This is a genomic window from Enterococcus sp. DIV2371 (genome assembly GCF_050498525.1).
Lineage (GTDB): Bacteria > Bacillota > Bacilli > Lactobacillales > Enterococcaceae > Enterococcus_B > Enterococcus_B mangumiae.
On record NZ_JBIPAJ010000001.1, the window covers coordinates 749,730 to 807,400 of the forward strand.

The 57,671-nt window shown below is 39.2% G+C and carries 53 protein-coding genes, 3 pseudogenes and 1 riboswitch (2 of these 57 cut by a window edge); of the genes and pseudogenes, 41 read left to right on the plus strand and 15 right to left on the minus strand.

Features of this window, described 5'->3' with window-relative positions:
- From IGL24_RS03465 to IGL24_RS03495, 7 genes and pseudogenes are all read left to right on the plus strand, one after another.
- Window positions 1-532 (plus strand): annotated as a pseudogene (locus tag IGL24_RS03465) (cell division protein FtsK); its annotated part reaches 318 nt to the left of the window's first position; the annotation flags it as partial.
- A gap of 74 nt (window positions 533-606) precedes the next feature.
- Window positions 607-2,124, plus strand: a pseudogene (locus IGL24_RS03470) (DNA translocase FtsK); the annotation flags it as partial.
- Window positions 2,125-2,747: 623 nt separating this feature from the next.
- Window positions 2,748-3,122: a ribonuclease G gene (locus IGL24_RS03475; RefSeq protein ID WP_206857053.1), complete on the plus strand. Its 375-nt coding sequence runs from the start codon at window positions 2,748-2,750 to the stop codon at window positions 3,120-3,122.
- A gap of 16 nt (window positions 3,123-3,138) precedes the next feature.
- The gene (locus tag IGL24_RS03480; protein WP_206857043.1) at window positions 3,139-3,552 is read left to right on the plus strand and encodes a hypothetical protein; all 414 of its coding nucleotides are present in this window, start codon (window positions 3,139-3,141) and stop codon (window positions 3,550-3,552) included.
- 120 nt (window positions 3,553-3,672) lie between these two features.
- Complete coding sequence (gene rlmN / locus IGL24_RS03485; protein WP_206857045.1) at window positions 3,673-4,746, plus strand: 23S rRNA (adenine(2503)-C(2))-methyltransferase RlmN; 1,074 nt, start codon at window positions 3,673-3,675, stop codon at window positions 4,744-4,746.
- Between the two features lie 85 nt (window positions 4,747-4,831).
- Window positions 4,832-5,374, plus strand: coding sequence for an aminoglycoside N-acetyltransferase AAC(6')-Ii (aac(6'), locus tag IGL24_RS03490; protein ID WP_206857046.1), 543 nt, complete (start codon window positions 4,832-4,834; stop codon window positions 5,372-5,374).
- A 334-nt stretch (window positions 5,375-5,708) separates the two neighbouring features.
- The gene (locus IGL24_RS03495) at window positions 5,709-7,376 is read left to right on the plus strand and encodes a peptide ABC transporter substrate-binding protein (protein ID WP_207700077.1); all 1,668 of its coding nucleotides are present in this window, start codon (window positions 5,709-5,711) and stop codon (window positions 7,374-7,376) included.
- Between the two features lie 92 nt (window positions 7,377-7,468).
- Here IGL24_RS03495 and IGL24_RS03500 read toward each other — a convergent pair whose 3' ends face one another.
- Complete coding sequence (locus IGL24_RS03500) at window positions 7,469-7,813, minus strand: DUF3899 domain-containing protein (protein ID WP_207115548.1); 345 nt, start codon at window positions 7,811-7,813, stop codon at window positions 7,469-7,471.
- Between the two features lie 80 nt (window positions 7,814-7,893).
- Here IGL24_RS03500 and opp3b point away from each other — a divergent pair, with 80 nt between their 5' ends.
- From opp3b to IGL24_RS03525, 5 genes are read left to right on the plus strand one after another with little or no spacing between them, the layout of a single operon-like run.
- Window positions 7,894-8,835 (plus strand): oligopeptide ABC transporter permease, encoded by a 942-nt coding sequence (gene opp3b / locus IGL24_RS03505; RefSeq protein ID WP_019722500.1) that lies wholly within the window; start codon window positions 7,894-7,896, stop codon window positions 8,833-8,835.
- Window positions 8,836-9,879 carry an ABC transporter permease gene (locus IGL24_RS03510; RefSeq protein WP_206853373.1) on the plus strand — a complete coding sequence of 348 codons (1,044 nt, stop codon included), beginning with the start codon at window positions 8,836-8,838 and terminating at the stop codon, window positions 9,877-9,879.
- A gap of 5 nt (window positions 9,880-9,884) precedes the next feature.
- On the plus strand, window positions 9,885-10,967 hold the full coding sequence (locus tag IGL24_RS03515) for an ABC transporter ATP-binding protein (RefSeq protein WP_206853371.1): 1,083 nt from the start codon (window positions 9,885-9,887) through the stop codon (window positions 10,965-10,967).
- Window positions 10,942-11,895 (plus strand): ABC transporter ATP-binding protein, encoded by a 954-nt coding sequence (locus IGL24_RS03520; RefSeq protein ID WP_206853369.1) that lies wholly within the window; start codon window positions 10,942-10,944, stop codon window positions 11,893-11,895. The genes IGL24_RS03515 and IGL24_RS03520 overlap by 26 nt, the downstream gene beginning before the upstream one ends.
- A 13-nt stretch (window positions 11,896-11,908) precedes the next feature.
- Window positions 11,909-12,916 carry an RNA-guided endonuclease TnpB family protein gene (locus IGL24_RS03525; protein ID WP_206853367.1) on the plus strand — a complete coding sequence of 336 codons (1,008 nt, stop codon included), beginning with the start codon at window positions 11,909-11,911 and terminating at the stop codon, window positions 12,914-12,916.
- A gap of 143 nt (window positions 12,917-13,059) precedes the next feature.
- On the opposite strand, the gene IGL24_RS03530 is transcribed toward IGL24_RS03525, so the two are convergent.
- Entirely contained in the window at window positions 13,060-13,881 is an 822-nt protein-coding gene (locus IGL24_RS03530; protein ID WP_206853365.1) for an NUDIX domain-containing protein, read from the minus strand.
- A gap of 91 nt (window positions 13,882-13,972) precedes the next feature.
- Window positions 13,973-14,251, minus strand: coding sequence for a hypothetical protein (locus IGL24_RS03535; protein ID WP_242699779.1), 279 nt, complete (start codon window positions 14,249-14,251; stop codon window positions 13,973-13,975).
- Between the two features lie 277 nt (window positions 14,252-14,528).
- Here IGL24_RS03535 and metG point away from each other — a divergent pair, with 277 nt between their 5' ends.
- Entirely contained in the window at window positions 14,529-16,538 is a 2,010-nt protein-coding gene (metG, locus tag IGL24_RS03540; RefSeq protein ID WP_206853363.1) for a methionine--tRNA ligase, read from the plus strand.
- 138 nt (window positions 16,539-16,676) lie between these two features.
- On the opposite strand, the gene IGL24_RS03545 is transcribed toward metG, so the two are convergent.
- The gene (locus tag IGL24_RS03545) at window positions 16,677-17,369 is read right to left on the minus strand and encodes a MerR family transcriptional regulator (protein WP_207700090.1); all 693 of its coding nucleotides are present in this window, start codon (window positions 17,367-17,369) and stop codon (window positions 16,677-16,679) included.
- Window positions 17,370-17,546: 177 nt separating this feature from the next.
- Here IGL24_RS03545 and IGL24_RS03550 point away from each other — a divergent pair, with 177 nt between their 5' ends.
- Window positions 17,547-18,266: a hypothetical protein gene (locus tag IGL24_RS03550; RefSeq protein WP_207700091.1), complete on the plus strand. Its 720-nt coding sequence runs from the start codon at window positions 17,547-17,549 to the stop codon at window positions 18,264-18,266.
- A gap of 288 nt (window positions 18,267-18,554) precedes the next feature.
- Window positions 18,555-19,316 (plus strand): Fic family protein, encoded by a 762-nt coding sequence (locus IGL24_RS03555; RefSeq protein WP_206853359.1) that lies wholly within the window; start codon window positions 18,555-18,557, stop codon window positions 19,314-19,316.
- 41 nt (window positions 19,317-19,357) lie between these two features.
- Here IGL24_RS03555 and IGL24_RS03560 read toward each other — a convergent pair whose 3' ends face one another.
- The gene (locus IGL24_RS03560; protein ID WP_207700092.1) at window positions 19,358-19,951 is read right to left on the minus strand and encodes a hypothetical protein; all 594 of its coding nucleotides are present in this window, start codon (window positions 19,949-19,951) and stop codon (window positions 19,358-19,360) included.
- A 171-nt stretch (window positions 19,952-20,122) separates the two neighbouring features.
- Here IGL24_RS03560 and IGL24_RS03565 point away from each other — a divergent pair, with 171 nt between their 5' ends.
- The 5 genes from IGL24_RS03565 (at window position 20,123) to IGL24_RS03585 (ending at window position 24,740) form a co-directional block, all read left to right on the plus strand.
- On the plus strand, window positions 20,123-21,445 hold the full coding sequence (locus IGL24_RS03565) for an APC family permease (RefSeq protein WP_207115544.1): 1,323 nt from the start codon (window positions 20,123-20,125) through the stop codon (window positions 21,443-21,445).
- Between the two features lie 202 nt (window positions 21,446-21,647).
- Window positions 21,648-22,424 (plus strand): TatD family hydrolase, encoded by a 777-nt coding sequence (locus IGL24_RS03570; protein ID WP_207115543.1) that lies wholly within the window; start codon window positions 21,648-21,650, stop codon window positions 22,422-22,424.
- Window positions 22,417-22,986: a ribonuclease M5 gene (rnmV, locus tag IGL24_RS03575; RefSeq protein ID WP_206853350.1), complete on the plus strand. Its 570-nt coding sequence runs from the start codon at window positions 22,417-22,419 to the stop codon at window positions 22,984-22,986. The genes IGL24_RS03570 and rnmV overlap by 8 nt, the downstream gene beginning before the upstream one ends.
- Window positions 22,979-23,863, plus strand: a complete 885-nt coding sequence (gene rsmA / locus IGL24_RS03580; protein ID WP_206853348.1) for a 16S rRNA (adenine(1518)-N(6)/adenine(1519)-N(6))-dimethyltransferase RsmA — start codon at window positions 22,979-22,981, stop codon at window positions 23,861-23,863. The genes rnmV and rsmA overlap by 8 nt, the downstream gene beginning before the upstream one ends.
- 250 nt (window positions 23,864-24,113) lie before the next feature.
- Window positions 24,114-24,740: a hypothetical protein gene (locus tag IGL24_RS03585; RefSeq protein ID WP_207115542.1), complete on the plus strand. Its 627-nt coding sequence runs from the start codon at window positions 24,114-24,116 to the stop codon at window positions 24,738-24,740.
- A gap of 76 nt (window positions 24,741-24,816) precedes the next feature.
- Here IGL24_RS03585 and IGL24_RS03590 read toward each other — a convergent pair whose 3' ends face one another.
- The gene (locus tag IGL24_RS03590; protein WP_206853341.1) at window positions 24,817-25,926 is read right to left on the minus strand and encodes an ABC transporter ATP-binding protein; all 1,110 of its coding nucleotides are present in this window, start codon (window positions 25,924-25,926) and stop codon (window positions 24,817-24,819) included.
- A gap of 388 nt (window positions 25,927-26,314) precedes the next feature.
- Here IGL24_RS03590 and IGL24_RS03595 point away from each other — a divergent pair, with 388 nt between their 5' ends.
- The 4 genes and pseudogenes from IGL24_RS03595 to IGL24_RS03610 all read left to right on the plus strand — a co-directional run bounded on the left by IGL24_RS03595 (window position 26,315) and on the right by IGL24_RS03610 (window position 28,076).
- Window positions 26,315-26,527 carry an antitoxin MazE gene (locus IGL24_RS03595; RefSeq protein WP_347401514.1) on the plus strand — a complete coding sequence of 71 codons (213 nt, stop codon included), beginning with the start codon at window positions 26,315-26,317 and terminating at the stop codon, window positions 26,525-26,527.
- A gap of 4 nt (window positions 26,528-26,531) precedes the next feature.
- Window positions 26,532-26,760 (plus strand): annotated as a pseudogene (locus IGL24_RS03600) (type II toxin-antitoxin system PemK/MazF family toxin).
- A gap of 63 nt (window positions 26,761-26,823) precedes the next feature.
- Window positions 26,824-27,255, plus strand: coding sequence for a methylglyoxal synthase (gene mgsA, locus IGL24_RS03605; protein ID WP_207115541.1), 432 nt, complete (start codon window positions 26,824-26,826; stop codon window positions 27,253-27,255).
- Between the two features lie 153 nt (window positions 27,256-27,408).
- Window positions 27,409-27,506: riboswitch (THF riboswitch) on the plus strand.
- Window positions 27,507-27,542: 36 nt separating this feature from the next.
- Window positions 27,543-28,076 (plus strand): folate family ECF transporter S component, encoded by a 534-nt coding sequence (locus tag IGL24_RS03610; RefSeq protein ID WP_206853332.1) that lies wholly within the window; start codon window positions 27,543-27,545, stop codon window positions 28,074-28,076.
- A 95-nt stretch (window positions 28,077-28,171) separates the two neighbouring features.
- Here IGL24_RS03610 and IGL24_RS03615 read toward each other — a convergent pair whose 3' ends face one another.
- The 4 genes from IGL24_RS03615 to IGL24_RS03630 all read right to left on the minus strand — a co-directional run bounded on the left by IGL24_RS03615 (window position 28,172) and on the right by IGL24_RS03630 (window position 33,785).
- Window positions 28,172-29,947, minus strand: a complete 1,776-nt coding sequence (locus IGL24_RS03615; RefSeq protein WP_207699224.1) for an ABC transporter ATP-binding protein — start codon at window positions 29,945-29,947, stop codon at window positions 28,172-28,174.
- A 1-nt stretch (window position 29,948) separates the two neighbouring features.
- Window positions 29,949-31,664, minus strand: a complete 1,716-nt coding sequence (locus IGL24_RS03620) for an ABC transporter ATP-binding protein (protein ID WP_429968392.1) — start codon at window positions 31,662-31,664, stop codon at window positions 29,949-29,951.
- A 297-nt stretch (window positions 31,665-31,961) separates the two neighbouring features.
- Window positions 31,962-32,603, minus strand: coding sequence for a lytic polysaccharide monooxygenase auxiliary activity family 9 protein (locus IGL24_RS03625; RefSeq protein ID WP_207699222.1), 642 nt, complete (start codon window positions 32,601-32,603; stop codon window positions 31,962-31,964).
- A 258-nt stretch (window positions 32,604-32,861) separates the two neighbouring features.
- Complete coding sequence (locus tag IGL24_RS03630) at window positions 32,862-33,785, minus strand: helix-turn-helix domain-containing protein (RefSeq protein ID WP_206853319.1); 924 nt, start codon at window positions 33,783-33,785, stop codon at window positions 32,862-32,864.
- A gap of 210 nt (window positions 33,786-33,995) precedes the next feature.
- Between IGL24_RS03630 and IGL24_RS03635 the strand changes: the two genes are divergently transcribed.
- The 8 genes from IGL24_RS03635 to IGL24_RS03670 all read left to right on the plus strand — a co-directional run bounded on the left by IGL24_RS03635 (window position 33,996) and on the right by IGL24_RS03670 (window position 43,638).
- Window positions 33,996-35,732, plus strand: a complete 1,737-nt coding sequence (locus IGL24_RS03635) for a fibronectin type III domain-containing protein (RefSeq protein ID WP_207699221.1) — start codon at window positions 33,996-33,998, stop codon at window positions 35,730-35,732.
- Between the two features lie 467 nt (window positions 35,733-36,199).
- Window positions 36,200-37,213 (plus strand): NAD(P)H-dependent glycerol-3-phosphate dehydrogenase, encoded by a 1,014-nt coding sequence (locus IGL24_RS03640; RefSeq protein WP_207114786.1) that lies wholly within the window; start codon window positions 36,200-36,202, stop codon window positions 37,211-37,213.
- A 30-nt stretch (window positions 37,214-37,243) separates the two neighbouring features.
- Window positions 37,244-38,125, plus strand: a complete 882-nt coding sequence (galU, locus tag IGL24_RS03645; protein WP_206853309.1) for a UTP--glucose-1-phosphate uridylyltransferase GalU — start codon at window positions 37,244-37,246, stop codon at window positions 38,123-38,125.
- 61 nt (window positions 38,126-38,186) lie between these two features.
- The gene (locus tag IGL24_RS03650; RefSeq protein WP_206853308.1) at window positions 38,187-38,561 is read left to right on the plus strand and encodes a hypothetical protein; all 375 of its coding nucleotides are present in this window, start codon (window positions 38,187-38,189) and stop codon (window positions 38,559-38,561) included.
- 501 nt (window positions 38,562-39,062) lie between these two features.
- Window positions 39,063-39,668, plus strand: a complete 606-nt coding sequence (locus IGL24_RS03655; RefSeq protein ID WP_207114787.1) for an SIS domain-containing protein — start codon at window positions 39,063-39,065, stop codon at window positions 39,666-39,668.
- A gap of 521 nt (window positions 39,669-40,189) precedes the next feature.
- Window positions 40,190-41,929, plus strand: a complete 1,740-nt coding sequence (yfcC, locus tag IGL24_RS03660) for a putative basic amino acid antiporter YfcC (RefSeq protein WP_207114788.1) — start codon at window positions 40,190-40,192, stop codon at window positions 41,927-41,929.
- Window positions 41,930-42,134: 205 nt separating this feature from the next.
- Window positions 42,135-43,325 carry a beta-aspartyl-peptidase gene (gene iadA, locus IGL24_RS03665; protein WP_207699220.1) on the plus strand — a complete coding sequence of 397 codons (1,191 nt, stop codon included), beginning with the start codon at window positions 42,135-42,137 and terminating at the stop codon, window positions 43,323-43,325.
- A 91-nt stretch (window positions 43,326-43,416) separates the two neighbouring features.
- Window positions 43,417-43,638, plus strand: coding sequence for a CsbD family protein (locus IGL24_RS03670; RefSeq protein ID WP_206853301.1), 222 nt, complete (start codon window positions 43,417-43,419; stop codon window positions 43,636-43,638).
- A gap of 62 nt (window positions 43,639-43,700) precedes the next feature.
- Here IGL24_RS03670 and IGL24_RS03675 read toward each other — a convergent pair whose 3' ends face one another.
- Both IGL24_RS03675 and IGL24_RS03680 read right to left on the minus strand, forming a co-directional pair.
- Window positions 43,701-44,366: an ABC transporter ATP-binding protein gene (locus IGL24_RS03675; RefSeq protein WP_206853299.1), complete on the minus strand. Its 666-nt coding sequence runs from the start codon at window positions 44,364-44,366 to the stop codon at window positions 43,701-43,703.
- A gap of 13 nt (window positions 44,367-44,379) precedes the next feature.
- A complete protein-coding gene (locus IGL24_RS03680; RefSeq protein ID WP_207699219.1) occupies window positions 44,380-45,879 on the minus strand; it encodes an ABC transporter permease in 1,500 nt (499 codons plus the stop codon).
- Window positions 45,880-46,344: 465 nt separating this feature from the next.
- On the opposite strand from IGL24_RS03680, the gene IGL24_RS03685 reads away from it, so the two are divergent.
- From IGL24_RS03685 to IGL24_RS03705, 5 genes are all read left to right on the plus strand, one after another.
- Window positions 46,345-48,024 (plus strand): RNase J family beta-CASP ribonuclease, encoded by a 1,680-nt coding sequence (locus IGL24_RS03685; protein WP_206853295.1) that lies wholly within the window; start codon window positions 46,345-46,347, stop codon window positions 48,022-48,024.
- Window positions 48,025-48,302: 278 nt separating this feature from the next.
- Window positions 48,303-48,671, plus strand: coding sequence for a PTS sugar transporter subunit IIB (locus IGL24_RS03690; protein ID WP_207699218.1), 369 nt, complete (start codon window positions 48,303-48,305; stop codon window positions 48,669-48,671).
- Between the two features lie 671 nt (window positions 48,672-49,342).
- Window positions 49,343-50,023, plus strand: coding sequence for a metal-dependent hydrolase (locus IGL24_RS03695; protein WP_206853291.1), 681 nt, complete (start codon window positions 49,343-49,345; stop codon window positions 50,021-50,023).
- 9 nt (window positions 50,024-50,032) lie between these two features.
- Window positions 50,033-51,364, plus strand: coding sequence for a DRTGG domain-containing protein (locus IGL24_RS03700; RefSeq protein ID WP_206853289.1), 1,332 nt, complete (start codon window positions 50,033-50,035; stop codon window positions 51,362-51,364).
- Window positions 51,365-51,379: 15 nt separating this feature from the next.
- Window positions 51,380-52,330 (plus strand): DHH family phosphoesterase, encoded by a 951-nt coding sequence (locus tag IGL24_RS03705; protein ID WP_206853287.1) that lies wholly within the window; start codon window positions 51,380-51,382, stop codon window positions 52,328-52,330.
- 48 nt (window positions 52,331-52,378) lie between these two features.
- Here IGL24_RS03705 and IGL24_RS03710 read toward each other — a convergent pair whose 3' ends face one another.
- A complete protein-coding gene (locus IGL24_RS03710; protein ID WP_429968393.1) occupies window positions 52,379-52,504 on the minus strand; it encodes a hypothetical protein in 126 nt (41 codons plus the stop codon).
- Window positions 52,505-52,559: 55 nt separating this feature from the next.
- On the opposite strand from IGL24_RS03710, the gene IGL24_RS03715 reads away from it, so the two are divergent.
- Together IGL24_RS03715 and IGL24_RS03720 are read left to right on the plus strand one after the other, a co-directional pair.
- Complete coding sequence (locus IGL24_RS03715) at window positions 52,560-52,898, plus strand: zinc ribbon domain-containing protein YjdM (RefSeq protein WP_206853286.1); 339 nt, start codon at window positions 52,560-52,562, stop codon at window positions 52,896-52,898.
- A gap of 77 nt (window positions 52,899-52,975) precedes the next feature.
- Window positions 52,976-53,683, plus strand: a complete 708-nt coding sequence (locus IGL24_RS03720; RefSeq protein WP_207114791.1) for a zinc metallopeptidase — start codon at window positions 52,976-52,978, stop codon at window positions 53,681-53,683.
- Between the two features lie 101 nt (window positions 53,684-53,784).
- On the opposite strand, the gene IGL24_RS03725 is transcribed toward IGL24_RS03720, so the two are convergent.
- The gene (locus IGL24_RS03725) at window positions 53,785-55,260 is read right to left on the minus strand and encodes a helix-turn-helix domain-containing protein (protein WP_207114792.1); all 1,476 of its coding nucleotides are present in this window, start codon (window positions 55,258-55,260) and stop codon (window positions 53,785-53,787) included.
- 469 nt (window positions 55,261-55,729) lie between these two features.
- On the opposite strand from IGL24_RS03725, the gene IGL24_RS03730 reads away from it, so the two are divergent.
- Window positions 55,730-56,275 carry a TetR/AcrR family transcriptional regulator gene (locus tag IGL24_RS03730; RefSeq protein ID WP_206859018.1) on the plus strand — a complete coding sequence of 182 codons (546 nt, stop codon included), beginning with the start codon at window positions 55,730-55,732 and terminating at the stop codon, window positions 56,273-56,275.
- Between the two features lie 233 nt (window positions 56,276-56,508).
- The gene (locus tag IGL24_RS03735) at window positions 56,509-56,844 is read left to right on the plus strand and encodes a hypothetical protein (RefSeq protein ID WP_206858993.1); all 336 of its coding nucleotides are present in this window, start codon (window positions 56,509-56,511) and stop codon (window positions 56,842-56,844) included.
- Between the two features lie 308 nt (window positions 56,845-57,152).
- On the opposite strand, the gene IGL24_RS03740 is transcribed toward IGL24_RS03735, so the two are convergent.
- Window positions 57,153-57,671: the 3' portion of a helix-turn-helix domain-containing protein gene (locus tag IGL24_RS03740; protein ID WP_206858994.1), read on the minus strand. The gene runs 333 nt beyond the window's last position; the window shows 519 of its 852 coding nt (coding positions 334-852); its start codon lies beyond the right edge, outside the window — the gene reads right to left on this strand; its stop codon occupies window positions 57,153-57,155.

Here is a 57,671-nt window from a genome sequence, read left to right on the forward strand (position 1 = left end):
CATGCCAACCTTTTTGGGAAATTGAACAGTGGTGAACCAAATATTATCGGAACGACTTGGGACCTGCTATCGGCAGATATTCGCCAAAGTCAAATCACCGCAAATGTCGGTGGAGGGATGTTAGGTGCATTTCTTTATAATTTGACGTTCTTTTTGATTGCTCAACCAGGTAGTTATTTTGTTGCTGTTTTACTGATTATTGGCGGAGCAACTTTGATCAGTAATATCGAAGGACATCAATTACTGGATGGCTTGCAGACCATGGGAGAGAAATTCCAACAATTGTTGGAAGGAGATCCAGAGAAACAGGCACGTAAACAAGCAGCGAAAGAAGAACGACAAAAGCAACGCGCCGAAGCAAAAGAAGCCAAGCGACTTGCTGCGAAAGAAGCAGCAGAAGCTGAAATGGCGGAAATGGAACAAAAACAAGCGACTCGTCAAAATAATTTTGACGAACAAGCTTCAAATAGTTATGAAGAAAAGGAACCAGAACAATTGAGTTTTGTTCCCATCGATAGTTTTCAAGGGAATGTCCAGTCTCCTGTGATGGAACGTCCGACACAAGCAACAGCACAGCCGACAGAAACGCAGGAGCTATCAGAAGAAGAGCTCTTTGAAGATGATGGCACTGCACTAGAATTTGAGATCGAAGCAGAAGAAGAAAATCAAGCATACGAACTACCTTCGATCGATTTATTAGATTCGGCACAGACGGTAGACCAAAGTGACGAGTATAAGAAAATCGAGAAAAACATTGGCGTCCTAGAACAAACCTTCCAAAGTTTTGGTGTCGATGCAAAAGTCGTCAAAGCGAGTTTAGGACCTTCTGTGACGAAGTTTGAGATCCAACCGGCTGTCGGAGTAAAAGTAAGTAAGATCGTTAGTTTGACGGATGATATTGCGTTAGCTTTAGCTGCAAAAGATGTCCGGATGGAAGCGCCGATTCCTGGGAAATCATTGATTGGGATCGAAGTACCGAATAGCAAGATCAGTATGGTTTCCTTTAGAGAGATCATCGAAGCACAGCCGGATCATCCAGACAAACTATTGGAAGTACCATTAGGACGAGATGTTTCTGGTCGTGTCCAAACGGCTGATTTATCTAAAATGCCTCACTTGCTTGTTGCCGGATCGACTGGTAGTGGGAAGTCGGTCGCCATCAATGGGATCATCACAAGTATCTTGATGCGCGCAAAACCGCATGAAGTAAAATTGATGATGATCGATCCGAAAATGGTTGAGTTGAATATGTATAACGGCATCCCGCATTTATTGACGCCGGTCGTAACTAACCCAAGAAAAGCGGCGCAAGCATTACAAAAAGTCGTTCAGGAAATGGAAGAACGTTACGAGAAATTTGCTGCAACTGGTGTGAGAAATATCTCTGGGTACAATGAATTTGTTCAACAAAAAAATCTGGAAAATGGGACGAAACATCCAACCTTGCCGTTTATCGTCGTCATTGTCGATGAATTGGCGGATCTGATGATGGTCGCAAGTAACGAAGTTGAAGATGCGATCATTCGTTTAGCGCAAATGGCTCGTGCCGCAGGAATCCATATGATCTTAGCGACACAACGACCAAGTGTGGACGTTATCACTGGGATCATCAAAGCAAACGTTCCTTCCCGCATGGCGTTTGCTGTATCCAGCGGAACCGATTCACGGACGATCATTGATTCCAATGGTGCTGAAAAGCTCTTGGGACGAGGGGATATGCTCTTCTTGCCAATGGGTGAGAACAAACCGATCCGGGTCCAAGGCGCATTCATCTCCGATCATGAAGTCGAACGGGTGGTAAGCTTTGTAACGGATCAACAAGAAGCAAATTATGAAGAGAAAATGATGCCGACCGATGAAGTCGAATCAACGGGTTCAAACGAGCAACCACAAGATGAACTATTTGAAGAGGCAAAGGCGTTAGTCATCGAAATGCAAACTGCAAGTATTTCTTTATTGCAGCGACGTTTCAGAATCGGTTACAATCGGGCAGCCCGTTTAGTCGATGAGCTGGAAGCGCATGGAGTCGTAGGTCCTTCAGAAGGAAGTAAACCACGTAAAGTCTTTATTGAGCAGGTGGAAGAATCCATGGATCAGCCACTATCTGACAATCAAGAGATATAAATTAAAAGCAAGAAATCTTTTCTTATTGAATTGATTTTTTGCTTTTTTTTGTGTGTAGTTTAAAAAAATATCTAAGACTAAAAAAAACAGGTAGTAACAGAACAATGATTATAAAATTATTCTTCCTAAAAAAATGATAAGCTTAAAGACACAATAGTTTTTTTAGATGAAAGGAGATTCACTGAATGAACGATGAGAAAACCAAAAAGCTCGATCAAGCAACGAATGAAGCTGCCGAAGAAATGGCAAATGAACAACCCACAGAAATGACGGAGGAAGTGGTCGATACGCCTGTCAACGAGCAAGGTGAAGCACGAACGCAAGAACAAACAGACGAAGTAACAGGAGAACCGAACGAGGAACTGATCAAAGAGCCAATCGAAGCATCAAATGAAGCCCCCATCGAAGAACCAACTAAAGAAGCGATTAAAGCGCCAATCGAAGAATCAGCTAAAGAACCGAATGAAGAACTAATCAAAGCGCCCATCGAAGAACCAGCTAAAGAACCAAATGAAGAATCAATCAAAGAACCGCTACAACCAACCAGTCAAAACCAAAAAGCACCTATTGATGAACCTCAAGTTGGCTTTGCAAATGCTGTCCTTCAAGGGGGCAACAAGGAAGTGCCGGAAGAAATCAAAAAATGGAACTGGGGAGCATTTTCTCTCAATATTCTTTGGGGAATCGGGAATAAAACCTATCTGCCACTATTATGTTTGATTCCAGTATTCAATCTTGTTTGGGTATTTATTTGCGGATTCAAAGGCAACGAATGGGCATGGAGAGATGGCGACTATACAGATATAGCCACATTTAAAAAAGTTCAAAAAACTTGGAGTCGTGCTGGAGTAGCCATGTTTATTATTCAAATTGGGATCATCGTATTACATCTTGGAATCATCGTATTTTTTCTGTATAGTTTATTGAGTTATCGTCATTCGATCATCCAGGATTTTTATAATTACGAGCCTTATCGCTACGATGGCTTCTACTACTAGAAAAGGAGAAAACAACATGCATAAAAAAATGATCAAAACGATTTTCATCTTGAATATCGTTCAAACAGTGGTTTACCTTTTCGGTTTCTTTAACCGAGTAGCAGAGCAGTCAGGTCTGGTTCCGCTCATCTATGTGACACGTATTTGGGGCAACTTTTATGGGATCATTTTTTGGTCGATTCTGAGTATGATTTGTGTGATCGGCTTTACTTTAACCTTGTACTTATTACTTTCAAAAGCAGTAGACTCTAAAAAAGTGGTTGGCTTGATCATTTCTGCTGTCGGGTATGGGTCACCTCTTTTATTCAGTTTCTTCTTGATCATCCCAGCGACTTTACTCATTCTTGGTCTTATCTTTATCAAGTGGTTGATTTTAGATCCAGAAAAGTTGACAGAAGAATATGATGAGGTGGATGATATTCAATCCTGACCTGAATAAGAAGTAGTCCTAGTTTTTAACGATTATTTAGTTTCTTTTGTGAACTATTGCATTAATAAAAGGAATCAGTTATAGTATGTAGCGATACTTTGAGAAAAAGAGGGAATAATCGTGGAAAAACAATCCATTTACGGTTTTACGAATAAAGAATTGACTGCTTGGTTTTTAGAACATGGTGAAAAGAAATTCCGTGCGTCACAAGTATGGGAATGGCTTTACCAAAAGCGTGTGACCAGCTTTGAAGAGATGACCAATCTGTCTAAAAGTTTGATTGAAAAGCTATCTGAGCATTTTGTGATCAATCCATTGAAACAAATGGTCGTGCAAGAGGCAAGTGATGGGACAGTCAAATATTTATTTGAGTTGCCAGATAAAAATATGATCGAAACGGTCTTGATGAGACAGGAATACGGTTTGTCTGTGTGTGTAACTACACAAGTTGGCTGTAATATCGGCTGTACTTTCTGTGCGAGTGGGCTATTAAAGAAAAATCGTGATTTAACAGCCGGTGAGATCGTGGCGCAGATCATGATGGTCCAACATTACTTCGATGAACGTCAACTAGGCGAGCGCGTGTCGCATGTCGTCGTGATGGGGATCGGTGAACCATTTGACAATTACGACAATGTGATGGATTTCTTGCATATTATCAATGATGCGAAAGGTTTAGCGATCGGCGCACGTCACATCACCGTGTCAACAAGTGGTTTGGCGAATAAAATCAAAGAATTTGCTGAAAATGGGTTACAAGTAAACTTAGCCATTTCATTACATGCACCAAATAACGAAGTCCGCACATCCATGATGCGCATCAATCGCCGTTTCCCAATTGAAAAATTGATGGAAGCTGTCGATGAGTACTTGGAGAAGACCAATCGCCGGATCACGTTCGAATACATTATGTTGAACCAAGTAAATGATCGACCTGAGCATGCACAACAACTTGCAGACTTATTGAAAGATAAGAAAAAATTGACCTATGTCAATCTGATCCCATACAATCCAGTAAGTGAACATGATCAGTATTCAAGAAGTCCGAAAGCTGATGTATTGAAGTTTTACGATGTCTTGAAGAAGAATGGTATCAATTGTGTGATTCGTAAAGAGCATGGTACAGATATTGATGCTGCCTGTGGGCAGTTGCGCAGCAAACAAATGAAAAAAGAAAAAACTGTCGCAAAATAAATATTTTTAAAGTTAAGTTTTCTTTCCTTCTCTTTTTTTCGTTCGGCTGATAGAATAGGCTGAAATCGGAATGGAGGGAAATGAGATGATCATCAGTGAATTTGATCGTAAAAATATTGGCTTGAAGGATCAGCTTGCTGACCTTTTGCGATTGACTTGGCCTGCGGATTACGGAGAACAACCAATGAAAGAAGTCGAGGAACTACTGGCAACGGAGCGGATCGCTGTTTCAGCAGTGGAACAAGATCGGTTAGTCGGCTTTATTGGTGCGCTCCCTCAATATGGGATGACAGGCTGGGAACTTCACCCTCTAGTGGTAGAAACTTCTTATCGAAAGAAGTATATCGGTAGCCGTTTAGTGGATTACTTAGAAAAAGAAATCGCCTCTAAAGGTGGAGTGATGGTTTATTTAGGAACAGATGATGTGGACGGAGCAACAAGTCTCAGTCACACGGATCTTTTTGATCATCCATTGGATAAGCTGAAAGCAATCAAAAATTTCAACAAACATCCTTATACATTTTATGAAAAGCTGGGCTATCAGATTGTTGGTGCGATTCCTGATGCAAATGGCATCAATCAACCAGATATCATTCTGGCAAAACGCCTTGGGGAAATCGATCAATGAACGAAGAACCAAAAATGATTTCACAACAATCGAATAAAACATGCGAGTCTCCCGTACTGTGGAGGCTCTTTTTTTGGGCAAAATCCGAACATTAATAAGAAACGTTCTTATAACAGTAATTATTTTATGATTATTTTATTCTCGAGAGGATAAGATAAAAATCCTTGATTTATCTCAATTTTTCAGAAAAAAATAATAAAATGTTCATGCAATAATCATTATTTTTTAGAAAAAGCAAAAAAAACTGTTGCAATTTTAATAATTATTCATTAAACTCATAAACAACTCAGAAAATACTAATTATTCTGAAAATTTCGATAAAGGGGTACGGAAGATGAAAAAGAATTTAACTTTTGGTGTTGTGGCCTTATCTGGGCTAGTACTTGCCGGTTGTTATGGTGGCGGCAGTGCAGATACAAATGGTAGTGGTTCTGCAAGTAGTGGATCAGCAGATGGAGGAGGCGTCTTCAACTTAGTAGTACCTCAAGAAATGCCGTCAGCCGATTTATCGGTCGCGACAGATACAATCAGTTTTACTGCACTAAATAATGTGTATGAAGGAATTTATCGTTTAGATGAAGATAGTAAACCTCAACCAGCCGGTGCAAGTGAAATGGCTGAAGTTAGTGAAGATGGACTGACTTATAAAATCAAATTGCGTGAAGACGCAAAATGGTCAAACGGTGAACCTGTCACAGCAGCTGATTATGTCTACGGTTGGCAACGTACGGTAGATCCAGCAACGGCATCAGAATATGCGTATCTTTTTGCACCAGTTGAAAATGCTGAAGCAATCACAGCAGGCGACAAAGACAAATCAGAACTAGGGATCAAAGCAGTCGGCGATTATGAATTGGAAATCACATTAGCAAAACAAACACCATACTTCCAATACTTACTTGCTTTCCCTTCATTCTTCCCACAAAGTCAAGCAGTAGTTGAGGAACATGGTGACGCGTACGCATCTTCAAGTGATAACGCAGTTTACAATGGACCATTTACATTAGCTGATTTTGATGGACCAGGAACTGACACTGAATGGACTTACAAGAAAAATGAAGAGTATTGGGATAAAGATGCAGTCCAATTATCAGAAATCAAAGTAAGTGTTGTTAAAGAATCTTCTACTGCATTGAATCTATTCAAAGATGGACAAGCAGACGATGTCATCTTGTCAGGTGAATTAGCACAACAAAATGCGAATGATCCAGCTTACACTTCAGTAAAAGAAGCACGTACAAGCTATATCGAGTTCAATCAAAGAGAAGACGATTCACCATTCAAAAATGTGAACTTAAGAAAAGCGATTTCTTATTCAATCAACCGTGAAGCATTAGTGAAACAAGTAATGGGTGATGGCTCAGTTGTTTCAACAGGATTGATTCCTGCGGACATGACTAAGAACCCTGAAACAAATGAAGATTTCGCAGCAGAAGCAGGCGAATTAGTATCATATGATCAAGATAAAGCAAAAGAATATTGGGAAAAAGCGAAGAGTGAGTTAGGAATCGATTCTCTAGAATTTGAATTGATGGCATCAGATGATGACTCAACGAAAAAAGTGATCGAATATATCCAAAACTCTATCCAAGAAAATCTAGATGGTGTGAAAGTGAAACCTACACCAGTACCATTCTCTGTTCGTCTAGACCGTTCATCATCTGGTGATTTTGACACAGTATTAGGTGGATGGGGCGCAGACTACGCTGACCCAAGTAGTTTCACTGACTTATTTGTAACAGGTAACTCTTATAACCGTGGTCAATGGTCAAATGCTGACTATGACAAAGCTGTTGAAGCTTCTGCTTCTAAAGATGCTGGTGACGAACAAGCACGTTGGGCTGACTTACAAGAAGCGAATAAAATCATCGCTGAAGATATGGGTGTCGTTCCAGTTTATCAAAAAGCTGAAGGTCATTTAGTTAATCCAAAAGTCAAAGGTATCGTTCATCATGCTGCTGGTGCATCATGGGATTACAAATGGACATATATTGAAGAATAATCTGTCCTAAAAAAGAAAAAAGAGTGTCTGGGATGGTTCAAAGATCCCAGACATTCAATTTTCTGATCCTAGTCATTCTTTTGGCTGTTCATTTAGATAAGTGAAATGAGCGCAAAGACAATCGAAAACACAAGCAAAATTCCAGCGATGATCAGCCAAAAGGTATACATACCGTAGCTGACAGAAGATAGTGAAGTAAATTCTGGTTTTTCTTTCCGGTTTCTTGTTCGTGCTAAATGGATCGAACGCTGAAAGTGATCAAAGAAACCTGAGGAGAATACCCATAAAAATCCGCCGATAATCAAAAACGGCAACGCACATAAAAATAAATCATTGGATAATTGAAGAAGAGTCAGTTGATCAGTCACAATATTTTTTACAAATACGAGGACGATCACTAGACTGGCAAACAAATAAGGACGATATTTTTTTTTCATTATTTTGCTCCTTTATCATTGGTTCATTAAATAATGTAGCGAAACATTGATCAGAAGTCAAAAGCTAGGGGGAAACATTCGTGAATAGTTATATAAAATATGTATTAAAACGCGTCTTCTTTATGGTCATCACACTTTGGTTGATTGCAACCATTACATTCTTTTTGATGCAATTATTACCTGGAACACCTTATACGAACCAAGAACGTTTAAGTCCTGAAACGATCGAGATGTTGAACAAGCAAGTCGGTTTGGACAAACCAGTGATCGTTCAATATGGGATCTATCTTTCTAATTTGATCCAAGGAGATTTTGGTATCTCATTCCAATTCAAAAACCAACCAGTTGCTAACTTATTAGCAGGACGAGTAGGACCTTCGTTACAACTTGGGCTACAAGCAATCATTTTCGGAACATTCTTTGGAACGATCCTAGGAACGATTTCGGCAATGAAACAAAATACTTGGGTCGATACGTCTTCAACATTAGTCGCAATCTTAGGTCGTTCTATCCCTAACTTTGTGTTTGCGGTGCTGTTGCAATATATTTTTGCTATCCAATTCCGCGTATTACCAATTGCCAAATGGGATGGGTTCATGTATACGATCTTACCAACGATCGCATTAGCCATGTCGCCATTAGCCGATTCTGCCCGATTCATCCGAACAGAAATGGTGGAAGTGTTGCATAGTGATTATGTTGAACTCGCTCGAGCAAAAGGTTTGAGTCGTTGGGAAATTGCCTTCAAGCATGGCTTACGAAATAGTTTGATCCCATTGATGACGTTGTTAGGACCACTAGCAGTAGCATTGATGACTGGTTCATTAGTCGTTGAAAATATTTTTGCGATTCCAGGGATCGGTGAGCAATTCGTTAAATCAATTACAACCAATGATTATCCAACGATCATGGCTGTGACGATCTTGTATTCATTTATGTTGATCTTAGTCATTTTAGTCGTGGATCTACTCTACGGTCTAGTTGATCCGAGAATCCGAGTTTCTGAAGGGAGCCGAAGCTAGATGGAATTGATACCTAAACGTTACGAAACAATTGCAGAAATACCTGCAGATGAATTTTTACCCTTACAAAAAAATACAGAAGAAGAACGTGAAAAAATCGAAGCTCCTTCACTGAATTTTATTCAAGATTCTTGGCGTCGATTGAAGAAAAACAAAGCGGCAGTTATTTCCATGGGGCTACTATTGACGATCATCTTTATCTCGATCATCACGATTTTTGTTTCTCCTCACGATCCAACTGCTCAAAATGTGGATTATATCAACTTGCCACCCCGTATTCCTGGCATCGATATCGATGGCCTGAATGGGAAAGCAATGGTTGCAGGTGAGTTAGTCGATAAATATGCACAAGCAAATGTTCCAGCAGACGTGAACTACTTTTTAGGAACAGATGGTTTAGGACGTGATGTGTTAAGTCGTTTGTTCATGGGAACACGGATCTCCTTGTTGATTGCATTTATCGCGGCCTTACTAGACGTAACGATCGGTGTAGCATATGGTTTGATCTCTGGTTTACTAGGTGGTCGTGTAGATAACGCGATGCAACGTTTCTTAGAAGTCTTATCTGGTATTCCTAACTTAGTCGTAATGATCTTGATGTTAGTCGTTTTTGAACCAGGGATCTTCTCGATCGTAGCAGCGATGGCGATCACGAACTGGATTCCAATGGCGCGGATCGTCAGGGCGCAAACATTGAAATTAAAAGACCAAGAGTATGTATTAGCAGGGATGACGTTAGGTGAATCCAAATGGAAGATCGCCTTTAAACATATCTTGCCAAACATCTCGAGCGTGATCATCATCCAAATGATGTTCAGTATCCCATCAGCGATTTTCTTCGAAGCTTTCTTAAGCTTCATCGGTCTAGGCTTGACACCTCCTTCTGCTTCATTGGGAACGATGTTGAGCGATGGCTATAAAACATTCTTATACTTGCCGTATCTATTATGGATTCCGGCAGCAACTTTATCGGTGATCATGATTGGTTTCAACCTATTAGCAGATGGCTTACGTGATGCCTTTGATCCTAAAATGAAAGAGTGAGTACGATGACGAAAATTCTTGAAGTAAAGAACTTACAAATCTCCTTTGATACCTATGCTGGGAAAGTCCAAGCAATCCGAGGCGTCGATTTTCATTTGAACAAAGGTGAAACATTGGCGATCGTTGGTGAATCCGGTAGTGGGAAATCCGTAACGACTAGAAGTATCATGCGTTTACTTTCAAGTAACGCATCGATCGATTCAGGTGAGATTTTATTCAAAGGACAAAATATTGTTGATAAAACAGAAAAAGAAATGCAAAAGATTCGTGGAAAAGAAATCGCAATGATCTTCCAAGATCCGATGACATCATTAGATCCAACGATGACGATCGGCAAACAAGTAGCAGAATCTTTACGTAAGCACAATAAAGTATCGAAAAAAGAAGGGCAAAAAGCCGCTTTAGATTTATTGAATCTTGTAGGGATACCGGATGCTGAAAAACGTATCCACAGCTATCCCCATCAATTTTCAGGAGGACAGCGCCAACGGATCGTGATTGCGATTGCGTTGATTTGTTACCCAGAGATCTTGATTGCAGATGAACCAACGACTGCTCTAGATGTGACGATCCAAGCACAGATTTTAGAATTGTTGAAAAAAATCCAATCAAAGATCGATACATCGATCATTTTTATCACCCATGACCTTGGTGTTGTGGCAAACGTCGCCGATCGAGTAGCCGTGATGTATGGTGGGAAAATCATTGAAGTCGGTACGTCTGAAGAGATTTTCTACAATCCACAGCATCCATATACTTGGGGCTTACTTGGCTCCATGCCTACGTTGGAAAGTGGCAATGACCGCTTATATGCGATCCCAGGTTCGCCACCGGATCTTTTGAATCCGCCAAAAGGCGATGCGTTCTATCCACGGAATGAGTTTGCATTGAAGATCGATGCCGAACAAGCTCCACCGTTTTTCGAATTATCACCAACACATCAAGCGGCTACTTGGCTATTAGCCCCACAAGCACCTAAAGTGACGCCACCGGAAGAAATCCAACGGCGCTGGGCGATTTTTCAAGAAAAGCAAAAAGCACATGGCCAAGGGGGACTGAACAATGAACAAAAAACTGCTCGAGGTTAAAGGCTTAAAACAGTATTTCAATGTCGGAAAGAAAAATGAAGTTCATGCGGTGAATGACATCAGTTTCCACATTTATGAAGGAGAAACATTTGGTTTAGTTGGTGAGTCTGGTAGTGGGAAATCAACAACTGGACGTACGATCATCCGTTTGAATGAACCGACGGGTGGCGAGATTTTATTTGACGGTCAAGATGTAACGAAGTTAAAAGGAAAAGAAGCGATGACCAAGTTTCGTCATGAAGTGCAAATGATTTTCCAAGACCCTTATGCTTCATTGAATCCGAGAATGAAAGTCCGTGACATCATTGCAGAAGGCATCGATGTCAACGGATTAGCTAAATCACCCGAAGAACGTGCAACAAAAGTCAATGAATTACTAAAAACTGTTGGCTTGAATCCCAGTCACGGCACACGTTACCCACATGAATTTTCAGGTGGGCAGCGTCAACGGATCGGAATTGCCCGAGCATTAGCGGTCAATCCTAAGTTTATCATTTGTGATGAACCGATCTCTGCCTTAGACGTATCGATCCAAGCACAAGTAGTCAACCTTTTACAAGACTTGCAAAAAGAACAAGGCTTGACTTACTTGTTTATTGCCCATGACTTATCTATGGTGAAACATATCAGTGACCGTATCGGCGTGATGCACAATGGCTTGTTACTAGAAATGGGAACAAGTGAAGAAATCTATAATCATGGGGTACATCCTTATACAGAAAGTTTACTCTCAGCGATTCCTTTGCCTGACCCAGACCATGAACGTCAACGTCGTCGAATCAAGTATCAACCTGAACCAGACGATGGAAAAGCTCGTTCGTTGCGAGAGATCGCACCAGAGCATTTCGTTTATGCAACGGAGCAAGAAGTTGCTTATTATGCAAAAAAATTAAAACGGCAAAAGGAAGCCTTGCTAGTCGCAAACTAGGAGGGAGAAGCCGATGCTAAAAGCCTTTAAATTTCGAATTTATCCCACTGCTTCACAAAAACAGTGGTTGATCCAAACATTTGGTTGTGTGCGTTTCACTTACAATCATTTATTAAAAGCCAGACAAGCGTATTATTTGGAAACAAAAGAAATCGATTATACGTTGACACCTGCTTCTTTAAAAAAACAATATCCTTTTTTAAAGGAAGTCGATAGTTTAGCCTTAGCGAATGCCCAATTAAACTTGGATCGTGCATTTCGTAATTATTTTAAAGGACGCGCAAGCTTCCCCAAACTGAAAAATAAAAAAAGTATTTGGCAGTCGTATACGACGAACAACCAAAAGGGAACGATCTATTTAGAAGAAACATACATCAAACTGCCAAAGTTAAAAGAGAAGATCCGCATCCATGCCCATCGTCCGATTGAAGGAACGATTCGTTCAGCGACGATCTCCTCTCGTTACAATGAGCTGTTTTATGTGTCATTGCTTTGTGAAGTTCCCCAAAAAACAATGGAAGCATCAAATAAATGGATCGGGATCGCCTATGATCCAGATCGTCTAGTGGAGATGTCCACACCGATCGATATCTCGGTCCCTAAATTCAAACACGTCGATCGGCAGCTTGTTCGAGCAAAAAGAAAGCTTGTGATCAAAGGTCGGGCAGCGCAACACAGACGGACACACGTTGAAAGAGTTAAAAATTACCAAAAACAAAAACGAAAAATCAAAGACCTGTATTTAAAACAAAAATTTCAACGAGAAGACTATTTTGAACAAATTTCAGGAACGGTCATCCGTAACTATGATTATTTGTTTGTCGAATCGATTTCAGCAGACTGTTCAGAAGGTGAGTTTTCAATCCAAGATTGGCATAAGCTATTAGCAAAACTCCAGTACAAATCGCAATGGTACAGCAAAAAGCTAGTATTGATCGATATGCAGGAACAAACGAATCCTTCCACAGGAAAAAAGAGTCTGGAATTAGTTGAAATAGGAAAACAAGTTCTGTTTGAATAAAAAAACTGGTAGGGGCGCCAGGGTTCGCCTTGTTTATAAAAAACAACTATTGTTTTTGTTTCTAGGAATTTCTTTAAGAAAAGCTCACTAATTATGACAAACCAAAAAAGAGGAGAAGAGCATTTACTGCCCTTCACCTCTTTTTATTCTGTATGCCCAGGTTTTAATTGATAGATTTTTGAAGGACGTCCGATCCCAACTGGACGTTCGCCGATTTCATCAAAGTACTGTAACATTGCTTTTTTAAAATTGGAATGATCGATCATTTTAAAATCGATCCCTAAAAATTTAGCAAATACTTTACGTGCTTCTGTGATCGTGAAGTCTTTTCCTAGAACTTGAAGCACCTGTGGCTCATGTTCCATTTTATTGACGACACGGTTGAAGGCTTTGACAATGATCTCGCTGTGGTCAAAGGCTAACGTGTCTTTGCCGGAAGATTCACTTGTCGTTAAATCAAGCGTGATCGCCACCTCACCACTCGATAAATGAAGCTTGTTTGCATTGCGTTCCAGAGAAAACCATTGGACTTCTTTGGCATCGTCTCCAGCAATCAAAGGTTCTTCACCGATAAAGGCGAGATAGCTGACTGTGACGACCCAGCCACGAGGGTCACGGTTTGGTGTACTGAAGGTATGCAGTTGTTCAATATTTTCTTCTGAGATGACAACGCCAGTTTCTTCCTTGGTTTCTCTTAAGACGCTGGCACCTGTCGATTCATTCTTTTGGACGAATCCTCCAGGAAGTGCCCAGGAATTTCGATAAGGATGGCTTTTACGCTGGATAAGCAAAACTTTTAATTGATCTTCTTCTTTGTTATAGCAGAGTAAAACGATATCGACTGTCAAGGAAGGTTTCTCATATTCAGGCCGCTCTTGGTCTTGGTACCAAGCTAAGAAATCGGCTTCCGGTGCTTCTTGTTCATAATAGGTTTTTTCTTCTTCTTTTGAATGAAAGTGTTCCACGTTTTCACCTCCCGTTAGATTAAGGCGCTTTTTACATTATTGTAGCAGAATCTCAAGTAAAACCAAAGATTTCTAGACAAATAAATCAAACTCATAGTTGAAAGAGAAACGGTAAGAGTAGATTAAATAGGAAGAAAAGCAAATAAAAAGGGAGAAGCTTTTGTTTTTCTTCTCGAATGGCGAAAAATCCACAGACAACGATGTACACTGCTAGGACGACTCGAAGGATCATTGAGAGTAAAAGAAACGTGTTCAGCTGTCCATGAAGATTGAAATAACCGTATAAACGTAAATAATAGAAACTAAATAGTAGATGGACGAGCGAAAGTAAAGTAATACTGATAATAAATGATTTGTGCTTTTTTGTCATTAGTCTCAAAACCTTTTCTTATATGATATTGCTTATTATAACATGTTTGTAAAGCAGAGAATGGCGTGTAGGCAATCTAAAAGAAAAACGAGTGATTGGTTGAGCAGGGAAGTGAGTGACATCTCACTATAACAGAAGTTCTTGATCGATATTTTTATGAAAGAATCGAACATCGTAACATTTCGGGAGTTATCAAAAAAAGCTAACAGCGTATTCATTTTATGGTATACTAGCAAGGAAACGAATTCGCACCATGCGATAAAGGAGGAAGTACCCCATGGCAGAAAAGGAAACTTTTTATATCACTACGCCCATCTATTATCCAAGTGGCAAACTGCACATTGGCAATTCTTATACAACGATTGCATGTGATGCTGTTGCACGTTATAAACGTTTGATGGGCTTTGATGTGTTTTATCTAACTGGGGTAGATGAACACGGACAGAAAATTGAGAAGAAAGCAGAAGAATTAGGCGTAGAGCCACAGGAATATGTAGACAAAATGGCTGCAGATGTCAAAAAACTGTGGAAAACATTAGATATCAGCTACGATAAATTCATTCGCACAACCGATGATTATCATAAAGCAGCGGTTCAAAAAATCTTTGATCGTTTGCTTGAACAAGGCGATATTTACTTAGGTGAATATGAAGGCTGGTATTCTGTCTCAGACGAAGAATTCTTTACAGAAACACAACTTGCAGAAGTTTACAAAGATGAAGACGGCAAAGTGATCGGCGGAAAAGCGCCAAGTGGTCATGAAGTTGAACTAGTCAAGGAAGAGTCTTATTTCTTCCGTATGAGCAAGTATGCGGATCGCTTGTTAGAATACTACGAAGAACACCCAGAATTCATCCAACCAGAATCGCGTAAAAACGAAATGATCAATAACTTCATCAAACCAGGTTTAGAAGATCTAGCGGTTTCACGTACGACATTCAGCTGGGGGATCAATGTCAAGAATGATCCGAAGCATGTGGTGTATGTTTGGATCGATGCGTTATCAAACTATATCACGGCATTAGGCTACGGCTCAGACGACGATCAATTATTCCAAAAATATTGGCCGGCAGATGTCCATATGGTCGGAAAAGAAATCGTTCGTTTCCATACAATCTATTGGCCGATCATGTTGATGGCATTAGATATCCCATTGCCGAAGAAAGTCTTTGGACATGGCTGGTTGCTGATGAAAGATGGCAAGATGTCTAAATCAAAAGGAAATGTCGTTTATCCGGAAATGCTTGTAGAACGTTATGGTTTAGATGCGCTACGTTACTACTTATTACGTGCTGTACCATTCGGTTCAGACGGCGTATTTACACCAGAAGATTTTGTTTCTCGTGTAAATTACGATTTGGCGAATGACTTAGGGAATCTTTTGAATCGTACGATTGCGATGATCAATAAATATTGCGACGGTGTAGTTCCTGATTATGCCTCATTAGTGACACCATTTGACAGTGAGTTATCGACAACTGCTGCGAACGTGGTAGGTCGTTACCATGATGCGATGGAAAAAATGGAATTCAACACTGCCTTAGCTGAAATTTGGGTATTGATTTCTCGTGCCAACAAATATATCGACGAAACAGAGCCTTGGGTATTAGCGAAAGACGAAGAGAAGAAAAAAGAATTGGAGAGTGTGATGATCCACTTAGCTGAGTCGCTACGTATCACAGCAATTCTCTTACAACCGATCATGACAGAAACACCAAGCAAGATCTTCAATCAATTAGGGTTGGATGCTGAAACAATGGATCTTGAAGGATTGCACTTCGGTGAATTCCCATCTGGAACTAAAGTTGTTGCAAAAGGCACACCGATCTTCCCACGTTTAGAGTTGGAAGAAGAAATTGCCTACATCCAAGCGAAAATGTCAGAAGGTACTCAAACAAATGAGGACTCTGTCAAATGGGACCCAGAAGAAACAGAACTTGTTTCCACAAAAGAAAAACAAATCAAGTTCGATGTATTTGAAAAAGTCGAATTAAAAGTAGCGGAAGTTATCAATTGTCAAAAAGTAGAAGGCGCAGATAAACTGTTGCAATTCCGCTTAGATGCAGGTGATAACCAAGACCGTCAGATCTTATCTGGTATTGCTGAGTTTTATCCTGATCCTAGTGAATTGATCGGCAAAAAATTGGTGATCGTTGCCAACTTGAAACCACGCAAAATGCGCGGACTGATCAGCCAAGGGATGATTCTTTCAGCAGAAGCAGCAGATGGCTCGCTCCAAGTGATCGAAGCACCAAAAGGTATGCCAAACGGTTCAGAAGTTGGCTAAAATGCAATAACTAATAGAGGTTTCAACAAAAATATTTAGCCTCGGTAAATAAGACGACAACCACAAAATCGATGTTCAGATTTTGTGGTTGTCGTCTTATTCTTTGGCTCGTTAATTAAAACGAAAACTATAGGTATTCTATTCACTGATCACACGTAATAACTCATTGAATGAGGAGATGCCCTTGATTTGTTCCAATAAGATGCCATCGATTTGCTGTAAGGTATTAACGGCAATTTCTCTGGTATGGCTGATTTCATTGTTATCAAGTCTTTCAAGTACTTCTTTCACACTTTCTAAGGAAAATACGGCACGTTGTACGGTTCTAATAATGAAAACTCTTCTAATATCGTAAATATTGAACTCTCGAAATCGACTATCTTTATTCCGAGTCGGCTTTAGTAATCCTTCTTTTTCCCAGTGGCGAATGGCAGATGTCGATACAGTTGCTTCCTTGGCAACTTCGCCAATCGAAAAGTGTTTTTTATCTTTATATTTTGGCGTACTTGATAGAGCAGTTGGGTCAAGTATAGCGATGGTATGTTTGACTATTTGCTTTTCTGTATGAAGTTTTACTTGTTCATCATTGATCTTCCAAAGAACTTTTGTCATTTCCCCCGTCATAACTAAAGGCATGATCTCTTTTATAAAATCCATACCAAAACCAGGAAGCATCGATCGGATACAACGAAAATATGCTTGATGTTCATAGGTGTAGATTCGATAGCCATTTTTTGCTCGTTCGACTTTAGGGATGATCCCCCAAGACTCATAGTGTCTTAACGCACTTGTACTAATATTCAATTCTTTTGCAATTTCGTTGCCTCTCATTCTTATACACCTCTACTTTTCATTATAATTAAACTTTAAAGTTCATGACAACTTATATTTCCAAATATATGATCAAATATACGTTTATTTGTTGAAACATTAGCATTTGCATTAATTTGCTATGATTATTGTAGGGAATAAAATTTCTACCAATTTAGTTTTAAGGGAGGCAATTCAATGAATGAAATCATCGTTAAAAAGAGTGTACCATTATTGCCAGCTGTTTCAATGGAACAGACAGTTGCATTTTATAAGGAACTTGGTTTTACTAATCTATATGAGAACAAAAAACGTTCACGCGGGTATGCAATCATGGATAATGGGTATTTAAATTTTCAACTCTACAGCTATAAAAAATTGACAATACCTACGCCAACGAATATGTATTTATATGAAGTTGAGAATATTGATTCATTATACGAACTTTTTATATCGAATTATAAACAGATCCATGGGAAGGTTCCGCCAAGAAATGGCTTACCCAGAGTGGGGATTCCAAAGAATTTAGATGCTGATAGAAGATTTAGTATAACTGATCCTAATGGGAATCATTTCATTTTTTCACAACCTTATAGTCATAAAAGAGAGCACTCAGACAAATCAAGATTTGAAAAATTATATTGGGAAAGTAACACGCTTGCTTATTCCCACGAAAGCCCGATTGAAGCTAAAAAAATGCTTGAAAGTGCAATATCAAGAGCGGACCTACAATCAGAATTACCTGAAGTTGTCTTTCAAGTATATGTACTCTTAACGGATGTTTCAATTCTTTTAGGCGATACAAAAAGTGCAAAAAAATATTATAGTGATGCAAGTCATTGGTTTGGAAAAATAGGCAATCAGACAGTCGAAGATTTAGCAGATTCGATCGAACAGTATCAAAGATTTGATGTATAAAAAGATGGATAGGTTGACTCAGACATCGAGCATTTTTTCTTGGATAAAGTTTTTGTGTAGAGCTAGAATAATAGCCTATCGAAACTAAATCTTTCTTTCATAATCATTGTTCAATGAAATTTTCGAAATGTCACAGCTAAACAAAACATACATGTTACAATAAGAAAGAAAAGTGTCTAGGTATAAAAAGTAAAGAGTCCAAACCGAGTCATCAGATTATTGGTTTAGACAGAATGATTTATGAAATATAGGATAACTACGCTACCTATTGGGAGAGGAGGAATAAAGATGGATGTGAATGAGTTAGATTTGATCACGCGATTTATCTTGGAAAGGAAAGCAAATCTGCATGGTGGAATTTACCATTTGACGCAAGTAGAAATGGCGTATAACTCCAATCGAATCGAAGGATCGAGAATTTCTGAGAAGCAAACCGCCTTGATATTTGAAAATAATATTCTACCTCCTGCTGAAAATGGTGAGGCGACGAAACTAGATGATATCAAAGAAACAGAAAATCATTTCAAAGGTTTTGATTACGTGATTGAGCATATCGAAGAACCATTATCGAATGATTTTATTAAAGAATTACACCGTATTTTGAAACGAGGAACAACCGATGAAAAAAATCCGCTGACACCTGTTGGAGAATTCAAGATTGTTCAAAATATGATTGGGTTTGGTTATGAGGAAGTTGAAACAGCAGCGCCAGAGAACGTAAGCGAAGAAATGATGGATTTAATTACGAACTACGAGAATCAAAAGAACAAAAGTTTAGCTGAGATTGCTGACTTCCATGTGAAATATGAAAGAATCCATCCTTTTGCAGATGGCAACGGACGTACAGGACGTTTGCTCATGTTCAAAGAATGTTTGAAGCACAATGTCATGCCTTTCGTCATCAAAGATATCCATCGTGAATTTTATTATAGAGGTTTAAGTAATTGGGGAACCGAGAACGGTTATTTGCTCGATACTTTAGGTATGAGCCAGGATATGTATGAACAGTTTTTGAAACGAATGAAATTCACAGGAGCGATTCATCACTAGAGTCGTTTTAGAGACAGTCAAAAAAGTCGAACGATGAGAAATCATCGTCCGACTTTCTTTAGTTTTAACCGTTGTTTGACTTTTGTTGGCAATAAAGCTGCTACGATTGAAAAAGGAATACATAAAATATACCAAGCAACCAGACGGCTATTGCCATAACGTGCATAGATCTTGAGCAATAGCGTGTGTAAAATCACTAAACCTACCAGTAAGCTAATAGCGAAGAACCATGTCGTATCCCAATCGTTCAAGTGACGCAAAGCGTTCATTGTTAAAGGATAGCCATAGAAAAATATCCCGACCATCGTGACGCGCCAATTTTTGACGATCGTTTGGACATTCAATAGTAAAAAGAGGACAGAAAGTAAAAAAGCAATGGGCGGAAACAAACCAACAAGAAAGGAATAGACGATTCCCCACAACAACATCCCAGGTCCTTTGATCAAGGCCGCAATGAGAAGAAAACCAGCCATCAGTAGCAATTGTTGCGTAAATGTCGCAATCGTTAACCAACCAAATAAAATCAACAATAACCAATGTAGCTTGGATTGCTTTTGTTCTTTTTGTGGAAAAAGATTAGCACCTTTATCTTTTAAATAAGTGGCTAATTTTGGATCGATTGATTGAAAATCCATCTGGTTACCTCCTTACAATTCCAAGTAGTCCTATTTTATAGAAGATATAGCAAAAAAACATCCGTCTTAGGAGGGATGTTTTTCAATAAAAATTTCTGAAAAGAATGGTAAAACGAAAAGTTCTCAGTTATACTGAAAAAAATAAAAAAGAAATACGAAATGAGGAAGAGGATGAAAGGGAAATTAAAACGCGAGATCAATTTGTTTGGTGCACTATCTACAGTGATGGGAACTGTGATTGGCGCCGGCGTCTTTTTTAAAACAGCAGCGGTAGTGGCAAGTACACAATCAACAAGTTTGACGTTACTCGCGTGGTTGTTAGGAGGGTTCTTAACGATCTGTGCCGGCCTAACGGTAGCTGAATTAGCCACTGCGATTCCTGAAACCGGTGGAGCAGTCAAATATATTGAAGCAGCTTACGGTAAGTTACCAAGTTTTCTATTAGGCTGGGCACAAAGTTTGATCTACTTTCCAGCCAACATCGCGGCACTGTCGATCATCTTTGCGACACAGCTGATCAATCTTTTGCAACTACCAGCTAATTATTTATTAGTGATCGCGATTATTACGGCACTTTCTATCACTGGGTTGAATCTCCTAGGGACCAAAGTCGGTGCTTATGTTCAATCTGTTACATTAGTGATCAAGTTGATCCCGATTGCAGTGATCGTCATTTGGGGTCTTTTGACACCTGGACAAGGGACGGTTCAATTATTTCCAGTAGAAGCAGGACAAGGTGTTTCCTGGGCAGAAGGTCTAAGTGGTGCTTTGTTGGCGACACTTTTTGCTTACGATGGTTGGTTAGGTGTCGGAGCGATGGCTGGAGAAATGAAGCGTCCAGAAAAGGATTTGCCAAAAGCAATTATTCTAGGATTAAGTTTTGTGACATTCGTCTACTTATTGATCAATTTCGTCTTTTTGAAAACATTACCGATCGACCAAATTGCTGGAAACTTGAATGCTTCCTCTGATGCGTCTGCCGTTATCTTCGGTGAATTGGGAGGGAAAATTGTTACGATCGGTATTTTGATCTCTGTTTATGGGGCATTGAATGGTTATACACTGACCGGAATTCGCGTCCCTTATGCCATGGCATTAGAAAATGAATTGCCATTCAGTAAACAGTTATCAAAGCTCTCAAAAAATTTCACGGTTCCATATGTACCTGCGTTATTCCAACTAGCGATTGCATGTATCATGATGAGCTTAGGATCATTTGATTTTCTGACGGATATGCTGATTTTTGTGATGTGGCTATTTAGCTTATTGATTTTCATTGGCGTATTCATTTTAAGAAAGAAAGCGCCTGAAATGCCTCGTCCTTATAAAGTGCCTTTCTATCCGGTGATACCAATCATCGCGATCTTAGGAGCAATCTTTATTTTAGGAATGACACTGATCACACAAACGAATCTAGCGATGATCGGCATCTTAGTGACATTGTTAGGTGTGCCTGTGTTTTATTACAAAAAAAGACAATCGGAAAGTAAATAAGTTTCGATTGAAAAAGTGGAGACGTTAGTTCTCTTGCGTCCTCTAACACTGAATAAACGACGGGAATAAAAGTGACTTCTCTAGGGAGAACACTTTTATCCCGTCTTGTTTTTTTCGTAACAGATATCATGTTTTTTAGTCGTTGAGACTTCTTTAAAGCCTATTTATATGCTAAAGTAATGAATGAAAAGGAGAGATAAAAATGATATTTGATTCTCATACTCATTTGAACGCAGAACAATTCAATGAGGATATCCCTGAAACGATCCAGCGTGCAGAAGAACTAGGTGTGACTAAAATGGCAGTCGTAGGTTTTGATACGCCGACGATCGAAAAGTCTTTGATGCTTAGTCAAGATTACCAAAATATTTATAGCATTATCGGTTGGCATCCCACGGAAGCTGGCAGCTATACGAAAGAAATCGAAAATAAACTACAAGAACAATTGACTTTACCCAAAGTAGTTGCTTTAGGTGAGATCGGATTGGATTACTACTGGATGGAAGATCCTAAAGAAGTCCAAGACAAAATCTTCCGAAGACAGATCGCGATCGCTAAAGAGATGCGCCTACCGATCAGCATCCATACGAGAGATGCGTTAGAAGATACGTATAAGGTTTTAAAAGAAGAAGACATCCGAGATATCGGTGGGATCATGCATAGCTTCAGTGGTGATTTTGAGTGGGCAAAACGTTTCCTTGATTTAGGGATGCACATTTCCTTTAGTGGCGTAGTCACATTCAAAAAGGCATTAGATGTGCAGGAAGCTGCCACAAATGTACCATTGGATCGGCTGTTGGTCGAAACGGATGCACCTTATTTAGCACCTGTACCGTATCGTGGCAAAAGAAATGAACCGGGCTATACACGTTACACAGTAGAAAAGATCGCAGAACTTCGTCAGCTACCGATGGAAGAAGTAGCTGCACAGACATGGGAAAACGCCCATCGTTTGTTTGGATTAGCAGAGCATGACTAAATTAAAGATCCAAGAAATCATTGTCGTCGAAGGGAAAGACGATACGAGACGATTACAAGAAGTGGTTGAAGCCGACACGATAGAAACCATTGGATCAGCGATCAACGAAGAAATATTGATGCAGATCGAACATGCGCAGGAAACTCGAGGCATCATTATTTTTACAGACCCAGATTTTTCAGGTGAAAAAATCCGTAAAACGATCATGGAAGTTGTACCACAAGCAAAACACGCCTTTTTACCGAGGAATCAAGCAGTCCCGAAGAAGAAAGGGAGTTTAGGGGTCGAGCATGCGAGTGATACGGCGATCTTAGAAGCATTGAAAAAAGTCGTCACGCCAGTCGATGATGAGGAACAAACACCAGAAATCACTAGACAAATGCTTGTGACACAAGGTTTGATTGCAGGACCTCAAGCAAAAGAAAAGCGGGAAATGTTAGGTGACGAATTACGCATCGGCTATACCAACGGAAAACAATTGGAGAAACGGTTGAACATGTTCCGGATTACGTTAGACGAGTTTAAACAGGCAATGAAAAAAGTGGAGGATCATTATGAGTGAATATCGGGACATTGCAACACCCACTAGAACGAAAGAGATTTTATTGAAACACGGTTTTTCTTTTAAGAAAAGCTTAGGGCAAAACTTTTTGACAGAGCCGAACATCCTTAGAAAAATCATTGAGACTGGTCAAATCGATCAGCAAACTAATGTGATCGAAGTAGGACCAGGGATCGGTGCATTGACAGAGCAGATTGCACGTCACGCCAAGCAAGTGGTCGCCTTTGAAATCGATGACCGATTGATTCCTGTTTTGGCGGATACACTTGCGCCTTATAAAAATGTGACAGTCATCCATCAAGATATCTTAAAAACCGATTTAGCAGAGGCAATAAGTACACAATTCAAAGAAAAATTACCTTTGAAGGTAGTTGCGAATCTACCTTATTACATTACGACACCAATCATGATGCATTTTCTTGAGTCAGGAGTCGTTGTCGATGAAATGATCGTGATGATGCAAAAAGAAGTGGCCGATCGTATTTCAGCTAAACCTGGAACAAAAGCATATGGCTCGTTGTCGATTGCTGTCCAGTATTACATGGAAGCCAGCTTAGCGTTTATTGTTCCAAAAACTGTTTTTGTTCCACAACCTAACGTGGATTCAGCAATTTTGAAATTGACGAGACGAGCAACACCAGCAGTTTCTGTGACAGATGAGCAAGCCTTTTTCCGTTTGACCAAAGCTGCGTTTCAACAGCGCAGAAAAACCTTATGGAATAATTTGCAGCATGCTTATGGGAAAGATGAAGAAACAAAAAATTGGTTGACCGAAAGTCTTTCTAAGGCAGAGATTGATCCGAAAAGACGAGGCGAAACACTTTCTTTAGAAGAATTTGCTGCACTAAGCAATGCAATGGAGCAGCTAAAGAAATAAAGCAATCAGTCTAAGACATGAAAAAAACGTCTAAAAGATGAATCATCAGACACCTCTTGAGAAAATAAGCTTAGCTATTTTTTTCAAGAGGTTCTTATTATCTTAAAAACAGTTTTTTTGGCGTACTTACTCGACTTTAGAAGATGTAAGGTGTCTGCTTCTTTTTGCCTTTAGGTGTCTTGACACATTGATGATTTAGCAGTACAATAAGTCAAAATGAATGTGTCAAGACACGTTAAGGAGTAAAAAAATGAAAACAAATTCTGTAAGAAAACTGACAATTTCCGCTTTGCTGATTGGGATGGGGATTCTTATCCCGATGATCATGCCTAAAATCGTGATCCCCCCTGCATCATTTACACTTGCTTCCCATGTGCCATTATTTATCGCAATGTTCTTTTCACCAGGTGTCGCTGTTGCAGTAGCACTAGGTACAACATTTGGCTTCTTCTTGACTACACCAGTGATTATTGCACTTCGCGCATTGTCTCATTTGGTGTTTGCGCTGATCGGCGCATGGTATTTACAAAAAAAACCAGGAATCGTCTTAAAAGACGGAGAGTTCACTTTATTGAACTGGCGCTTTCAAGGATTTAATTTCCTAATTGGTGTGATCCATTCGATTGTTGAGATGATTGTCGTCAGTGTGTTCTTCTTTATTGGAAACATGCCTGAAACATACTACGCAGAAGGGTACTTCTATACAGTATTCATCTTGATGGGGATCGGTGGTTTGATCCACAGTTTAGTGGATTACAATATTGCTTATTTTATCGCTGGTACATTAAGCAAATTTTTCGACGTACCAGTTTTCACTGCCGCAAAAAAACAGCAAAAGAACGAGATCATGCAAGGAACGATCAAAAGAACTGTTTAGTTATTGAAGAAATCAAAACAAAGCCCAACGATCACAAGATCGTTGGGACTTTTATTTATCATCGATTGTTTACAGATTATGGGATCGTAATAACGTCTTCTGTATCTTTATCAAAGAAATGCCCTTTATTGATGTTGAAGGCAAGATCGATCATTTCTCCTGGTTTATGGAAGTCGCGAGCGTCAACTTTTGAAATGAACTCTGTTGTTCCAGTGCGAGTATAAAGCATTGTTTCTGCACCAAGTAATTCGGATACGACAACTTCTGAATTGACGACGGTTTCTGGTGAGGCATCCAAAACGACTTGCTCACTATGGATATCTTCTGGACGGATACCAAAGACAAGTTCTTTTCCTTCGTAGCCTTTTTCAACCAAGACTTTGTTTTTACCTTCAGGGATTCTTAGTTTTAACCCATGGCCATCTGAGATCACGCCTTGGTTTAGTGTAACACTGAAAAAGTTCATGGCAGGTGAGCCGATGAAACCAGCGACAAACATATTGACTGGTGTATCATAAACTTCTTTCGGTGAACCGATTTGTTGGATAAATCCATCTTTCATGATAACGATACGATCTGCCATCGTCATCGCTTCTGTTTGGTCATGGGTAACATAGATCGTTGTCGTTTCTAGACGTTGGTGTAATTTTGCGATTTCGGCACGCATAGCAACACGTAGTTTCGCGTCCAAGTTTGACAATGGCTCATCCATCAAGAAGACTTTTGCATCACGTACGATGGCACGACCTAAAGCCACACGCTGACGTTGTCCACCTGAAAGAGCAGCTGGTTTCCGTTTTAAGTATTCAGTCAAACCAAGGATCTCCGCAGCATTTTCCACACGTTGTTTGATGTCTGCTTTGTCATATTTACGTAATTTCAAACCAAACGCCATGTTGTCGAACACCGTCATGTGAGGGTATAAGGCATAGTTCTGGAATACCATCGCAATATCACGATCTTTAGGAGCAACATCATTCATTACTTTGCCGCCGATGTTCAATTCACCTTCAGAAATATCTTCAAGACCAGCGATCATACGAAGTGTCGTTGATTTCCCACAACCGGAAGGACCAACGAATACGATAAATTCACGATCTTTGATTGCCAAGTTAAAGTCAGTAACAGAATAATTTTCTGCGTTATCATATTTCTTGTATACATTTTTCAGAGCCATTTCTACCATCGAACAAACCACGCTTTCTTTTTTCTTTTATTTGATGTGTTTAGTATAGTTGAAAGCGCTATCTATAATCAATGTCACAATGAACAAGAATTCGTGGAATCTTTCGTCAATGTGTACAAAATAGAATAAATGATGTTCATGAAGCAAATCTTTCAATAATGAGAGCAAACTCCAGCAATATGATAATTTATTTTTTTGGTTTTTACTGCTCGATTTATCAAAGATTTACCGTGTATTCACTATCTTAGAGCGTATAATACTTTGTAGATATTAAGAGATATAAAAAGGAGGCAACCAAGAAAACAAAATTTGATTTTCATGTTAAATGAAGATAAATTCAATTTAACATGAGCTGGGAGATGATAATAATGGAAACGACTATTAAAAGATTGGAAATTCTGTAGGAGCGATTTTTCCAAAAGATATTTCTCCAGAAGTTGGAAAAATATATACGATTATAAAAATAGGTGAAACATATGTTTTAAAGCCCAAAAAAGAAGATATTTTCAAGAGTCCAGAGGCATGGGCAGTCTTTAGAGAGTCAATTACCCAAGAAGATAAAGAGTGGGATGAAATGGACCTTGAGGGAGAGGAACTATAAATAAATGGATGATCCAAAGCAAAAAGATATTGTGTGGTTGGATTTTGATTCAGCTAGAGGAAAGAAAATTTGATACATATATTAAGATCAAAGAACCACAAATAATTTCTGGACAAGTTGTTACACATCAGTTGCGTTCAATTGACTACACCGCTAGAAACATAATAAAAATTGAACAATGGGCTATTCTGACATGGTTTGATGTACTAGAAGTCCTTGATATGTTTGTATAGGAAGTTGTAGAATATCAAACCAGAAAGAAATTTGTTACACTGGTAGAAAAGGAGTGATGACAGATGAAGATAGCATTGATTGCACATGATCGCAAAAAAGAATTGATGATAAAATTTACTACTGCTTACAAAACGATACTTGAACAACATGAACTATTCGCGACAGGGACGACCGGACAAAAGATTGCAGAAGCGACAGGACTATCAGTCCATCGATTCAACTCAGGGCCTTTAGGCGGAGATCAACAGATTGGGGCGATGATCTCGGAAGATGAACTGGATCTAGTGATTTTCCTTCGTGATCCTTTAGCGGCTCAACCGCATGAGCCTGATGTGACTGCATTGATCCGATTAGCTGATGTTTATGATATCCCTTTAGCGACGAATATCGGTACCGCAGAAGTTTTGTTGCGAGGGCTTGAAGCAGGGTTTTTCGAGTTCCGAGAAGTCATCCATGAAGAGGGCAGCAAGATTCCTTTTCCCAACCATCTATAAAAATTCGTGTTTTGTGGTTATTCATTAGGATTTGTTTGTTAAATGTCTGTTACGTTACGAACTAATGAATTGTTTTTGATAGAAATATTAGTTTTTTATTTACACAGAATCCTTTTCTATGCTATAGTTTGTCTGGGATAAATTCCCACTATCAACAGAGTAGAAAGTAAAGCGTTAAGTGCTTAGAGGATGGGATGTTGCCTCTAGGACGAAGGACATTTGTTCGCGGTTTTATTTTCGCATTCGCTGCATGAAACATGTAGCAGCTCTTAAAGGAGATGCTAGAAATGAAGAAAAATCGTTTAGATGCTCGTATGATTACGATCATGGGACTGTTGATCGCCTTGATGGTCACGCTGTCTCGCTTAGTTTCATTTGAAACACCATTACTCAAAATCAGTGTAACATTCATTCCCCAAGTGGTCATGGGTATTTTATTTGGCCCATTTTGGACAGGGATCGGGTCTGTTTTAGCTGATGTCGTGGGTATGGCATTATTTCCTAAATCTGTCTTTTTCATCGGCTTCACGTTGAATGCTTTTATTGAAGGAGCGATTTATGGTTTCTTTTTCTATCGCAAAGAGATCACTTGGAAAAATGCGATCTTAGCAACACTTAGTGTGACAGTGCTCATTAGTTTGATCCTGACACCACTATGGTTAGTCATTATGTACCAAGTACCGATGAACTGGGTATTTTGGGGACCACGTTTATTAAGAGCCATTATCTGGGTGCCGATCCAATCGATCATGATCTACGTGATTGGGCGTGCCATGCCATATAAAAGAATTTTGCGGAGTTTAACGACGCATACAAAATAAAAAAACAAGCAGTCTTCCCATCCCAGAAGACTGCTTGTTTTTTTATCTATAGGAGACGAAACATTTTTGTTCCGACTTCTCTCTACAAATGCTCATTATTTTTCAGCTGATCCAGTAAATTGTGCTTGATAAAGCTGACGATAGTTCCCATCTGCGATCTTCAATAATTCGTCATGTGTGCCCATTTCTACGATTGCTCCTTGATCCATGACGAGGATCTGATCGGCATTTTTGATCGTCGATAAGCGATGGGCGATCACGAAACTGGTTTTTCCTTCCATCATTTTTAGAAAGGCATTTTGGATTTTCTTTTCCGTCAATGTATCCACAGAACTTGTCGCTTCATCAAGTATCAACATCGGTGGATTACTGATCATGGTACGCGCGATCGTTAGTAGTTGGCGTTGCCCATCGGAGATTTTTAATCCTTGTCCACCGATACGTGTATCTAGTTTTTCAGGTAAGCGTTGGACGAATTCGTACATATATGCTGATTTGAGTGCATCATTGATTTCTTCATCACTTGCATCCGGTTTTCCGTAACGCAAATTTTCTCGTAACGTACTGTCGAATAACCAAGTATCTTGTAAAACCATCCCAAAACTCTTACGTAAGGAGTCACGAGCGATTTGAGTAATATCATAATCGTCGATCGTGATCGTTCCAGAGTTAACATCGTAAAAACGCATCAACAAATTCACTAAGGTCGATTTACCCGCACCAGTTTTACCAACGATTGCGACCGTTTGCCCAGGTTTGGCAACAAAGCTAAAGTTTTCGATCAAGCGTTGTTGTGGCTCATACGAGAAAGAAACATGTTTGAAAGCGACCTCGCCTTTGATCGTTTTAGGATCAAGTTGATAAGCAAAAGGTTCATCAGGCGTTTCTTCCGGTTGGTCGATCAATTCAAAAGCTCGTTCTAAACCAGAAAAAGCTGTTTGGATCTGCGTGGTGATACCTGACAATTCAATAAACGGTTTTGAAAACTGACTAGAATAAATCGTAAAGCTTGAAATAATACCAACAGTGATCGTTGAATCACTTCTTAATGCAAGTAACCCACCAATCAATCCGATGGAAAGATAGGCTAAGTGATCGACAAAACGAGAAGATGGATTCGTCAATGAAGAAGAAAACTGCGCACGTTGTCCTTTCTCATATAGATCGGCATTCAATGCGCTGAATTGTTGTTGATTGACTTCTTCTTGTTGGAACGCTTTGATGATTTTTTGATTACCGATTCGTTCCGTCACAAAACCTGAGATATTTCCGATGATTTTTTGTTGGTTATCAAAATCATTTTGAGAAGCTCGTGCAACTAACCAGCTAACTAAGAAAATGATCGGTGTCGAACAGATCACAACAAGGGTCAATAATGGACTCAAGTTGAGCATGAAAATCAAGGAGAGGATAATGATCGCCACGCCAGAAAACAATTGATTGAACGCCGCCGAGATTGCAATGGAGATATTGTCCATATCGTTCGTAAAGCGGCTGACGATGTTCCCATGGGAATTTTGATCGTAATATCTTAAAGGTAAAAGATTCAAACGAGCAAAGGCATCTTTTCTTAGATTAGCAACAGATAGGTATGCTAATCGATTACTCAATACTTGGATCAACCATTGGCTGATGACATTCAGTAATACGATCCCGCCGAACATCAAAAGTAATTGGGCCAACCGAGTAAAGTTGACTTGGCCGATCCCAACCATTTGATCGATACTTTGACCAATTTGTAGTGTCATGACGACGGTAGCAACACCATTGATGATCCCCAACAAGACAGCCAGCCAAATTTCTCGTGGATGTGCAGTCAGATAGGGAACAAAGCGTTTGAGGGTTTGCATGGATAATTTTTTCGACTTCATCTTATTCCTCCTCCTGAGATGCTACGATTTCACGATACTCAAACGAGTGATCCAGTAGTTCATCATGTGTTCCTTGTGCCACGATTTGACCTTGATCCATAACGAGGATATGCTCCGCTTGTTGGATCGAACGAATCCGTTGAGAAATAATGATGACCGTTGTATCAAGGGAAGACTGGAGCGCTTTTCGTAAGTTTAAATCTGTTTGGTAATCCAACGCACTTAATGAATCATCTAAAATCAAGAGGGCTGGTTTGGCAATCAACGCGCGGGCAATCGTCAAACGTTGTTTTTGTCCACCGGAAAAGTTTTTCCCATTTTCCATGACTCTTGTGTCCAATCCTTTTGGCAATTGGCGAACAAAATCCTCGGCTTGCGCAATCGCTAAAGCTTCCCAACATTCTGCGTCTGTCGCGTCTGGTTTGCCCCACTGAAGATTGTCACGAATCGTTCCAGTAAACAAGACGGCTGTTTGTGGGACTTGTGAGATTTGGCTCCTTAAAACATCTAATGACCAGTCACGAACGTCTTGCTCATTAAAGATCACTGCGCCCGAACTAACATCATAAAAGCGTGGGATCAATTGCGTCAATGTCGTTTTCCCACTACCAGTTGGTCCGATGATCCCTAGAACTGTTTGGCGTTTCAGTTTGAAGTTGATTCCTTGCAGGGATAGACCAGATTCTGGTGTATAACGAAAATCTACGTCTTTAAATTGTAAGATATCTTCCGCATCCATCGTTGGTTCAAGCGAACTTTCAGGATCAGTGATGCTATTTTCAGTATCTAAAACTTCTTTGACCCGTTTGCCGGAAGCTTCTGCACGCGTGAAGATCACGACAAGATTTGAAACAACGATCAGGGCAAGTAACATTTGATTCATGTAGTTGATCAGTGCTAAGACTTGTCCTTGTTGTAAGGAACCGATATTTACTTTGATCCCACCGACAGTCAATAAACAGATGATGCCGACATTCATGATCAATGTCGTAGCTGGAGAAAGTAAAGCAGAGATATTAGACACACGTAAATAATTTTTTGCCAAGACATCAGTGTTTTCATCAAATGTTTTGATTTCTTTGTTTGTGCGAGAAAATGCACGGATCACACGAACACCACTTAAATTTTGGCTGACAGTCTCATTCAGACCGTCTAATTTTTCTTGGACTTTTTGATAGAGGGGAATCGTCTTACGGATAATAAAGTATAAAATGACTGAAAAAATAGGTAACAAAGCTAAGAAGAATAGTCCGACTTGCCAGTCGATCACAAAAGCCATTACCACAGATCCAATACTTAAAAAAGGGGCACGGATCAATAAACGAATCACCATTGCGAGTGCCAGTTGTAGTTGATTGATGTCATTTGTCATTCGCGTGATCAACGTATCAGTGCCAAAATGATTTAATTCACTGTGAGAAAATGTATTGATTTTTTTGATAAGTTGGTTCCTAAGTTCTGTCCCAAAACCTTGAGAGGCAATGGATGAGTAATATTGACAAATAATGGCACAAATCAGTCCGATCACTGACATGGCGATCATCCAAATACCCATGTTGATGATCACTTCACGATTGTTCATTTTCAACCCATTATCGATCAGCGAAGCCATCATCAAAGGTAAGATCAATTCAAAGACAGCTTCTAAGAATTTGAACACAGGACCTAGGATGATTTGTTTTCGATAGTCTTTCGCATAGCGCAATAACTGAATCATAAAATTTCCTCCTAAAAACGAGTTACCCAATCTTGTTCTAACGTCTGTCGGCATAAACCAAAGGATAGTCCAACCGATATATGATAAATAGATATTCTTAAAGCAATGAAATGAACTTGCAACGAGAAATCCAACGATAATATAACTAGGTACTCTCATATTGTAGCTTATGAAATTTAGAATGAAAAGAGAACAAGCCTTTTCATAAACAGCATATTTTAGTAAAACTTAAGAAATCACAAAAAAAGAGTACCTAGCTAAATATAGAGGTACTCTTTTTCGTTCAATCGTATTGTTTTATTTTTGTAAGTCAGATAATAAAGTTTCACCTTTGACATCGACATCGATGACGTTGTAGAAGCCATTCTTAGTGTCAGCAACATCCCAAACAGCTAAGATCACATGATAGCCTAAGCGATCGCTAGGAATGTTGATGGAATGAGTCGGGTTAGTAGAAGATAATTGACCATTATTTGAGACTTCACCAATGAATTCCAAATCATCTCTTGTCAACGCATCATTTTGATCCCAACCTGCTTTTGTCATGTAATAATGCCATTTCGTTGTCGCATGATTAGCAGTGAATGTCCAAGTAAAGTCATTTGCACCAGCTGTCATTTGTTGTTTTGTCCATAGAGATGCCGTTTGTTGATCTAATAGGAAATCGCCGACAGCGCCATTTGCAGAAGCAATTTGTCCATCTTCAGGACCAGCAGCTGGAAATCCTTTTGGTGCTTCAAGAGATTGGGGCTCATTGATGACAGCTCCGTATTTTTTGAATGCTGCATTATAGTTGCTGTTTTTGTCAATGCTCCCTTGATAACCGCGACTTGCTGGTTGCGAAACGTAACCATGAGCAGCGACATCGATCGAAGTGAACGTGCTTGCTCCAATACTTCCTAAAATCAATCCTAAACCTATTAATGTACATTTTTTCATGATGTTTCCTCCAATGATTTTTTCTTTATGTAACGTACAATTGTTATCATAACTGATATGTTTTTAGTGTTAAAAAATTGTACGTTATTGCAACAAAAAAGATTGGTCGCTGGCGAACTGCTCCAGCTATAAGTAGTCATCGTGTGAAATTCCGTCATTCAAGTGGAACCTACAGAATGACGAGATAACTAAAAAGCACTTAGTCATTATCGAGAAAATAAAGGCTAAGTGCTTTGGTTTGTCGTTTTATTGGATCGATTACGTTGATGGGACACGTTTGCTTTTTACGATGACTTTTCGGTCTGTTCGACTTTCCGTATAGATTGACTCATTATACTGTTCAGCTAGTTTGTCTTTTAAGCTGATCAAATATTCTGTCGTAGAGGTCAAGCCTAACCAGTCAAAGAAATGAATTCCTTCTTCAACTTCTTTACAAGCACTTCTTTGACCATCTGCCAAACGATCGAGCGCAGTAAAGACTTTGTAGTGTGCTAAATCTAAAGATTGTTTGTGTGTATTCGCGAGCATTTTTAGTTTTTCTAGAAATAATTTGCGAAGTCTCGAGGACTCTCGATTGAAAGATAGACGAATCCCGTTCAAGATAAATATAGAAAGATGTTCCGAATAGTAGGTACTATCTATGTAGGCTTTCATTTTAATGACACTCTTTTGAAATGAATGGATAATGTAGTCATCGTCAAAAATAAATAAACAATTTGAAAAAATTGCTAACTCAAAATGTCCCCACGTGTCAATTTTTTCAAGATATGTCTTAATGATAGCTATTTCTTCTTTCATTGCCGAGGTAAATATGGTGCTGTAAAGATAATTTGAAATCAATTTTCTTTGGGCATAGATCAAGCGATAATAAATATTACCAGTTTTTTCAAATTCATTCAATAATTCTTGTTCTTGTGCAGGTGTGATCTTTTTCGAGTTGATCAGATAATTCGTCAATTTTTGTTTATTCGAAAGTGAATTGCTATTCAACAAAAATTGATATTCTTCAAGTGTGACGTTCATACGATCAAGATAGTTGACTAATAGTTCAAAACCGATTTTTGTTCCACGGGATTCAAAGGCTGCTAAAGTTCCTCTTTGCGAGATGCCTTCAGTCAACTGTTCTTGTGTTAGTCCACGATCTTTTCTTAGTTTGCGAATTAGAGCAGCATGTTCTGTCAATGCTCAATACCTCCAGAAGCTGTTTTTTTATATGACTATAATAGCATAATGTAGTTATGTGAATGTTATGTTTTCATATATGCGCCCTTTTGTTAAATAAGTGCGATTTTTAAGAGAGAATCTTTTTTTGTTGCAATACCCTACAAAAATAAAATGTCAGAAAAAAACATGTTTTAATTTGTTCTGTAATACAAAATTAGGAGGGAAAAAATGAACAAGAAAACGTTGTTATTCTCAGTTGGTCTATTAGGTTGTTTAATTGGAGGCGGCTCGGATGTATTTGCAGCAGATGCAGCAGATGTGATGCCAGATATCTCAAATCGTCAAGTATCAGTAGGGTATTATCATAACTGGATGCCTGAGCAAGGAGCTGGTTACCAAGGAGGACGTCCAGCGGATACTGATTTGGCGAAAGTTAATCCGTTTTATAATGTGATTGCTGTATCCTTCATGAAGGGGGATGGTATTCCAACGTTCAAACCGTACAATATGTCTGATACTGAATTTAGACAAAAAGTAGCGACATTGAATGCGGAAAATCGTGTAGTGCTTATTTCACTTGGGGGCGCAGATTCCCATATTGAATTACATAAAGGGGAAGAACAAGCTTTTGCAGATGAAATCATTCGTCTTGTAGAAGTCTATGGATTTGATGGCTTGGATATCGATCTAGAACAAACGGCAGTAGATGCAGGCGACAATAAAACAGTGATTCCAGCTGCTCTGAAAATCGTACGTGCGCATTTTGAGAAAGAACAAAAACATTTCATTATCTCAATGGCACCAGAATTTCCCTATTTAAGAACACAAGGAAAATATGTTCCTTATATCACTGCGTTGGAAGAAGAGTATGACTTTATCGCACCTCAGTTGTACAATCAAGCAGGAGACGGTATCAGTGTTGGAACTGAATGGATCGCTCAAAACAACGACAGCAAAAAATTTGAATTCTTATATGGAATCTCAAAAGCTTTTAATGAAGGAAGTGGAGGATTTATTCAAATCCCAGCGAACCGCTTAGCTTTAGGTATTCCAGCAAACGTTGATGCAGCAGCAAATGGCTTTGTAAAAGAACCATCGAAAGTTTATGATGTATTTGAACAAATGGAAAAAGATCAAACACCGCTGAAAGGGTTGATGACTTGGAGTATCAACTGGGATGAAGGAAGAAATTCAGCAGGTGTGATGTATAATGAGTCATTTGCGAATGCGTATAAAGATCTATTCCAAGAAAAAACGCCAGATACAGAAAAACCATCACAACCAACTAACTTAGCAGGAACAGCGACACATTCAACGGTTGCGTTATCATGGACAAGATCTACTGATGATCGTGGCGTAGCTGGTTATTATATTTACCGTGATGGCAAACAAGTAGGACGTTCAACGACGAACGCATTTACTGATACAGAGTTGGAAGCAACAACAGAATATTCATATACGGTGAAAGCTTTTGACGCAGCAGGCAATGTTTCCGAAGTAAGCAAAGCATTAGTGATCGAAACTCTAGAAGTACCTCCAGCAGATGTACTTGCGCCATCTACACCATTAGATGTGACCGCTTCGACAATCACTGATAAGAGTGTCTTATTGACATGGACTGCTTCAAGCGATAACGTTGGCGTAGCCGGATACGTTATCTATCGTGACGGTAAAGAAGTAGGGGAAACAGTTACAAATGCATTTACAGATACTGGCTTAACTGCAAGCACCGAATATTCATACACAGTAAAAGCCTTTGACGCAGCAGGAAATGTCTCAGAAGCAAGTGAAGCATTGGTTATCACAACAGCAGAAGCACCAGCAATCGCTGCATGGGATGAGACGAAGGTCTATGTTCTAGGTGATGTTGTCACTCACAACGGAAATACTTACCGTGCAAAATGGTGGACACAAGGAAATGAACCAGGAACAGAGCAATGGGGACCTTGGGAATTGATTGGCTGATTTATATAATCGTTCAGTACAATGATCATAATAAAATTAAAAAAGCGAGAATCGAGCAACTGTTCGATTCTCGCTTTTTTGTATCAATGGATGGATAAGATCAGTTATCCGTTCGATTGTTTTCTCCGCAAAAAAATAAAAGTCGACGTTGACTAGCAACTGTCGACTTTCATTTTTACTGAAAATTTGGTTATGTAAATATTTTTACATTGGTGGGATAACTTGCCACATAATACTAACCTCCTTTATTGGTTATCTTATGAACATAGTATATCGCCTAAATCGGTTAAAGGAACATAATGTACGTTATTGCAACATTATTTTTTTTTATGTTAGGATAAGATTTAAAAACTGCTCAATAATCTAGGCACTTTTTAAAACAAAAGCGAAAAACAATGAAAATAAGTCCAGTATTTTGCCAATCTATACTATAATAGAAATTAACTATGAATTTTGGAGGAATTTCCATGAAACAAAAGATTGCAGTATTAGGCCCAGGTTCTTGGGGAACTGCTTTAGCTCAAACCTTAGCAGAAAATGGGCATGATGTCCGTATCTGGGGGAATGTTCCAGAACAAATCACAGAAATCAATACGTATCATACGAATAAACGCTATTTACCTGAATTACATTTACCAGAATCGATCATTGGCTATACAGAATTGGCTGAAGCGGTCGAAGGGGTAGATGCGGTATTGTTTGTCGTGCCGACAAAAGCGATACGTAGCGTCGCACAAGAGTTAGTGCAACATTTAACGACAAAACCTGTCATCATCCATGCAAGTAAAGGATTGGAGCAAGACACACACAAACGGATCTCCGAAGTGATCGCTGAAGAGATCCCAGAAGAAAAACGCCAACCAATCGTTGTGTTGTCAGGCCCAAGTCATGCAGAGGAAGTGGCCGTCCACGATATCACGACGATCACTGCTGCAAGTATCGATCAAAAAGCAGCCACTTATGTGCAAGAGTTGTTTATGAACGACTATTTTCGAATTTATACAAATAATGATGTGATCGGGGTCGAAACAGGAGCTGCATTGAAAAATATTATTGCGATCGGTGCTGGTGCGATCCACGGTCTTGGTTTTGGCGACAATGCGAAAGCGGCAATCATGACGAGAGGATTAGCTGAAATCAGTCGTTTAGGCGTAGCAATGGGTGCTAATCCGCTAACGTTTATTGGATTAAGTGGCGTTGGTGACTTGATCGTTACGTGTACAAGTGTTCACTCACGAAATTGGCGTGCCGGACATATGTTGGGTGAAGGACAAAAGCTGGATCAAATCTTAGAAAGTATGGGAATGATCGTGGAAGGCGTAGCAACAACCAAAGCGGCGGTTGAATTAGCAGAACAGCTAGGCGTAGAAATGCCGATCACTCAAACGATCTATCAGGTCCTTTATCAAGGCGAGGACATCAAACAAGCAGCAAAGGAAATCATGTTGCGTGATGGTAAGATGGAAAACGAATTTCAGTAAATCAACAGAATGGAGTATGGAAATACGCATATGGAGAAAAAAACTGTAAAAAAAGCAGTCATTCCTGCGGCAGGTTTAGGAACGCGCTTTTTACCTGCAACAAAGGCAATGGCAAAAGAAATGTTGCCGATCGTTGATAAACCAACGATCCAATTTATCGTAGAAGAAGCTTTAGCATCTGGCATCGAAGATATTTTGATCGTGACTGGAAAAGAGAAGCGCCCGATCGAAGACCACTTTGATTCAAATATCGAATTAGAATTGAATTTACAAGAATCGAATAAAACAGATTTGCTAAAACTAGTAGAAGAAACAACAAAAGTCAATCTTCATTTTATCCGTCAATCTCATCCACTAGGGCTTGGTCATGCGGTATTACAAGCAAAGACATTTGTTGGTGATGAACCATTTATCGTCATGCTCGGTGATGATTTGATGGAAGATGAGGTCCCACTGACAAAACAATTGATTTTAGATTATGAAAAGACAAGTGGATCGACTGTGGCGGTCATGAAGGTTCCTCATGAAGAGACATCGAAATATGGGATCATCGATCCACAAGTCAAAGAGTCAGAGGGTTTGTATGAAGTAAAGCGATTCGTCGAAAAACCAACGCCTGAAAAAGCACCGAGTGATTTAGCGATCATCGGACGCTACTTGTTGACACCAGAAATTTTTGAACTTTTAGAGACACAAAAACCTGGAGCTGGCAATGAGGTCCAATTAACGGATGCCATCGATGAGTTGAATAAAAAACAGCCCGTATATGCGAGAGAATTCAAAGGCTCTAGATACGATGTTGGTGATAAATTTGGTTATCTAAAAACAAGTATCGAATACGGCTTAGGTCATCCTGAAATCAGCGAACAGCTCAAACAATACCTCATTGATTTAAGTCGCTCTCTTGACTAAAATAGTACAAATAGATAAATAAAATCATGAGAAAGAATAGTAAATGGGGTGTATTGCATACATGGGGATTCTAATCAATAGTGCACAAACGTTTCTTGATGGATTGAAATGGTTGATGGAAGGAAATAATTGGCTGTTTTTACTGCCAGTATTATTTATTAGTTTATTTACGATGTTATATATGGTCAGAATAAAAGAAACCTTTTTGATTTTTATATGGTACTTGGCAACAGTGGCAATCAGCAGTTTGATCATCGTTCTTTTGTGGGGCGACCAACAGGCATTTATTTTTGCAGCAGCATTTCTCGTGCTGTACCTCTTTGCCTATATCCCTTACCTGCTCAAAAGATTCCATGTTGTCAAAAAAGGTAGGCATGCTGCCTCTTCAAGCCGATCGAAAGATGTTTCGGAAAGACAAACAAGGTCTGGCCGCTGATATTTTGATGCTTGCACTTGTTCAGCAGTTTCCTTACAATAGATGCAGATAGAAATAACTAAAAAAGGCTCCTTGATCCTTAGCGGCAACTAACGATCAAGGAATGACCAGTCACACGTATACACCCTGACCGATCATTTTGCCATAGTCGATGCAACGCATCAACCGCATTTATTGTACCTGATTTAAGGAGTATTTTCTACCTTATCAGGAGAAATAGCGGAAGAAGCGGGACAGTTTATTTGCTATGTCAAAAAAGATGTACGTTCAAGCAAGTTGCTTGTTTAGGAAAGTTTCAAAAACTTCCAACAATACATCGTTCCTATCTATTACATGAAAACCGGAGAAATAATGATGCTGCTACATCAGATTTTTTCGTGATTGTAATGAATAAGTGGTTAAGGTAAAGATGAGACTGAGTGCTTACTCCGTTTCATCTTTTTGTATTTTTCTTTTGACAGTTGTCTCTATGCTGAAATAGCAGAAGAAGAGGAGAAAAAGATGAGCCTACCCTATTTTGATTATTGCCAACAGCTTGAACAAAAATTAAGAATAGAAGAACCTTTGATGGAACAAGCAGGACGTTGGATCGCTACACAAATTCGCCGAGGCGGATGCTTACATATTTTTGCTAGTCGCACTTTACAAGGGGTCGCTTATGAGTTTTGGCAACAATGTCCGAAAATATTACCTAGTCAGTTGATCGAGCACCCCGCCGCAGGGATTTATGAGACGTTGGAAGGAACTGGTCATGCAATCATTGAGCAGATCAATACGCACCCAGAGGATATTTTTCTGCTTCTATCAAATGAAGGAAGAAACCCTGCGATCATTGAATTAGCAGAATGGATCAAAGCACAAGGGCACCTGTTGATCGTGATCACCGGATTTGATCTATCCCGAAGTATCAAGTCAAGACATAGTAGCGGATTACGGCTATATGAATACGCGGATCTGGTACTAGATAATTATGCAACGCTAGGCGATGCAGTCCTTACGCTTCCTAAATTTGAACTAGCAATATGCGGCACTGCGTCGTTAGCGACCCAAGTGTTGTTGCAGCAGATCGTCTATTTTGCAGTGCTTCATTTATTTGAGAGTCACTAATAGATAAAATAAAAATAGTCCGAAAAAGAGACAAGAAAGAATTAAGATAATTCTTTCTTGTCTCTTTATACACGTTGATGAAAGAGTCTTCCCCAAAACTCTTTACACTCCAATTATAGTACATTTGTTATGAATATTGCAATGAAGATACCTAATGAAAATGAAAAGAAAGGAGAAATGATGATAGAAATTGAACTAAAACGAGGATTCGACTGTAAAATTATTGGAATAAAAATGTATAAATATTTGCAAAATGCTAAATTATCTTTTTTTATTCGTCAGTAGAAATGAAAATATACAGACGAGAACGCACAAATTGTAAAAATAGAAAAAGAATTTTAATCATTTTTTATAGGAAGAATGACTGATACAAAAGCATTTATGAAAAAAAGCTTGTTTTAGTCAATGAAAATAAATAAAATTTTTTAATTGTTTATTCATGTGGTATAGAACGTTTTACTGTATAATCGATTTGCTTATTCATTATCAATAAAAATGTAACAAGAAAGGAAGAACTAGTTTTGAAGGGAAAAAATTCTTCGCTGAAGAAAAAACGGGACTTTACCAAAATGACAACTCCGCATACGTATGTCATTATTTTTGGTGTAGTTGTACTTGCCTGGATATTGACGTTTATCGTACCAGCTGGGAGATTCAGTACGCAAGATATTGAATACAAAGATGCAAATGGAGAAACGAGTACAAGAACGGTATTACGGCAAGATTCATTCCGTTATGCCTATGAATTAGATAAGGCATTTGTGTTTGATCAACTGGAAGAATTGCAAAATAATCCAAGTGAAAGAGAAAAACTAGCTGTTCCTGAAGAGGGATTAGAAGATGTCCTTGCAGCTGGTGAAAAAAACTTGAGCCAAGAGAAGTTAGATGAAATCTCGTTGACAGATGATGTGTTATATGATGAATACGGGGAAGATATCTATGATACATCAAAGAAACTCCATAAAACAGCGAAACTATGGGGAACAGATGACTTTGGTGGATTTGGCTTTTTGAACTTTGTTTTTGAAGGGCTTGTATCAGGAGATAAATATGGATCAGCAGTAGGAATCGCTGCACTTATTTTAGTCGTTGGTGGTGCTTTTGGGATCATCATGCGTACGGGTGCAATCGATGCAGGTATTTATGCTTTTATCAATAAGACGCGTGGCCTAGAACGTTTAGCTTTACCGCTATTATTCTTTGCATTTTCATTTGGGGGCGCAACATTCGGTATGGCTGAAGAAGTCATCCCATTTTCAATGGTGATGGTGCCGTTTGTGATCGCTTTAGGTTACGATTCGATTGTTGCCGTCACGGTCACCTACGTTGCTTCGCAAGTAGGGAATGCCACGTCATGGATGAGCCCATTCAGTGTGGCAGTTGCCCAAGGGATCGCAGGTATTCCAGTCTTATCGGGTGCAACGTTCCGATTGATCATGTGGGTCGTCGTGACTGCACTTTCAGCTGGTTATTTGATGATCTATGGTGAAAAAGTTCGGAAAAAACCAGAAAGTTCATTGACGTATAAATCAGATGAATACTTCCGTAACCACTTGAAGAAAACGTCTGATGAGCAAAAACCATTTACACTAGGACACAAATTGATTTTAGTAGAAATGCTGATCGTCTTAGTTTGGATCGTTTGGGGAGTCACTCAAAAAGGCTACTATATCCCAGAGATCGCCTCGCAATTTTTCGTTATGGGGTTAGTCGCAGGGATCATTGCTGTGCTATTCAAACTTGATGGTATGACAGTCAATGATATTGCATCATCTTTCCAATCAGGTGCCGCAGATTTAGCTGGAACGGCGATCGTTGTTGGGATGGCAAAAGGTATCTTACTTGTATTAGGTGGATCAGATGCCTCTGTGCCTTCTGCGCTTAATACGATTTTACACAGTATTGGAACAGCATTGACTGGCGTACCAGCAGTGATCGGTGCATGGGCGATGTATGTTTTCCAAAGTTTGTTCAACCTCGTCGTAACATCAAATTCTGGTCAAGCAGCATTGACAATGCCGATTATGGCTCCGTTAGCTGATTTAGTTGGTGTTTCACGTCAAGTTGCAGTCTTGGCTTATCAATTAGGTTCCGGCTTCATGGACGCCTTCACGCCAGTTTCTGCTAGCTTGATCGGCGTATTAGGTGTTGCACGGATCGAATGGGCAAAATGGGCAAGATTCCAAATCAAAATGCAAGGTTTCTTCTTTGTTTTAGGAACGATCTTCATTATGATAGCCATTGCAATCGGACTTCAATAAAGAAAAAAACTGTTTTTATCAAATAGAGAAGCTGTGCCAACTGAGCGCAGCTCCAAGAGAATAAGCGAGAAAAGCCGAAAGTATTTTCATATTTTGGATTTTCTCGCTTATTTCCTAAGGAGCTGACGGCTGTTCGATGGTTTGTTGTTCAGTCATTTGAAAAATGGTGGCAGTATCAGTGATTTATATAAAGGAGAGGACACGTATGAAACTTATTCGACAAATCGATGTCTATGCACCAGAATATCTTGGTAAGAAAGATGTGTTAGTGGCAGGGAATAAAATCGTTGCCTTAGAAGAACGATTATCCGGTGGTTACGAGGAATTGAACGCGGAAGAAATTTCAGGGGATGGAAAAATTTTGACCCCAGGATTTATTGATGCGCATTTCCATATTTTAGGAGGCGGAGGCGAGGGTGGCTATCATAACCGTACGCCTGAAGTAACCCTTAGCCAATTAACCACAGCTGGTGTCACAACGGTCGTAGGGTGTATCGGGACAGATGGTGAAGGGCGAGATATGACTGCTTTGATCAGTAAAGCAAGAGGGTTAGAGGCAGAAGGGGTGTCTACCTATGTTTATGTTGGTTCCTATCGCTTACCAGTTAAGACTGTTACAGACTCATTGATCAAGGACTTTTTGACAATTGATAAAATCATCGGAATCGGAGAAATCGCTGTTTCTGATCATCGTTCTTCTCAACCGACCTTTGAAGAGTTTGCTCGCGCAGTAGCAGATGCGCGTGTTGGCGGCATGTTATCAGGTAAAGCTGGAATCGTGAATGTCCATCTAGGTGGAGGAAAAAGAAAACTCGACTTACTGGATCGAATCGTTGAAGAAACTGAGATTCCGATCACTCAGTTTTACCCAACTCATGCGAATCGGACGACTGAATTATTAGAGGCATGTATCGAATTTGCGAAAAAAGGAGGAACCATCGATTTCACAGCAAGTGAAGATCCTGATTTTTGGGAGAAGACCGATGGCGAAGTCCGTTTTAGTAAAGCATTGAAACAATTACTGGAAGCGCAAGTCTCCCTCGATAATTTCACCTTGACCTCTGATGGACAAGGCAGTTTGCCGTATTTCGATGAAGAGAATCGGTTTATTGGAATGGGCGTTGGTAGCGCGAAGTCCTTGCTTGTTGGTATAAAAGAAGCCGTTCAAAAAGAAAATATTCCACTAGACATCGCTTTACGAGCAGTTACTTGTAATCCTGCAAGAATCCTAAAATTAGAGCAAAAAGGTAGAATCGCTGTTGGCAAGGATGCGGATCTTTGTATTCTTGATAAAGAAACGCTAGAGATCGATACAGTGATTGCCAATGGGAAACTAATGGTTCAAGAGAAACAAGTGAAAGTTTGGGGAACGTTTGAACAAATCATTAACAACTAAATAACGCTTTAAGCATTCTGTTTGTTTGTTTTTATAATTGGTGTTACTCTAAAAACAGTTAGATAAGACAAATTTTAGAGGAGGAATTATTATGGCAGATTTAGAAGGACGCTCTAAAGATTTGAAAGACAAAGTTGCAGGCGAAGGCAAAGAAGCCTATGGTAAAGCAACAGGCGACAAAAGCAAAGAAACAGAAGGTAAAGCCCAATCTGTAGGTGCAGATATCAAGAGCAAAGCTCGTAATATCGGCGATGAGATCAAAGAAGGTTTTGAAGATGTAAAAGAAAAATTTTCAAAAAAAGACCATAAGTAATCTTTTTAGCTGAGAATTTTCGTAAAAAAAGCGTCCACCTCAATGGTAGGACGCTTTTTTTGCTATTCAAAATGAATAGGTGTGAACATTTTATTTTTTAATTCGATGACGTCATCACATTTTTTAGCTACTTCCAATTCGTGTGTCACAATGATGATACAGCGATCTTGTTCATGCGCAATTTCCTGGAAGAGTTGAACGATTTCTTGTGAAGTCGTTTCATCGAGGTTTCCTGTTGGTTCGTCCGCGATGATCAATTGGTGTTCGCAACAAATCGCTCGCACGATTGCTACACGTTGTTGTTGTCCACCAGACAATTTCGTCACTTGCTGGTTGGCGAGTGTTTCATTTATCCCAACGCGTGCGAGTCGGTCAAGTGCCACTTGTCGGTAGTCTTTCTTTGGCGTATTTGAAATTTCCATGGCAGCGATGACGTTATCGACAGCCGAAAGGTAAGGCAACAAGTTGTACGCCTGAAAAATGATCGATACATCATTTTTACGATAATTACGCAACCCTATTTTAGCTAACGAACGGTCTTCATAATAAACAGTGCCTTCTTTCGGTGTATCAAGTCCTGAGATCAAGGAAAGAAAGGTGGTTTTGCCTGAGCCGCTTGCGCCTAATATGGCATACATCTTGCCTTTCTCAAATGATAAATCAACATTTCTGTAAAGCGCCTCTGCTGGATTTTGATACCAGAAGCTCAAGTTTTCTGTACGTAACATCCAATATCCTCCTTTAGTTCAATAAGATTTTTCGTGGGTTTAGTCGCAATATGCCGATGGAGGCTAGGAAAACAGAGAGTAAGCTGATCCCAAATGCGACACCTGCTAATAAACCAAGTTGAGTGGGTTGGACCGCGATTTCGAGGTCACTTACTTGTTCTGAGACAGTAAACGGATTACTCGTACCACCCGGTTGTCCGCCAGGTCCGCGATTTCCGCCACCAGGCATTTGGTTTCCTTGTTGACCACTCGGTGAGTTGGTGGTTGTTTCGGTTTGTTGATCAAGGAGTTGTTGACCGACAGCATTTGCAACGACATTTCCGGTAAATGAAGCCACACCTAATGCAACGATCATACATATGGCCACTTCTGTGAACAATTGAAGGATGATTTTACTTCGGGATTCACCTAATGAGAGTAATACCCCTAATTCATGGCGACGTTCACGAATCGTGATCATAATGATCAATGTCAAAATGATGATTCCGGCAACTGCAACGAGTAAGACGACATTTTGTGAGAAGCTTGCGACATTATTAAGTGGTTCAAGCATTGCTTGGAACATCGTATCATTTGATTGCAGACTGAATGTTGACGTATCGATCAGTTTTTCAGCTTCGGTGATGAAAGCTTCCATTTTATTCGGATCAGCAAGTGTATAGACCGCAGAATCGATCGTTTCCTCATCTGTTGAGCCATTCAATGTGTTAGCAAACGTATAATAAGTATATAGAGTATTTGCTGGATTCATGAAATTGAAGTTCATGCCCATACTACTGCTTGTTTCACTTGACTCATAGATTCCTTTGATCGTCATTTCATAAGTGGTGTCTTCGTCTTCTGTGCTAGTAACAACAAAAGTATCACCAACGGCCAAGTCATTAGCACTAGCGAGAGTGGAATCGATCACTACATTATTGGTATCTTTATCGCTTTCGGTGATGCCTTCACCTTCGATGATTTTTGCTGTGCCATCTGTAAATCCGCTAGTCTGTGCTGTGTCAGATACACCGCTGACTTGAAAATCTGCTTGAGTCATTTGTGGTTTGCCATTCATTCCACCACCCATATTTTCATCGTTTGGCATCGTGTCAGCTTCTGTTTCCTCTGACGTTTCAGTGCTATCAGAACTTGAAATGGCGGTAATGCCGCTACTTGCTAAAGCTGTCGCAGAACTTTCAAAGGAATAGCTTGCCACATTATCTAGAGCGGCGATCTTTTCGGCATCACTGACTGAAACAGGCGTGAGTGAAAAACTTCCAGGATCAGGTCTGCCACCTGACTCAGAATCTGTGGTATCTTCTTGTTTTTGGAAAGCTGCTTCACGATTTGCACTTAAAGTGACGGTTGCCCCCACATCTTTTTGTGCTTGTTCTGCTGCTTGTTGTGCGGCACTACGTATGGTTAATCCCGCAAGGACAAAGACGAGGATTGCTGTAAATACTGCAAATAATAGCAAGGATCGTCCCCATTTTACCTTGGTACTTTTTAATGCTCGTTTGAAAAAATTCATTGGTTCGATCTCCTTTCGAATGAGTACAAGGAACAGAATAAAGGGAGTAGCTTAAGCCTACCTTAAAGAAAGACAACGACCAGAGATAGCAGAACGCCAAAAAACAAGTCAAATGAAGCAGGAAATGAAAAACATTCTATAGTTATTGCGTAATTTATGTTAAAATAGACAAAGTATCTTCCAAAATGAAGGAAGAAAATGGTCTGGGAAAAACATAGAGACAGAAACAATCGTACATGCTAGCGATTTGTTTGATTTGTTGTATAATAATGTGGAACAGTTGATCGAGCAACTGGGGCAGTCCCGATTTTTTGTGTCAAAAAAGATCCTAAAAGCCTGTAAAAAAGCCGGAGTGTTGATTTTGATGAGAGCATCCGAAAATCAGGCACTCAGAAAATGGATCGTTTAAATAAAATAGAGAATCGACATCGTTAAACGAAGATGTCATAAGAAGAGGTGAAATTTGTGAGTACCATTAAGATTATCCCTTTAGGCGGTGTACGCGAAAACGGAAAAAACTTGTACATTGCAGAAGTAGGGGAAGCTATTTTTATTTTAGACTGTGGTCTAAAATATCCTGAAAACGAATTATTAGGGATCGACGTCGTGATTCCTGATTTTACGTATTTAGAAGAAAATGTTGATCGTGTGGCAGGTGTCTTTCTTACCCACGGTCACGCAGATGCGATTGGGGCGTTGCCATATTTATTGTCAAAAATTTCTGTACCTGTGTTCGGAACAGAATTGACGATCGAATTGGCAAAACTAAATGTCAATCGCAATGATGCTGCAAAAGGATTCAAAGATTTCCATGTGGTAGATGAGCATACAGAGATCGATTTCGGAGAAACGATCGTTAGTTTCTTCCGTACCACCCATACGATCCCTGATTCAATCGGGATCAATTTGAAAACCCAAGAAGGAAACATCGTTTACACAGGGGATTTCAAATTTGACCAAATGGCGATTCCGATGTATCAAACAGATTATGCCCGTTTAGCAGAAATCGGTAAAGAAGGTGTCTTAGCCTTACTTAGTGAATCAGCTAACGCTGAAAACGCGACACCAGTCGCTTCTGAGTTCCAAATCGCAGATGAAGTATTTGATACGATCAAATACTGGGAAGGCCGGATCATCGTTGCCTGTGTTGCAAGCAATCTTCAACGCGTCCAACAAATCTTAGACGCTGCTGCTAAAGCAGGACGTAAAGTCGTGTTGACTGGGCAAGATTTTGAACGGATCATCCGTACAGCTATGCGCTTAGAAAAACTTCAATTACCAAGTGAAGATCTGCTCGTTACATTAAAAGATATGAAAAACTATGAGCCTGAAGAACTGATCATTTTAGAAACAGGCCGTATGGGCGAACCAATCAAGTCATTGCAAAAAATGGCGAATGGTGCACACCGTCACATCAAAATCAAAGAAGGCGACCTTGTTTATATCACAACGACACCAAGTATTGCGATGGAAACAATGGTGGCAAAAACAGAAGATATCATTTATCGAGCAGGTGGAACGGTCAAACAGATCTCTGATAATCTGCGCGTTTCCGGTCACGCAAACCCTAATGATCTACAATTGATGTTGAACTTCATGAAACCGAAGTATTTTATCCCAGTTCAAGGAGAATATCGTGAATTAGCTGCGCACGCCGACTTAGCACATGCGGTTGGTATTCCATACAAAAATATCTATATCACAGGACGTGGAGATATTTTGGAATATAAAAACAATCGAATGAGTGTGGCAGGTACGACAAGTGCTGAAAATGTCATGATCGACGGACTAGGTGTTGGGGACATCGGCAACATCGTTTTACGAGACCGTAAAATCTTATCGGAAGACGGCATTTTTGTTGCAGTAGTGACGATCAGTCGTCGTGAAAAGAAAATCGTCTCAAAACCACAGATCACTTCACGAGGCTTTGTCTATGTCAAAGCAAGTCGCGACTTGATCAATGAAAGTAGCAACATGATCGAGAGCATCGTAGGAAAACACTTAGAAAGCGATGATTTTGAGTGGAGCAAGTTAAAGCAAGAAATACGTGACCAATTAGGCCGCTATTTGTTTGAACAAACAAAACGTCGTCCAGTGATCTTACCAGTCATCATGGAAGCCACACAACGTCGCGGCAAAAGATAACTATTGAAATAAAGCTGTATCAAGGATGTTCAGGTGTTGAACATGTTTGGTACAGCTTTTTGTTTCAAATGAATGGAGTTGTTGGATTCATATTATGACGTCAAAACGGCTTTTTATGATAAAAAAGGCCAAAGGGATTATTTCGTGGTAAATTGTTGAATAACGAATATAATTTATTGTCAAACAGGTACGATTGATTAAATGTCCTAAGTATATTTTTATGAATAAAGTAAGTGTAAATCGTTCAACAACTAGAATGAAAGCTGGAGGGGATAACAATGAAAAAAGAAACTGAATGTCTGGGTGAGCAAAAGAAAGAAAAGCAGATCATACTATTTGGTTTGACGTCGATGAGTGCAGATAGCACGTTTTATACCAACCTGTTAGTGACTAAAATGAACAATCTAGCAAAAAAGCAACAGTTACTCGTACAGGTTGAAATGCACAGTATTTCTAAATTGGATGAGTTTGCTAAGGCTGCCGATATCATCCTGTTATCTCCAGAACTGTCTTCGATGAAAGAAAAGATCATGGAAGAGTATCCTGATAAGGTTATCCAAGTGATAGACAAGCAAGATTATGGTCTGTTGAATGCTGAAAAGATATTAAAAAAATTGCTTATTTTAGAAGATGATCAAAGGATTTAGCTGCGAAAAATAAGAAGAGCCCTAGAAAGTTGCGTGTTCAAGTTTTCTAGGGCTCTTTCTTATGATTTTAAGAGTGGGCTACGATTTGATTTAGGAAGAATAGAATGACTGCTATCATGCCCTTTTATTGCTTTTACCAGTTCTGACGATATCCCAAATGTCGTAGATGATAAAGACAATTGATAAAAACGTGAACGTAGCATTTAAAAAAATGATTGCTGATGAAGTGAAGGTAAAAATTTATAATACAAATAATGTATACGATCAATCGAATGACAGTGAATGTTTTTGAATGATATTTTTCCAAAGCGCTCCTCCTAGATTTTTAGATAGTTATATTACATCAGCTACTCAACTTTTGATTATAGATTTAATGGTATTTCTCTTTTATTTTATTGTCAAACGAAAGATTATAACAAAATATTGGTTAGTAAGTTTGTTTCTTTTAGTAAAGTAACAGATGACCATTTGGACTTGGTCAGTTCATCATGAAAAACATAGACAAAATACTTGCTAACCTAGAGAGGCATTAGAAAATTCATGCCCACTTGTTACTTGGTACAACCTGTGTTATCTGTTACAATAAAGTCGGATATACTGTACTACTAAATGTGTGAATGATCGAACCGAAATTGAGAGAGTTAGTGACTAAAATGTTGAGGAGTGAGAAGATGAAAATTACTTATCACGGACATTCTTGTATTTCTCTAGAGATGCAAAATGGCCAACAAGTGCTGATAGATCCATTTATTACTGGCAATCCTATGACTGATTTAAAGGTGGATGACGTCAAGGCGGACTGGATACTGGTCACCCATGGACATAGCGATCATATTGGTGACATGTTACCGATTGCGAAAAATAATCAGGCGACTATTGTTAGTATTGTCGAAATCGCTAACTATGCACAACAACAAGGAGCAAACTCTTTTGGGATGAATATTGGCGGCAAGCGTGAGTTTCCATTTGGCACGGTCAAATTTGTCCACGCTCAACATAGCTCAAGTCTTGAGATCGATGGTATCCCACGTTATATGGGAGAGCCAAGTGGTATCCTGATACAAGCAGAGGGAAAAACGATTTATCATGCGGGGGATACCGCCGATTTTAGTGATCTGGCGCTCTTAGGGGAACAGTTTACGATCGATGTAGCCTTTTTACCGATTGGCGATAACTATACAATGGGGCCTGAGGATGCGGCTCGTGCAGCGAAGCGAGTAAAAGCCAAGAAAGTGGTGCCGATCCATTACAATACCTTCCCTGTAATTGAACAAGATCCGCAAGTATTCATCGATTTATTAACAGACAACGAAGGAAAAATAATGAGCGTTTCTGAAACGCTGGAAGTGTAGGGGAAAGAGATGGCAACAAAACATGATCTGATTTTAGAATATATCGAAAGCCTGCCTGTGGGGAATCGAATATCGGTCCGGAGTATTGCGAAAGAATTGAATGTCAGCGAGGGGACGGCTTACCGAGCAATCAAAGATGCTGAAAACATCGGTCTGGTCTCAACGATCCAACGAGTGGGGACTATTCGGATCGAACGCAAGTTGAAGAAAAACATCGAACGTTTGACATTCGGCGAAGTCGTACGGATCATTGAAGGTGATGTCTTAGGCGGTTCGGTCGGCTTAGATAAAGTACTGAATAAATTTGTCATCGGTGCGATGACGGAACACGCCATGGAACGCTACATCACTCCTGGTTCATTGATGATCGTCGGTAACCGTACCGAAGTGCAAAAGTTAGCTCTTGAAGATGGCGCAGCGGTATTGATCACAGGTGGTTTTGATACGACGCCTGAGATTGCGCAATTAGCCGATCAGTTGGCTATGCCGATTTTACGTACGACTTATGATACGTTTACCGTAGCTACAATGATCAACCGAGCGCTTAGCGATCAACTGATCAAAAAAGATATCATGCTCGTTGGAGACATTTATTTGACGACTCAGAAAACACATTACTTGTTACAGTCTGACACGGTAGCCGACTATCAACGGATCTCAGAAGAAACGCAACATTCGCGTTTTCCGGTAGTCAATCATCATATGCGTTTAATGGGGATCATTACTGCAAAAGACGTCGTAGGAAAAGCGCCGACCCAAGTGATTGATCGTGTGATGACGAAAGACCCGATCAGTGTTAAGAAGACGATGAGTGTCGCTTCTGTCGGTCACCAAATGATCTGGGATGGCTTAGAAGTCATGCCTGTTGTTTCTGATGATTTGACCTTGGAAGGGTTGATTACACGACAAGATGTGATGAAGGCGATGCAACTGGTACAACGCCAACCGCAAATCGCTGATACGATCTCTGATCAGATTTCTGGAGGAATCCAAACGATCGATACAGATCGTGAGGGAAACCGCTTGGCTACCCCTAAGTTCAAATTTGAAGTTTCTCCACAAATGGTGACGGGAGTTGGAACGATTTCTTTTGGGGTATTAAGTGAGATCATCTCAGATGTTGCCCAAAAAACAATGATCATGAACCAACGCCGAAATATTTTGTTAGAGCAAATGAATCTGCATTACCTTCGTTTGATCCAGATCGAAAGTGAGCTAGATATTCGACCAAGAGTGTTAGAAATCGGTCGAAGATCTGCTAAACTTGATATAGAAGTGTTTATTGAAAATACGATCGTGGCTAAAGCCATTGTCGTCTGCCAAGTGATGGAACGTTCGTAGAGAGTAGGAAAGAAAATGACTATACAAGAAATGATTTTGAATGAAATCAAAAAATATCAAAAAATCGTGATTCACCGCCACCAAAGACCTGATCCAGATGCTTTAGGGTCACAAGTCGGATTGGCCGAATTATTACGTAACAGTTTTCCAGACAAAGACATTCGCCAAGTTGGAAAAGACGTGGAAGGGTTGCTTTATTTAACAGAAATGCAAGAAATCGACGATGCTTTTTACAAAGGTGCATTAGTCATTGTCACAGATACAGCAAATGCACCACGAATCGATGATAAGCGTTACTCGTTAGGCGAAAAGGTGATCAAAATCGATCATCACCCGAACGACGAACCTTATGGAGATTTGCTTTGGGTGGACACGAAAGCCAGCAGTTGTAGTGAAATGATTGCAGAATTTGCTTTGATGTTTCCTGATGATTTGAATATGAACAGTGAATCTGCCCGTTTATTGTATGCAGGAATCGTTGGAGATACAGGAAGATTTTTATACCCTTCAACCACAGGTCGCACGTTAGAAATTGCGGCAGTTTTAAGAAACTACTCGTTCGATGCGAGCCAACTGAATCGTGAGATCGAGCAGATCACTATGAAAGTAGCAAAATTATCCGGTTGTGTCTATCAGACGATCGAAGTTGATGAAACAGGCGCCGGAAAAGTGATCTTGTCACAAGAGTTATTAGGAAAGTATGGCATTGATGATTCAGAGACCGCTTCTGTTGTCTCTTTACCAGGTGTCATTGATGAAGTGTTAGCTTGGGCAATTTTTGTGGAGCAACCAGAAGGCTATTATCGTGTCCGCTTACGTTCAAAAGGCCCAGTGATCAATGAGATCGCAAAACGACATCATGGTGGCGGGCATCCTTTGGCGAGTGGCGCAAATGCTCGTGATCTTGAAGAAGTGGCAGAGATCTACAAGGAAATACAAGTTGCGTGTAGCAATTATTCGCGATAAAGATCAGCTAAAAGTCAGCTCTAAGTAGTAAAGAGAAACTTGAAAAAATCATTCAAGTTCTAGTTCACTACTTGGAGTTGATTGCCTTTTTACAGGTGTCTGTGAGACGACAAACAATGTCAAGAAATCAAGGCAGTCAAACAATGATTGCCAATACCAGCTTACTCTTTTCAAACTGTTATTTTTCCGTTATAATATTGCTCAATAACGAACAAAAAGGAGAAACAACATGACAGTACCAAATTGCCCAGTATGTGGCTCAGAATATGCGTATGAAGATCGAGGATTATTGATTTGTCCTGAATGTGGCAATGAATGGACCCCTTCAGAAGAATCAGAAACAGAAGCAGAAGGTTTGGTCGTTCTCGATGCAAATGGGAATCGTTTAGCCGACGGTGATCGCGTGACCGTTATCAAAGATTTAAAAGTGAAAGGTGCATCTTCACCAATCAAACAAGGCACAAAAGTGAAGAATATCCGTTTAGTTGAAGGCGACCATAATATCGATTGCAAGATCGACGGGTTTGGTCCGATGAAGCTGAAATCAGAATTTGTTAAAAAAGGATAAATTATTCAAAGTCTTTTCACAATTTTTTTACTAGATCAATGATAAAATAGATGTAATGAGGAAAGGGTGAAACGATAATGTATGGATATGGTTTATATGGTTTTTTAGATCCAACGTTTCTTTTAGTTATTGCTGGATTAGCTATCTCTGGGATCGCTTCTGCGTACGTCAACAGTACCTTTCGTAAATACGATAAAATCAGAAGCACAAATAATGTGACAGGGACACAAGCCGCACAGTTCATCTTACAAAGTCAAAAAATCAATAATGTAGGCGTTCAACAAATTGCCGGTGATTTGACAGACAATTATAACTCAGGCAATAAAACATTGAGTTTGTCGCAAGCTACTGCACAATCAACGTCAGTTGCTGCCATCGGTGTGGCTGCCCATGAGTGTGGGCATGCAGTCCAAGATGCTGTAGGATATGCTCCTTTGAAAATCAGAGCATCTCTAGTGCCTGTTGCCAATTTTGGCTCGATGATTTCATTTCCGCTTATTATGGTGGGCGTATTGCTTAGTTGGAATGCAACATTGATCAATATCGGGATCTTTGCCTTTTCATTGGCACTTTTATTTCAACTTGTTACGCTACCAGTAGAATTCAATGCGTCAAGAAGAGCCATCCAAATTTTAAGTGAAGGTGGCTTGCTGACAGAAGAAGAGGTACCAATGGCAAAACATGTGCTATTTGCGGCTGCCTTGACCTACGTTGCAGCAGCGCTATCTACTTTCTTGCAATTACTACGATTGATTTTGATCTTCGGTGGTAATCGCCGAGACTAGAGGAAATGAATAAAAGTGAGTGATAGCCATTTGCGCTGATCCACTCACTTTTTTTATTTTGGAGAAACTTTTTATTTAGGAGAATCGGCTAGCTGTGATGATCAGATCATCTTATTGACATAGAGCTGTTGGATCTTTGTGACGAGATCCACCCATAAATCTTTTTCTTTATTAGGATCAAGATAAAAGATTTTACTGGTCTGATGAAACTTATCAAACCAATCAGTCACGATCAAATCTGCCTGTTCGGGATTTTCAGTCAAACGGATCATTTTTTCATCAAACACTTGTCGTAACCGATTTTGGATATAATAATTCCCCGTAAGTGTTTTATTCATTTGTACATAGATCAATAATTTTTCATTTGTTTCCGATTGTAAAAGGTTATAGACCAAGCCGCTCAAATAATAAACGATCAACGCGTTTTTTGGATGATCATGGAAAACTTCCGAGATGATCTGCTTGATTTGTTGTATTTGTTGATTTGATTCATCGATCTCAAGTGCTGATTTAGGGAAGTGCAACGAGTAGAAAAACGGGGTCGTATGCCCTAACATCAAAATGGAAACCAAAGAAAGCATCAAATAATAATTATAGAAAAACCTTTTTTCAGAAGAAGAGATTACCGGAAAAACTTGAGCTAGCTCTTTTGTTAACAAGGTGATCTGATTACATAGACGATTTCGTTTATTCGTCAACATGTAACCAATCAAACTTTTCTGCTGACTAGAGATGAGATTCGGAAAAAAACAATAGATCAAAAAATTAAAATGTAAGAGTTCATCAATTGCAGTTTCTTGCGGTAAAAGTTTAAACAAATGGTGTTTAAAACTACCAGAAACATCTTGAGCCTGCTGCAATAATTCTAAAATATCATACACTTCAGTTGATTCAGGAATGATCAAAGCAGATTGTTGCGTACGAAGTGTGAAAATAGCAATCAACAAATAGAGATTTTCTTGATATTTCAACGAATGTTTTGAAACGAGCAATTTTTTGGATAATCGCTTCTCTTTTTTTAATTGACTCAATTTAAATTTATCAAACGGCCATTCCAATCCTTGGAATGCGTCAGATAAAATAAAAAATAGATAGAGCCGGATAAATAATTCATTTCCTTTGAACAAGTAACAGCCGTGGGACGAAACAATCTCGATCTCGAAATCTTGAAGTGTCTCATTCAATTGGCGTGTTAATTTTTCTAGATAAGAGGGCGATATGTACAGTTGTTCCAGTAAATATTTTTTTGGAACATACGTTTTTGGATAATTGACCATAAGTAATAAGTAGTTGAAACGGTTGGACTCTTTTAAATAAAGAAGTTTGATCTTATGATAAATCATCATTTTTATTTCTTGGTAGTCATCGCTTATCGTTATTTCCCCTTTATGTGTAGAGGAGATAAAGGAAGAGGTATTCAATTGCTGTTCAATCGTCGTATTCAATTTTCGGATCAATTCTTTGATCGTCCGTTTAGGAATAGCTAATTCATCTGCCAGTTCTTTCAACGTACATTGACTTTTTTGCGAAATCGTATAGAGGACTAATAACTCTTTCTTTTTAGCGTCGATTAACATAATGGACTCCTTTCTTACAATTGCTGTACCGATAGTGACATAAAATGTGAGTGGAAAGTGTTTTCAATGTATGATATTCTCACATAGTAATAGATTTTGATTATATAACTTGTTATTTTAAGAAATAATAATTAGTTATCTATTCTATTGTTTATTTCTTTGCTTATTTTGTCAAGTTGGAATCATTCAAATAAACTTGATTATAGTGATATATCGTTATTTAATTGATGTTTTTGTTATTTTTAAACTTTGATTTTTGGCGAAGTATTAGGTAAATCAAGCTTCTATTACAAAGGGACATATTTTAACCCCCAAAATATGTTATTATCGTTATTTTTTTATCAAAACTTGTTTCTTCATGGTTTACATAAGTTTTTCCTACTGTGAAATGCGCTGGAGAGTAGGGGAAAATTAAAGACAGAATCATTGCCGGATATGAAAGAGATAATCGGAAAGGATGGATGGTTTCGTGGGAAGAGTGACGAACTTTAGTAAAGAGTATTTACTATTCAAGAGCATGGTATATGCTGAAGAAAATGGGTTATCGACAATTACAGCAAGAAGTTTAGCTTCTTTTTGTGGATGTTCTACTTACCCGATCTATGCACATTTTAAATCAATCCGTATTTTAAAAGAAAAAATTATCGAAGAGATTACGATCTGTTTTGATCGATACTTAGCAGAATATGTCATTGACGATTTTTTTAGTATCGTTCATTTATTAAAGGAATTTTTCTCGATTCATGAGAGTATCAGAGGGGTAGTCATCAAATCTGAATTAGATATGGCCTCCTTGTTCAAACGTACCTTCTCAGAATTTGTTAGAGAGCATACGGGGATCAAAGAAGCTTATTTACTCGAACTACTTTGGTTGAACGCATTAGGAAGTTTGAATTCAGACAAGTCTTCAAAAGAATTTTTCGAAACAATGACGTTGATTTGGAATAAATTAGCAGAGTTAGAAGACGATTTGCCTGAAATGCTAACAAATATCCAATATGCTCCGATTGGTTGATGTTGGTTAAAGCATCTCTTAAACAGAGATGCTTTTTTTAGAACAAAAAATACTGGTATCGGTAATCGTCGAACAGCTAACTGATATAAAACGGCAACCCTGACAATCAAAATAAGACACAATTTACTTTTTGTATCATTTTTTGTCCTTTCAGCGATAGGCGCCATAGCAATTAGTTCGCTTATCTTTTTTACTGTGATATGATTGTGATAGATAAAAAGGAGCTGATAATTATGAAAACATCAACAAAAGTAACGATTGGATTAAGTGTCGCAGCAGCAGCAAGTGTCGCAACAGCTGTGGTTGTTTCTGGTAAAGTGATCGAGAAAATCCATCATTTAAGTAACCGTACAAAAGTAAAAAAATTCGTGTACGACAAATTTGATGGAAATGAAAAGTTATTAGATGTCGTTGACCATTTATCAGATAGCGATTTAGATTCATTGATGGGAATGTTAGCAAAGATAAAATCTGGCAAAAAGAAAATTTCTGTCTATGGTGATTCCATCAAAGACTCAACAGAGGATGCAAAAGGCCGTCTGATGTCACTCGTTGAAAAAATGATGTAAAAACTAGTTTCATTCAATTGATCGATTGATTATACAAAGGCACAAGCAGCAATGAAGGTTGCTGCTTGTGCCTTTTTTAAACGCATCACGACCGAGATATCAATGCGAGTATCAATATTCTGAACGAAGGACTGCGAATAAAAGACTTGGTTTAGATACAAATAAGAACCGTAGGAACTACGGAAATCGCTTGGTCAATAAGAGAAACCGCTGTGAGTAAAGAAATACGCTTACAAGTATGATCTCTTCCCAAGAAACTCCCACTTCAAGCGTTAAGAACCGTTAGGGTTAGCTAAGTGGCGAGTAGTTCACGTGTGTAACAAAAGAAGATAACAAAAGAGTAAATCATCCGCTTTTTTTAAATTAAAGCCTGTTTGTTCGTCAAATTTTTCAATCCGATATTGCAGGGTGTTCCGATGCATGAATAGCTGTTTAGCAGCTGAACTGATATTTCCGAAATTTTTCCAAAGTTCAATGATGATCTCTTCCATTTTAAATCCTCGGATTATTTCTTGATACTCGTTGGTGAGTTGGCTAGAAGTGACTAGCTCTTTAGTATAGTAATATAAGGCAAGTTCTTGAATAGAGGTCGTTTGATCGGAGACCTGTATCTGCGTTTGTTTGTTCAAAAAAATCTTTCGCTCTTCATCAAACATGGCGGTTAGATTTTGTCCAGATGTGTGGAATGAACCCACAAATGCTTGTGTCGTCAGATCAAAATCGACATCAAGAGATAAAAAGATGCCTTTTAGATCCGCAGTATTCAAATAATTGGGGTGTTTTCTTTCAATGATCAACCCATCTGTTTCCGTATAGAGAAAAAAATC

Bases quoted from the DNA above. Each gene is read 5' to 3' on its own strand.
- IGL24_RS03480 (WP_206857043.1), top strand. From the start codon at position 3,139: ATGCATAAAAAAATGATCAAAACGATTTTCATCTTGAATATCGTTCAA.
- IGL24_RS03495 (WP_207700077.1), top strand. From the start codon at position 5,709: ATGAAAAAGAATTTAACTTTTGGTGTTGTGGCCTTATCTGGGCTAGTA.
- IGL24_RS03500 (WP_207115548.1), bottom strand. From the start codon at position 7,813: ATGAAAAAAAAATATCGTCCTTATTTGTTTGCCAGTCTAGTGATCGTC.
- IGL24_RS03510 (WP_206853373.1), top strand. From the start codon at position 8,836: ATGGAATTGATACCTAAACGTTACGAAACAATTGCAGAAATACCTGCA.
- IGL24_RS03515 (WP_206853371.1), top strand. From the start codon at position 9,885: ATGACGAAAATTCTTGAAGTAAAGAACTTACAAATCTCCTTTGATACC.
- IGL24_RS03520 (WP_206853369.1), top strand. From the start codon at position 10,942: ATGAACAAAAAACTGCTCGAGGTTAAAGGCTTAAAACAGTATTTCAAT.
- IGL24_RS03525 (WP_206853367.1), top strand. From the start codon at position 11,909: ATGCTAAAAGCCTTTAAATTTCGAATTTATCCCACTGCTTCACAAAAA.
- IGL24_RS03535 (WP_242699779.1), bottom strand. From the start codon at position 14,251: ATGACAAAAAAGCACAAATCATTTATTATCAGTATTACTTTACTTTCG.
- metG (WP_206853363.1), top strand. From the start codon at position 14,529: ATGGCAGAAAAGGAAACTTTTTATATCACTACGCCCATCTATTATCCA.
- IGL24_RS03545 (WP_207700090.1), bottom strand. From the start codon at position 17,369: ATGAGAGGCAACGAAATTGCAAAAGAATTGAATATTAGTACAAGTGCG.
- IGL24_RS03550 (WP_207700091.1), top strand. From the start codon at position 17,547: ATGAATGAAATCATCGTTAAAAAGAGTGTACCATTATTGCCAGCTGTT.
- IGL24_RS03555 (WP_206853359.1), top strand. From the start codon at position 18,555: ATGGATGTGAATGAGTTAGATTTGATCACGCGATTTATCTTGGAAAGG.
- IGL24_RS03560 (WP_207700092.1), bottom strand. From the start codon at position 19,951: ATGGATTTTCAATCAATCGATCCAAAATTAGCCACTTATTTAAAAGAT.
- IGL24_RS03565 (WP_207115544.1), top strand. From the start codon at position 20,123: ATGAAAGGGAAATTAAAACGCGAGATCAATTTGTTTGGTGCACTATCT.
- IGL24_RS03570 (WP_207115543.1), top strand. From the start codon at position 21,648: ATGATATTTGATTCTCATACTCATTTGAACGCAGAACAATTCAATGAG.
- rnmV (WP_206853350.1), top strand. From the start codon at position 22,417: ATGACTAAATTAAAGATCCAAGAAATCATTGTCGTCGAAGGGAAAGAC.
- rsmA (WP_206853348.1), top strand. From the start codon at position 22,979: ATGAGTGAATATCGGGACATTGCAACACCCACTAGAACGAAAGAGATT.
- IGL24_RS03585 (WP_207115542.1), top strand. From the start codon at position 24,114: ATGAAAACAAATTCTGTAAGAAAACTGACAATTTCCGCTTTGCTGATT.
- IGL24_RS03590 (WP_206853341.1), bottom strand. From the start codon at position 25,926: ATGGTAGAAATGGCTCTGAAAAATGTATACAAGAAATATGATAACGCA.
- mgsA (WP_207115541.1), top strand. From the start codon at position 26,824: ATGAAGATAGCATTGATTGCACATGATCGCAAAAAAGAATTGATGATA.
- IGL24_RS03610 (WP_206853332.1), top strand. From the start codon at position 27,543: ATGAAGAAAAATCGTTTAGATGCTCGTATGATTACGATCATGGGACTG.
- IGL24_RS03615 (WP_207699224.1), bottom strand. From the start codon at position 29,947: ATGAAGTCGAAAAAATTATCCATGCAAACCCTCAAACGCTTTGTTCCC.
- IGL24_RS03620 (WP_429968392.1), bottom strand. From the start codon at position 31,664: ATGATTCAGTTATTGCGCTATGCGAAAGACTATCGAAAACAAATCATC.
- IGL24_RS03625 (WP_207699222.1), bottom strand. From the start codon at position 32,603: ATGAAAAAATGTACATTAATAGGTTTAGGATTGATTTTAGGAAGTATT.
- IGL24_RS03635 (WP_207699221.1), top strand. From the start codon at position 33,996: ATGAACAAGAAAACGTTGTTATTCTCAGTTGGTCTATTAGGTTGTTTA.
- IGL24_RS03640 (WP_207114786.1), top strand. From the start codon at position 36,200: ATGAAACAAAAGATTGCAGTATTAGGCCCAGGTTCTTGGGGAACTGCT.
- galU (WP_206853309.1), top strand. From the start codon at position 37,244: ATGGAGAAAAAAACTGTAAAAAAAGCAGTCATTCCTGCGGCAGGTTTA.
- IGL24_RS03650 (WP_206853308.1), top strand. From the start codon at position 38,187: ATGGGGATTCTAATCAATAGTGCACAAACGTTTCTTGATGGATTGAAA.
- IGL24_RS03655 (WP_207114787.1), top strand. From the start codon at position 39,063: ATGAGCCTACCCTATTTTGATTATTGCCAACAGCTTGAACAAAAATTA.
- iadA (WP_207699220.1), top strand. From the start codon at position 42,135: ATGAAACTTATTCGACAAATCGATGTCTATGCACCAGAATATCTTGGT.
- IGL24_RS03670 (WP_206853301.1), top strand. From the start codon at position 43,417: ATGGCAGATTTAGAAGGACGCTCTAAAGATTTGAAAGACAAAGTTGCA.
- IGL24_RS03675 (WP_206853299.1), bottom strand. From the start codon at position 44,366: ATGTTACGTACAGAAAACTTGAGCTTCTGGTATCAAAATCCAGCAGAG.
- IGL24_RS03680 (WP_207699219.1), bottom strand. From the start codon at position 45,879: ATGAATTTTTTCAAACGAGCATTAAAAAGTACCAAGGTAAAATGGGGA.
- IGL24_RS03690 (WP_207699218.1), top strand. From the start codon at position 48,303: ATGAAAAAAGAAACTGAATGTCTGGGTGAGCAAAAGAAAGAAAAGCAG.
- IGL24_RS03695 (WP_206853291.1), top strand. From the start codon at position 49,343: ATGAAAATTACTTATCACGGACATTCTTGTATTTCTCTAGAGATGCAA.
- IGL24_RS03700 (WP_206853289.1), top strand. From the start codon at position 50,033: ATGGCAACAAAACATGATCTGATTTTAGAATATATCGAAAGCCTGCCT.
- IGL24_RS03705 (WP_206853287.1), top strand. From the start codon at position 51,380: ATGACTATACAAGAAATGATTTTGAATGAAATCAAAAAATATCAAAAA.
- IGL24_RS03715 (WP_206853286.1), top strand. From the start codon at position 52,560: ATGACAGTACCAAATTGCCCAGTATGTGGCTCAGAATATGCGTATGAA.
- IGL24_RS03720 (WP_207114791.1), top strand. From the start codon at position 52,976: ATGTATGGATATGGTTTATATGGTTTTTTAGATCCAACGTTTCTTTTA.
- IGL24_RS03725 (WP_207114792.1), bottom strand. From the start codon at position 55,260: ATGTTAATCGACGCTAAAAAGAAAGAGTTATTAGTCCTCTATACGATT.
- IGL24_RS03735 (WP_206858993.1), top strand. From the start codon at position 56,509: ATGAAAACATCAACAAAAGTAACGATTGGATTAAGTGTCGCAGCAGCA.